Genomic DNA, 44,047 nt, shown 5'->3' on the forward strand with positions numbered 1-44,047 from the left:
CGCCCAGCGCGTCGATCTCCTTGACCAGGTGGCCCTTGCCGATGCCGCCGATGGCCGGGTTGCAGCTCATCGCGCCGACCGTCTCCACGTTGTGAGTCAGCAGCAGGGTGCGCGCGCCGGCGCGCGCGGACGCCAGCGCCGCCTCGGTGCCGGCATGGCCGCCGCCGATCACGATGACGTCGTAGCGGTAGAAGGAATCGCTCATCGGGGAACTCGTCAGCCGGCCGCGAGGACCGGGATGGGCGCGCTCGCAGGTCCGTGAGCGCCGGAAAACGGGAATTTTAGCGGTTGGGTCACAGTTTGAGGATTCGGCACTAAAGTTGGCACGCCATCTGCAGATATCCCTACTGCACCCAACGTGGCATTGCGTCAGGGGCGTACGACTGGAATTGGAACAGGGGCCAGTCACGCGCACGTCGGGGGAGCTGGGGGCCGGTAGTCGGGGGACTGCCGGCCCTTTTTTATGCCCGCGATTCGGGCCCGAAGCCAGCCACCGCAAGGCCCGAACGCGAAAAGCCCCGGCGAACCGGGGCTTTTCGTTTTAGGCGCCGACGCCCGACAGGGCCGGAACAGGGGGGATCCAGATTTCCCTGTCGGACATCGACATAGACGGTGGGGCGACCCCTTCGGGTCATAAAGCGACGCAGCCGGTCACCCCGTACGACGTAGAGTGCGTCTTGTGGCTCCGTGAAATCAAGCGTTTTCTTATGGCTCTAATGTGCGCCGCGTCCCATTGCTGCGACCCAGATTGCCGGGCCGGGGCGCTGCCGGTCGCGGTGCTGCCGCAGGGCGCGGCGCGGCGGCCGGACGTGGCTGCATCGACTGCGGGCGCGGCCCGGCGTTGGCGGCGTCCGGACGCCGCAGCCGGTCCATGTCGCGCCACGGCGCCTTGACCCGGTCGCGGCCGCCGAGGGCCGGCGGCGGCCGGTCCGGTGGACGGCCATTGTCGTCGGGCCGCGGGCGCGGCGGCGGCGGGCGATGGCGCGGCGGGCCGTAATAGTCGCGGTCCCGGTAGTAGTACGGGCCGCCATAGCCGTAGTAGCCATAGCCGTAATAGCCGGACCCGTAGCCATAGGGAACGGCGCCGTAAGGGCCGTAGGGGTAGTAGCCATTGGAGTAGCCGGGCGGATAGCGGTACTCGACCGAGGGCGAGCCGCGGTAGTAGCCGCCCTGGTCGCTGCCGGCGTAGTCGTAGGTGGCGCAGCCGCCCAGCGTGGCCAGCAGTCCAGCGGCCCAGATCAGGCGCATGTTCATGGCGATTCCTCTCCCTGAGGCTGACCGACAGGGTCTGCGTATTGCATTGAATGCCCCCTTAACCCGCTTCGTCGTTGATTGAACGCTTAAGTCGCGCGCAACGGTGGCGTTGCGCCGATGCCGGCGGCGGCGCGCGCCCATGGCGATACGTTAACCTTTCACGCATGGTCTCATCTTCACTGCCCGTTTTCGCCGATGTGACGGCCGCCGCCGCGCGTCTGGCCCCGCATGCCCAGGTGACCCCGGTCCTGCGCTCGCAGGCGCTGGATGCGTTGACCGGCGCGACCCTGTTCTTCAAGGCCGAACACCTGCAGCGCGGCGGCGCGTTCAAGTTCCGCGGCGCCTGCAATGCGGTCTGGGCGCTGGACGAAGCGCAGGCCGCGCGCGGCGTGGTCACCCATTCCTCCGGCAATCACGGCGCAGCGCTGGCGCAGGCCGCGCGCACCCGCGGCATCGGCTGCCACGTGGTCGTGCCGGAGGGCGCGGTGGCGGCCAAGCTGGCCAACATCGCCCGGCATGGCGCCACCCTGTGGCGGTGCGGGGCCAGCATCGCCGCGCGCGAGGCGATGTGCGCCCAGGTGCAGCAGCAGACCGGCGCGACCCTGGTGCATCCCTACGCCGACCCGGCGGTGATCGCCGGCCAGGGCACCGCGGCGCTGGAGCTGCTCGGCGCCAGCGGCCCGCTGGACCTGCTGGTGGTGCCGGTCGGCGGCGGCGGCCTGGCGGCCGGCAGCCGCCTGGCGTTGACGGCGCTGGCACCGCAGGCGCGGCTGCTGCTGGCCGAGCCGGCCGGCGCCGCCGACACCGCGCGTTCGCTGGCGGCCGGCGAACGCCGCCTGGACTTCGTTCCCGACACCCTGTGCGACGGCCTGCGCGGCACCCTGGGCGCGCCCAATTTCGCGCTGCTGCACGGCCAGGCCGAGGCGATCGTGGTCGAAGATGCCGCCACCGTGGCGGCGATGCGGCTGCTGTGGCAGGTGCTCAAGCAGGTGGTGGAGCCGTCCTCGGCGATCGCGCTGGCGGCGGTGCTGGCGCAGCCGGCGCGCTTCGCCGGGCGCCGGGTCGGGGTGATCCTGTCCGGGGGCAACGTCGACCTGGACGCCCTGCCGTGGGGGACGGCGTGACGCCGCGGCGACGCCGCGGCTGGCTGGGCTGGCTCGGCCGGCTGGGCGCGGTACTGGCGCTGTGGCTGCTGGGCGTGGCGATCTACATCGTCTGGGTCGGCGACCGCGACCAGGCGGCCCCGGCCGACGCGATCATCGTGCTCGGCGCGGCCGCCTACGACGCCAAGCCCTCGCCGGTGTTCGAGGAGCGCATCCGCCACGGCCTGGACCTGTACCAGCGCGGCTACGCGCCGACCCTGATCTTCACCGGCGGTTTCGGCGGCAACGGTGCGCGCTTCGCCGAATCGCAGGTGGCGCGCCGCTACGCGCTGCGCCACGACGTGCCGGCCGACGCGATCCTGATCGAGACCGTCTCGCGCACCACCCGCCAGAACCTGATCCAGGCGCGGCAGCTGATGCGCGCCCACGGCCTGCACCGGGCGATCGTCGTGAGCGATCCGCTGCACATGGCGCGCGCGCTGCGCCTGTGCCGGGAGCTGCAGATCGACGCGCTGGCGTCCTCGACCCCGAGCACCCGCTTCCGCAGCTTCCAGACCCGCTGGCGCTTCCTGCTGCAGGAGGTCTACTTCTTCCATCGCGACCTGGTGGCGCCGGGCGCCTGAGCACGCCCGGCCGCCGTATCATGGGCCTTCCGCATGACAGGAGGTGGTGGCGATGAAGATCGACGGGACCCGTGAACAAGACCGCGCCATCGAACTGGTGCTGTCCTACTACGATGCGTTCAACCGCGGCGACTGGGCGGCCATGCTCGACAAGCTCAGCGACGACGTGGCGCACGACCTCAACCAGGGCGCGCGCGAGATCGGCAAGGACACCTTCGCCGCCTTCCTGCAGCGGATGAACGCCAGCTACCGCGAACAGCTGCGCGACATCGTGGTGCTGGGCGGGCAGGACGGCCGCCGCGCCGCCGCCGAATACGTGGTGCACGGCGAATACCACCATACCGACGAAGGCCTGCCGCCGGCGCGCGGGCAGACCTACGTGCTGCCCGGCGGCGCGTTCTTCGACATCCGCGACGGCAAGATCGCCCGGGTCAGCAACTACTACAACCTGCAGGACTGGATCGCCCAGGTGTCGGCCTGAGCGGTGGCGGCGCGCGAGGGTGGAGCGCGCGCCGCCGGACCTGCGGGCGGGTTCGCCGTCGCATACGCGCTTCTCATCCAGCACAACGCCACATGCGCGAGTCCCTTGCAGGAGCGACTCCCGTGTGGGAGCGACTTCAGTCGCGACGAACGAAGCGGGGAGCCTCGCCGCGACTGGACCGCGTCGGGACTGAAGTCCCTCCCACAGTGCACCCAGCCGCCCTGGCGCGTTCGTCGGGCACGCACTGCGGTGCTGGCGCGACCGAGCTGTAGTGGCGCGGTTCAATCCAGCGCTGCCTGGCGCAGAAGTGTAGGAGCGGCTTCAGCCGCGACGGGCCTTCCCGGTAAAGCCCGTCGCGGCTGAAGCCGCTCCTACAGTGGCACATCGCACAGACCGGTTCCGGGCTCTTGCGAGTTCCGAGTTCCCGGTCCCGAGTCCCGGAAGTGCGTAGCCTCAATCCCCCCGGCGGCGGATCGGGATCGCCGACACCGGCACGGCGGCGATCTCGCTGCCGCCTTCGCGGATCGGCGCGCCCGGCGGCGGCGCCCAGGCGTGGGCATAGATCACTTCCCAACTGCTCGGCAGCTTGCCGTCGGCGTTGCGCAGCGGCTCATAGGCGGCGCTGGCCGCGGCGAAGCGGCCACGGCCGGTCAGCGTGTGGCGGCGCGCGCTCAGGGCGTTGGTGGCGCCGATCGCGCGCAGCTCGCGCATCAGCGCGGGCAGGTCTGGGTAGGTGAGGGTGAACAGGTCGCGGTCCAGCACCGGGTCGCGGAAGCCGGACAGCATCAGCGCATCGCCGAACTGCGCGATCGGCGCGAAGCGGCTGACGTGCGGCGCTTCGCGGTCGGCCTGGGCGAACGCCTCGCGCAGTTCGATCAGCGTGTCCGGCCCGAAGCTGGAGCACAGCAGCAGGCCGCCGGGCTTGAGCACGCGGCGGAAGCCGGCGAACACCGCTGGCAGGTCTTCGACCCATTGCAGGCACAGGTTGCTGAAGATCACGTCGACGCTGTGCTCGGCCAGCGGCAGCGCGCGCGCGTCGGCGCAGACCCGGCCGAACGGCTTCCACCAGCCGGCCTGGCGCTTGGCCTGCTGCAGCATCGGCAGCGCCTGGTCGAGCGCGATCACCTGCGCGCGCGGCCAGCGCTTCTTCATCGTCGCCGCGGCGTGCGCCGGCCCGCTGCCCACGTCCAGCACCACCTGCGGCACGCGGTCGCCGAGGTAGTCCAGCGATTCGAGCAGGCGCTTCTCCACCTCGTGCTGCAGGGCGGCGGCGGCATCGTAGCTGGCCGCAGCGCGCGAAAACGCGCGGCGGATGTGGTGGGCGTCGAACGAAGAGGAATCCATCGGCGCATTATCGCCGGCCGCGGCACATGGCGGCCAGCTGCCGCGCATTGCGCCGATGCGCCACGCTTGCACGGGCACTGGATCAGTTCACGCTGGCCCCAGGCAGAGCAGGGTGCCGTGGTCTGGCGGCACCGCGGCCAGGAACGCACCGGGTCACGCATAAAAAAATGGCGTCATGAACGTTCCAGCGAGCTGGGATCGCGCCGGGCATTCCAAGCCGGCCCGTGGCGATTGCCGCAGCAGGTCCACGCCCGACCCGGCCAGCGCGTGCAACGCCCACGCATTCTCCAATCCCGAATCCCCATCTCCCGATCCTTCGGAATGTCCCCGGACAAGCCCCGCCATCAACAGGTTCCGCCCGCCGAGCAGCAGGACCACGCAAGCCTGGCCCGCCAGTACATGCAGTCGCCAACGCATCCCCAATCCCGAATCCCAAATCCCGGCCCCTCAGAACGTGCCCGGATACGCCCCGCCATCGAGCAACAGGTTCTGCCCGCTGATATAGCCGGCCTGCGCACTGCACAGGAACGCGCAGGCCGCGCCGAATTCGTCGGCGGTGCCGAAGCGCCCGGCCGGGATCTGCTGGCGTTTCTGCGCGGCCAGCGTGTCCACGTCGGTGCCGCTGCGCTGCGCGGCATGGGCGAAGTTGCCGCGCAGCCGGTCGGTGTCGAACTGGCCGGGCAGCAGGTTGTTGATGGTGACGTTGTGCGCGACCGTGCGCCGCGCCAGCCCGGCGACGAAGCCGGTCAGCCCGGCGCGCGCGCCGTTGGACAGGCCCAGGGTATCGATCGGCGCCTTCACCGCCGCCGAGGTGATGTTGACGATGCGGCCGAAGCCGCGCGCCTGCATCGCATCGACAGTGGCGCGGATCAGCGCGATCGGCGCCAGCATGTTGGCGTCCAGCGCGCGCAGCCAGTCGGCGCGTTCCCAGTCGCGGAAATCGCCCGGCGGCGGGCCGCCGGCGTTGTTGATCAGGATGTCGACCTGCGGGCACGCGGCCAGCGCGGCGGCGCGGCCGTCTTCGCTGGCGATGTCCGCGGCCACCGCGATCACCTCGCCGGCGCCGGGCAGCGCGCGCAGGCCGGCGGCCGCCGCGTCCAGCGCGTCCTGGCCGCGCGCCACGATGACCACGTTGACGCCTTCGCCGGCCAGCGCCCGCGCGCACCCCAGGCCCAGGCCCTTGCTCGCGGCGCAGACCAGCGCCCATTTGCCGGCGATGCCCAGATCCATGCGTTCGCTCCGCTCGTCGAAACCGCGATGATCGTCCATCGCCGTCGCGGCGGCCAGCCAGGCGCCGCCGTGGCGGATCGTTCGCGTTCGTCCTGCAGGGCGAGAACGAGCCGCGAGCGCGATGCTGCGAGGCCGTTTTCCGGACGCCAGGATTCGCACGCAGATGCGGCAATCCGAGGTGACGCCTCCGGTCGGGCAGGCGACCGATCCCCGGGGAGCGGCTCTTGGCGGACTCGGGCAATCAAACGGTGCGGATCATCGCCCGTTGGCTTGCATTGGCCCTGCATGGGGAGGCGACACCGAGGAGCGGTCGCGTGCGTTCATTCCGCACGGCTCTCCGTGATCCGCTGCGCCAGGGCGGCGTAATAGTCGGCAGACGCCCGGTTTCCCTGCTGGCGCAAGCGCGCGGCGGTTTCGAGCGCCGCCGCTCGCGCTTGCGCGAATACGCGGTCGTCCTCGTTCGGCCGCAGTCCGTCGCTGCTCACGACACGCAAGGCCGCGTCGAAGCGAACGGCAACCATCAACCCTCCCGCGTGCAGCATGAGCAGGCCCTCGGCGGGACGGCCCTCCTGCATGCGTCCCGCGAAGAAGGCATAGGGCTCGGCAGTCCCGGCCCTGACGATGCCGAGCCCGTCGGCGGCTCCCTTCCGGCAACCGCCGAGCCATCGGGCGGGGGCCGCGTCCAGGTCCGCGGGCGCCTCGAACCGGCAAGGCTCCGCCGGGGGCGAAGCCATGGCGGGCATGCTGGCGCCTGCTGCGACCAAGAGCCCGAACAGCCTGGTTATCGTGCCGACCCTTAATGCCATCTGCTGCGCTCCTGTTGCTGAAACTCGAGATCGCATTTCTGTCGCGCCAATCGTATCCCGCTAGGGCGGTACCGCGACACCGCTTCGCATTTCGCGCCCGGAATGCCGGTACCAGACCGGCGAACATCTCGCGATAGTTGGCCGGCGCGTGCCGCAGGGCTTCGAGTCCAGTGCGTCAACAGTACGCGGGTCATCGAGATGAGCGATGCGGGTGTCCAGTTTGCCGAGGCCGCCGGATCGTATACGGCGCGACACGCAGCGCACACGCGATGCATGGCGGGCTAGCGGTCAGTCGATCTGCAGGCGCCGCGTCCAGTTGGAGCCATCGAACTCCATGACGTCCTTGGGGCCGATCGACCACATGATGCCGTCGGCCGCACTCAGGTGATAGCAGGTCCGCGGCACGTCGTCGCCGAAATCGACGGGCGTGAGCTTGCCGTCCTCGAGCCGATAGACGAGATGGCTGGAGGAGACGTACAGCTGCCCGCCGAACACTTCCATGCCCCAGAGATCCTCCTTGATGGTGCCATGCTCAATTACTTCCCATCGATCATCGCGCCCCCGCAGCAAGGTGCCGAGCTGGCCGCAGGCATAGGCGAAGCCGTCCGGCGCGCAGCGCACCTTGTGGAGCGCCAGATTGGTCGGGCTGTTCTGTTGGGTGAAGACGGAGCCGTCGTACTTCCAGATCTCGCCTTCCCAGCCGACGGTGTAGATTTCCTGCTCGCTGAACCCGTCGATCGACTCGAAACTGGTGTCGGTGATCGGGGTGTCACCGCCCTGGGCGCTCTGGTCGATGCATCGCCACTGATCTTCGCCATCGCGAACGTAGGCCTGCCGACAAGTGCCAACGGCATAGGCTCGACCTTTGGCGATGCCGCGTATCTCACGAAGAGGGCCGCGCTTTTCCGGATCCATTCCGCAGCTGGCGATAGATGCTTCTTCCCTTATGGAGCCGCCGCCAGTGGCTCGAACCGAGCCATTGGTGCCCAGCGCCAGGTAACGTTCGGCCGGCACATGGCAGACCGTTCCGGAACAGCCAAGCCATGGCACTGCGCCGGCGCCCCAGGCTCCACGATCCAGGCTGAGCAGTATCGAGTCGGTATAGCCTTCGCTGACAGAAAGATCGTTCGTAGCAATCAAATAACCGAGGTCCGAGTAGCGAACGGTGCCAGTGGCAATGCTAAGTCCGCTGAATCGTGGGTCCTGAGGGTCCATGTGGTTGTTCTCCATGTATTGGCGGCCAGATGTCAGCAACATTTTCACACAGCCTGCCGCGCTGACGTGGAGCGCCGTCAGGACGCGGTAGCGCGGGTCGATCGTTTTTCCCAGGAGCGCTGGACAAGGCTTGAGAAGCGCAATGCCCTACGCCAACGCGGCGAAGAACTCGCGCAAGGCATCGGCCACGGCATCGGCATGGCCGAGGAACGGTGCGTGGCCGCCGCCGGCGATGCGCAGCGTTTGCGCATGCGGCGCCAGCGCCGCGGCGGCGTCCATGCCGGCCGGCGCGACCAGCCGGTCGCGTTCGCCGCTGATCCACAGGCTGGGCACGCGCAGGCCCGGCAGCGCGCGGCGCAGGTCGGTGCGTTCGAGCAGCGTCAGCCCGTCCTGCAGTGCCTGCGCATCGGGTTCGCCGCGCGCGGCGAGCGTCTCGCGCAGGGTGCGCAGTTCGGCGCGCGCATGCGCCGAGCCCAGCGTGTCCAGCGCCAGGAAGCGGTCCAGCGTGCCGCGGTAGTCTTGCGCCAGGTCGCGGCCGAACTGCGCGAACACCTGCGGTTCCACCGCGTGCGGCCAGTCGCTGCCGCGCACGAAACGTGGCGTCGCCGCGAGCATCGCCAGGCCGCGCACCTGCGGCTGGGTGGCCGCGGCATGCAGCGCGAACAGCCCGCCCAGCGACCAACCCAGCCATGCCGCCGGCGGCGTCGCCGCGGCGATCGCGCTGACCACGTGCGGCAGCGCCAGCGGGGTGTCGTCGCCGCGGCTGTGGCCGTGCCCGGGCAGGTCCACCAGATGCAGGCGGAACTGCGCCGACAGGCGCTCGACCAGCGGCGCGAAGATGCCGCCATGCAGCGCCCAGCCGTGGATCAGGACCAGATCGGGGCCTTGCCCCAGCGTCTCGATATGCATCGTCGATCGTGTGCCGAATGAGAGAAGAGAATCGCGCGCTGCCGCGGTCAGCGTGCCGCGCGCAGCGCCAGCAGCCGTGGCAGCAGCAACCGCCATTGTTCCCGCGGATACGCGCGGGTGCGCCAGGCCGGCCAGCGCTGCATGCCCTCGCGCCGCTGGATCGCGGTGCTCAGCCAGTCGCCGTCGAAGCCCTGCCAGACGCCGGCTACGCTCAACAGGTTCGGCGCCAGGCGCGGATGCACGTCGCGCAACAGCATCCGTTGCAGCGTGTCCGGCGCATAGGGCGATGCGGCAAGCACGGCGGCGATGTGCGCGTGCCGCGCGGCGACAGCGTCGTCCAGGTACAGCTCCGACAGCGCGTCCCACACCTTGCGGCGCGCCGCAAGGTCGCCATCGTTCACGGCAGGCCGCTCACGCCGGCAGGCCGACCGGGTGCGCGGCCAGGCGGTCGCGCGCCAGCGCCAGCGCATCCAGCAGCGCCTGCACCTGCGCCGGGGTGTGCAGCGCCGACAGCGTCACCCGCAGCCGCGACTTGCCTTCGGGCACGGTCGGTGGGCGGATCGCCGAGACCAGGAAGCCGGCCTGCTCCAGCGCCGCCGACAGCGCCAGCGCGCTGGCCTCGTCGCCGCACAGCAGCGGCTGGATCGGCGTGTCCGAGGCCATCAGTTCCAGGCCGTGGCGGCGCGCGCCGCCGCGGAACGCGGCGATCGTCTCGGCCAGGCGCTCGCGCCGCCATTGGTCGCGGCGCGCGAGTTTCACCGCGGCCAGCGAGGCGGCGGCCTGCGCCGGCGGCAGCGCGGTGGTGTACAGATACGGCCGCGCGGTTTCGGCCAGGTGCCGGACCAGCGCCTCGTCGCCGACCACCAGCGCGCCGTAGCCGCCCAGCGCCTTGCCCAGGGTCACCAGCTGCAGCGGCACGTCGGCCACGCCGAGCCCGGCCTCGGCCACGCAGCCGCGGCCATGCGGGCCGACCACGCCGACGCCGTGCGCGTCGTCCACGTACATCATCGCCTGCTGGGTGCGCGCCACCAGGGTCAGCGAGCGCAGCGGGGCGATGTCGCCGTCCATGCTGAACACGCCGTCGGTGGCCAGCATCGCCGCGCCGTCGGCGGCGTGCTTGAGCTGGCGCATCGCGCCCTCCGCATCCAGGTGCGGATAGCGGCGCAGGCGGCAGCCGGCCAGGCGGGTGGCGTCGAGCAGGCTGGCGTGGTTGAGCCGGTCCTGCACGCACACGTCCTCCTCTTCGCTCAGCAGCGCCTGCTGCACCGCCAGGTTGGCGAGGAAGCCGCTGCCGAACAGCAGCGCGCGCGGATAGCCGAGCCAGTCGGCGACCTCGCGTTCCAGGCTCTCGTGCAGCGCGTGGTGGCCGCAGACCAGGTGCGAGGCGGTGGCGCCGACGCCCTCGCGCGCGGCGGCGTCCTGCAGCGCGGCCAGCACTTCGAACTGCTGCGCCAGGCCCAGGTAGTCGTTGCTGCAGAAGCCGGTCAGCCAGCGGCCGTCGAGTTCCAGGCGCACGCCGTCGCGGCGGCCGACGCTGCGGCGCACGCGGATGCGGCCCTGCGCCTCGCGCAGCTTGCGCAAGGACTGGATGCGGTCGTGCAGGTCGGGACGGGCCATGAGCGGCGGGGCATGGGTCTGGCGGGCTAGCGTAGCGCGTCCCCGGCCGTGCCGGGGACGCAGGCGACGGGCGGCCGGATCGGCGGATGGACGCGCATCGGCGCGGCGCGACGGGTCGACGTCAGGCCAGGATCAGGCCAGATCAGACCAGCGCCGCGGCGATCGCCGGCCGGCCCGGCGCCGGCGCGGTGATGTCGGCATGCACGGTGCCGGGATGGTCGTGCGCGTCGGCGTCCACCTGCACCTGCATCGGCCGCAGCCCCAGCCGCGCGAACAGCGCCTGGTCGCGTTCGGTGTCCGGGTTGCCGGTGGTCAGCAGCTTCTCGCCGTAGAAGATGGAGTTGGCGCCGGCGCAGAAGCACAGCGCCTGCAGCTCGTCGCTCATGCTCTCGCGGCCGGCCGACAGCCGCACCATCGCCTGCGGCATCGCGATGCGCGCCACCGCGATGGTGCGCACGAACTCGAACGGGTCCAGTTCGACCGTGCCGTGCAGCGGCGTGCCGGCGACCTGCACCAGGCGGTTGATCGGCACCGAGTCCGGGTGCACCGGCAGGTTGGCCAGCGCCTGCAGCAGGCCGGCGCGCTGCTCGCGCGATTCGCCCATGCCGACGATGCCGCCGCAGCAGGTCTTCATGCCGGCATCGCGCACGTGCGCCAGCGTGTCCAGGCGATCCTGGTACTGGCGGGTGTGGATGATCGTGTCGTAGAAGTCCGGCGCGGTGTCCAGGTTGTGGTTGTAGTAGTCCAGCCCGGCCGACTTCAGCGCCTGCGCCTGCTTGCCGTCGAGCATGCCCAGGGTGGCGCAGGTCTCCAGGCCCAGCGCCTTCACCTCGCGGATCATCGCCGCGACCTTGGGGATGTCGCGGTCCTTCGGCGAGCGCCATGCCGCGCCCATGCAGAACCGCGACGCGCCGGCGGCCTTGGCCTGGCGCGCCTTGGCCAGCACCGCCTCGGTGCTTATCAGCTTCTGCGCGTCCACGCCGGTGTCGTAGCGCTGCGCCTGCGGGCAGTACGCGCAATCCTCCGGGCAGCCGCCGGTCTTGACCGACAGCAGCGTGGAGACCTGCACCTGCGCCGGATCGAAGTGCTCGCGATGGACCGCGGCGGCGCGGTGCAGCAGCTCCGGGAACGGCAGGTCGAACAGGGCGAGCAGTTCCTGGCGTTGCCAGTCGTGTCGGACGACAGCGGACATGGGAGTTTCCTGACGGTAAGCGGCTGGGAAAGCGGGCAGTCTGGTGAGCATGGATATCGCTGTCAACTTTGTTGGAGCGGATCGGGTTGACGGCTGGTGGCGGCGGTTGCAGCGCTGCGTGCTGCCGGAGCGCTGCCTGGTCTGCGCCGAGCCCGGCGTCGCCGGCCTGGACCTGTGCCCGGCCTGCCGCGACGCGCTGCCATGGAACGCCAGCGCCTGCCAGGCGTGCGCGCTGCCGCTGCCGGCGCTGGACGCGGCCCAGCGCTGCGGCGCCTGCCAACGCCAGCCGCCGCCATTGGCGTTGGTCGCCAGCGCCTGCGTCTATGCCGCGCCGGTCGACGGGCTGCTGCGGCGCTTCAAGTTCCACCAGGACCTGGCCGCCGGGCGCCTGCTGGCGGCCTTGCTGCAGGCGCGCTGCACCGGGTTGCCGCGCCCGCAGGCCCTGCTGCCGGTACCGCTGCATCGCGCGCGGTTGCGCCAGCGCGGCTACGACCAGGCCCTGGAACTGGCACGGCCACTGGCGCGCGCGCTGGGCCTGCCGCTGTGCGACGGCCTGCAGCGCGTGCGCGCCACGGCGCCGCAGTCCGAGCTCGACGCGCGCGCGCGCCGCCGCAACCTGCGCCATGCCTTCGCGGTGCGGGCGCCGCTGCCGGCGCACGTGGCGCTGGTCGACGACGTGATGACCACCGGCGCGACCCTGCATGCCGCGGCTCGGGCGCTGCGCCGCGCGGGCGTGGCGCGGGTCGATGCGTGGGTGGTGGCGCGGGTGCCGTGAGGTGGTGGGCATGGCGGGTGCGGCGATCATCGCTGCGTACGCGCTGCAGGCGCCCTGATGCCGCTTGGGCACGCCGGGCGCGTGAGCCGACAGTGCCTGGCGTTCGAAGCAATGCGTGTCACTGGCGCGCCGGATCGGTGCAGCGGATCACCCAGGTTCGCATGCAGCCGCGCGCGACGGAGGCGTGGCGGGCAAGCAAGCGCGCGCGTGGACAGTGCGCAAACGCATCGTTCTCCTATGATGTTGCCAACGACTTCAGGAGATCGCGATGCGCTGGAAGGCTTTGGGGTTATCGATGGCGTTGTACATGGTCGGCGCGACCGGCTGCGGGCTCAGTAAGGCGCCGGATGCCGCCGACGCGAGCGCGGTGAAGGCGAAGATCGAATGGCGCCTGGCCAGCCACGCGCCAAGCGCAGGCTATGCCGAGGCCGCCTACCAGGGGCGGCCGGTCTATCTGGCGCCGCAGGCGCTGTTGGCGGTCGAGGAGGGCGCGACCGTGTCGCGCGTGGACGGCGACGATGGCCGGCCGGCGCTCGATCTGCGCGTTGCCGGACACGGCGAGCGCCTGACCCGGGCCACGGAGCAGAACATCGGCAAGCCGATCGCGCTGCTGGCCGATGGCCAGGTGCTGACGGTGGCGACGGTCATGGCGCCGCTTTCCGGCGAGAGCCTGCGGATCAGCGGCCTGCAGGACGTGCAGGAACAGCAGCGGGTGTTCGCGCTGTTGACGCATGCATCGACCGCCGCGGCGCCGGCGCAGGCGGGCAAGCGCTAGAGCGGTCCGGCACGGCCGGATGGGAGCACGAGCTGCCGCCGGCGAGCGCCTGGACGTGGCACCGCTGCCATGCATGGTCGCCTGGCAGTCCTGGGTAGTCTTGGACTGCCCTCGCGGTACGGCGCGGCAGGTTGGTGGGCTCGTTGCGTGCGCAGACGTTTGTGCCGGCTTGCGATCCGATGCCGTGGCGGGCGGCTTCGCGATGGCGCTGGCGAGCAAGGCCCACAGCATCTCCGCCTGGATGGCGCCATAGCGCAAGCGTCTTTGGTGTTGTGGGAGGGACTTCAGTGGCGACATGGCCTTGCCGGTGACGCGTGCCACGGCGCAAGCCGCGCCCACCGTATGCGAATGTCGGGATTGAAGCCCCGCGTACAAAAATCGTCAGCCGAACCTGTTGGAGGGCTTCCGCCCCGATGCTTTGCCCGCTGGCGACCGAGTGAACGTGCCGCGGCACCATCGCCGTCAACGGCCGAGCACGCCACTGCCCCGAACGGCGGTGCGATGCAGCGCCGATGCGCCGCGCCTTGCCGCGCAGCTACGGCGCGCGCAGCGCCAGCGCCGCGGCGATGCCGGCGAAGATCGCCAGGCCGACCCAGTTGTTGTGCAGGAAGGCGCGGAAGCAGGGCGCGCGTTCGCGGCTGCGCGCGATGCGGAATTCGTAGGCGACCAGCAGCGCGGCCACGCCCAGGCCGGCCCAGTACCAGATCCCCAGCGCGCCGCGGGTGCCGACGAAGGCCAGCGCGACGAACATCAGCGCGTACAGGACGCCCTGCGCGACCAGGTCCAGGTCGCCGAACAGGATCGCGGTGGACTTGGAGCCGGCGCGCAGGTCGTCCTCGCGGTCGACCATCGCGTACCAGGTGTCGTAGGCGGTGGCCCACAGGATGTTGGCCGCGTACAGCAGCCAGCCCAGCGCCGGCACCTCGCCGCGGATCGCCGCGAACGCCATCGGGATGCCCCAGCCGAAGGCCATGCCGAGATAGACCTGCGGCAGGTAGGTGTAGCGCTTCAGATAGGGATAGGTGGCGGCCAGGAACAGCCCGACCACGCTCAGGCCGATGGTCAGCGCGTTCATCGTCAGCACCAGCGCGAAGGCGGCGAGCATCAGCAGCGCGAACACCGCCAGCGCCTCGCGGCCGCTGACCGCGCCGGTGGCCAGCGGCCGGGTGCGGGTGCGTTCGACCTGCGGGTCCAGCCAGCGGTCGGCGTAGTCGTTGATCACGCAGCCGGCCGAGCGGGTCAGCCACACCCCGGCGGTGAACACGAACAGCGTCCACAGCGGCGGCACCCCGTCGGCGGCCAGCCACAGCGCCCACCAGGTCGGCCACAACAGCAGCAGCGCGCCGATCGGACGGTCGCCGCGCAGCAGTTTCCAGTACTGGCCCAGGCGCGCGCGCGGCGGCAGCGCGGCGGGCATTTCGTAGCGTTCGTAACCCATCGCGCAAGGGTAGCAGCCGGGCCCGGTCGGCGGCAGCACGGCACCGTCCGCGAGCGCTGCGGGCCGGTGCGCGAAGCCCAAGACGGTCCCGCCGTTCAAGCGCGGTGACCTCCTGTGCCTCTGCGCCGAGCGATGGGTCCAGACGCTGGAGCCAGTGACGCGCACCTGGGCGCGTGGCGGTCGAACGCTGACCGCCCTTCAGGAAGCCGGGCAGCCGGTCGGTCGCCGCCAGCGGCAGCCGCATCTGGACGTGCCGCTGCCGGGGCCGGCCACGGCGGCGTGCGATCAGCATGGGGGAAGACGCGGCGCGCGGTTTGCCGTTAGAATGCGCGTCCGTTGCGCCCGTAGCTCAGCCGGATAGAGTAGTGGCTTCCGAAGCCATTGGTCGGGGGTTCGAATCCCTCCGGGCGCACCACCTCATCTTCAGCCTGCATGGTCTCCTCGACAGCGATGCCTTGCCGGTGGCGTACCGCCCAGCGTCGTCGTGACCGGTGGCCCTTGATGCGCGACGCCACTGCCGCCCGGGATGCCGCGCTGGATTTCGTTGCGCTGAACGACCAGCACGCATTGCTCGCCTCCTCGGGCATCCCACGCCATTCCTGCCTGGCCTCCTGGACAGCGGCTCCTGCCGGTGGCGCATACCGCTCTCGGCGCCGCGGCGATCACTGGCCCTTGATGCACGACGCCGCTGCCGCATGGAATGCCGGGCCGGATTCCGCTGGGCTGAAAGGGCAGCGCGCATTGCTTGCCCCTTCGGGCGCACCGCATCACTCGGACTGCATGGCCTCCTGGAGAGCAACGCCTTCCGGTGGCGCACACCGCCCTCGGCGCCTTGGCGATCGGTGCCGGAGGGCCTTGGCGCGCGCTGCCGCTGCCGCCCCAGATGCCGCCCTGGATGCCGCTGCGCCGCATCGCCAGCGCTTGCGACGTGGGCAGGCAGGCCGCCATTGCAGCGGCCACCGCCCTGCCAGCGCCGTCCCATGGGCTTTCGCTGCCCCCGTTTCTGCGTTCGCGGCGGCCCAGTGCAAGGCGGCGCCTTCGTTGCCTTCTTTCCTGTGCCATGCCAGCGTGGCCGCGATGAGCGGCGTGGCGCGAGTCCCGTTCCGGCGTTGCGCCGGAGGCGATCGGTGATCAGTCCGCGCGCCCCGCTCGGCAAGCCCGCGGTGCACAGGCTGGGCGACGACGATGCGCTGGCTTACCTGCGGCTCGGCGACGGCGCGCCGCTGGTGTTGGTGCACGGCGCGCTGTGCGACTACCGCTATTGGGCGCCGCAGCTGCGCGGCCTGTGCGAGCGCTTCGATGTCGCCGCGCTGAGCCTGGGCCAGTACTTCCCGCAGCTGCCGTCGTCGCGGCGGCATCCCTTCGGCTGGCGCTGGCACGCGCGACAGGTGGCCGCGTTCCTCGCCAGCTATGGCCGACCGGTGCATCTGGTCGGGCACTCGCGGGGCGCCGCGGTGGCCTGGCAGGTCGCGCTGCAGCAGCCGGCCGTGGTCGCCAGCCTGAGCCTGTTCGATCCGGGCGGACCGCAGCCGCAGGGCCTGCCCGAGGACGTGGTGGCGATCCGCGCGCGGGCGATCGCCCTGCTGCGCGATGGGCAGGTCGAGGCCGGCCTGGAATGCTTCGTCGATTCGGTCAGCCAGCCCGGCGCCTGGGCGCGCAGCAGCGCCTCGTTCCGGCAGATGGTGCGCGACAACGCGCAGACCCTGGTGCCGCAGATCGGCGACGCGCTGCCGGCCTATACCCAAGCGCAGGCCGCGGCCCTGGCGCTGCCGGTGCTGCTGGTCGCCGGCGAACTGAGTCCGGCGCAGTACCGCGACAACGCCGAAGCATTGGCCGGCTGGTTGCCCGACGCGCGCCATCACCTGCTCGCCGGCGCCTCGCACGGCATGACCTTCACCCATGCGCGGCGCTGCAATGCGTTGCTGGCTGAGTTCGTGGCGTCGGTGTCGATGGGTTGAGACGGCGCATGCCTCCGCCGCTGCAGGACGTCGCGCATCGCGCAGGGATTCCAGAGGGACGCTTGCAGTATTGCCGCGATGGGCGGCCAAACCGGCGCCCATCGCGTGGGTGACGCTGTCGCACATGCGGCGACACGTGCGCCAAGCGAGCCCGGCTGCACTGTAGCCGCGTCCGTTTAGTGGATGTAAGCCGCCGCGCGGATGCTTGCGGTAAGCGCATGCAAGCCGACGGCGGTCGTGCCGGCGCGGTAGCGCGCTATCGCGTCGCGTACCGCGCTTCGTCAGCGCGCGCGAAGGAGCCCGGTTGCGAAGACGCCGCCTCGCCCCGATCCAGTTGCCGATAGCCGATCGCTTCGGTCAGGTGCGCGGTGGCGATCGCGTCGTGGCCGTCCAGATCGGCGATGGTCCGCGCCACGCGCAGGATGCGGTGCAGCGAGCGCGCCGACAGCCGCAGGCGGTCGATGGCGTGTTCCAGCAGCGCTTCGTCGCGCGGGTGCAGGCGGCAGTCGCGCAAGGTGTCGCCATGGCCGAGCTGGCCGTTGGGACGGCCGGCTCGCGCCAACTGGCGTTGCCTTGCCTGCTCCACCCGCGCGCGCACTGCGGCGCTGCTTTCGCCTGGCGGGGCGTCGGCGCGCAGCGCCTGCGGCGGCAGCCGCGGCACGTCCACGTGCAGGTCGATACGGTCCAGCAAGGGGCCGGAGATGCGTGCGCGGTAGCGGCGGATGCTGTCGTCGCTGCAGCGGCAGCGGCCGCTGGCATCGCCGGCCCAGCCGCAGGGGCAGGGGTTCATCGCCGCGACCAGTTGGAAGCGGGCCGGGAACTCGGCGCTGCGCGCGGCGCGCGACACCGTGACCGTGCCCGATTCCAGCGGTTCGCGCAGCACCTCCAGCGCGTGCCGGTTCCACTCGGGCAGTTCGTCCAGGAACAGCACCCCGTGATGCGCCAGCGAGATCTCGCCGGGGCGCGGATGGGTGCCGCCGCCGACCAGCGACACCGCGCTGGCGGTGTGGTGCGGAGCCCGGTACGGGCGCTGCCGCCAGCGCGCCGGGTCCAGGCCGCGGCCGCTGACCGAGGCGATCGCCGCCGCTTCCAGCGCCTCGGCCTCGCTGGCCTCGGGCAGGATCCCGGGCAGGCGCGAGGCCAGCAGGGTCTTGCCGCAGCCCGGGCTGCCGATCAGCAACAGGTGGTGATGGCCGGCGGCGGCGATCTCCAGCGCGCGCCGCGCCTGCGCCTGCCCGCGCACGTCGCTCAGGTCGGGAAACGGCGTGGCCGCGGCCGGCAGGGCTTCGGCGGCCGGCAGGGTCTTGGTGCCGTTCAACAGCGCGCAGACCTCGAGCAGGGTGCGCGCGGTGAAGGCCTGCACGTGCTGCGCCAGGGCGGCCTCGGGACCGTTGCCGGCCGGCACCACCAGCGTGCGCCCGGCCTGCGCGGCGGCCAATGCCGCCGGCAGCACGCCGTCGACCGGGCGCAGTTCGCCGGTCAGGGCCAGCTCGCCGAGGAATTCGTATTGCCCGAGCACCTGCGGGTCGAGTTGCCCGGCTGCGGCAAGAATGCCCAGCGCGATCGGCAGGTCGAAGCGGCCGCCCTCCTTGGGCAGGTCGGCCGGCGCCAGGTTGACGGTGATGCGCCGGGCCGGGAACTCGTACTGCGCGCACAGGATGGCGGCACGCACGCGGTCGCGCGATTCGCGCACCGCCGCCTCGGGCAGGCCGACGATCTGCGTGGCCGGCAGCCCGCCGGACAGATGGACCTCGACCCGGACCGGAGGCGCAAGCACCCCCGCGCGGGCACGGCTGTGCACCAGCGCCAGGCTCATGGCGGCGGGTGGTTCAGGCTTGCTGGGAGGGCGCGTCGCCGCTGCGCGCGGCTTCCAGCGCGGCGACGCTGCGCTCCAGCGCCTCCAGCTTCTCGCGGGTGCGCAGCAGCACCGCGCGCTGCACTTCGAACTCTTCGCGGGTGACCAGGTCGAGCTTGCCCAGCCCGGCCTGCAGCGCGCTCTTGAAGGTGTTCTGCAGCTCGTCGCGGGATTCGCGCAGGCCCGGCGGCACCAGGTCGCTGAGGCGGCGGGCGAGGTCGTCGAGATGGTTGAGGTCGATCATGGCGGTGCTCCGGCAGGGAACGCCAGACTGCGGCACCCGGCGGTTCGGGGCCATCGGTGTCCGGCGCGGCGCGCTGTCGGAAAATTCCGGCGGTGGGGCGCACGGTCATTTGAACCCGGCGGCCGGGCATCGCGCAACCGCGTTATCCTGACGCCATTGTGATTGGAGAAAGCCGCATGAAGATGATCATGGCCGTGATCAAGCCGTTCAAGCTCGACGACGTGCGCGAAGCGCTCGCCGCGCAGGGCGTGGCCGGCATCACCGTCACCGAGGTCAAGGGCTTCGGCCGGCAGAAGGGCCACACCGAGCTGTACCGCGGCGCCGAGTACGTGGTCGATTTCCTGCCCAAGGTGAAGCTGGAAGTGGCGGTCGGCGAGGATCAGGTCGAGCGCGTGCTGGAGGCGATCGTCAAAGCGGCCGGCACCGGCAAGATCGGCGACGGCAAGGTGTTCGTCTACGACCTGGGCACGGTGGTGCGCATCCGCACCGGCGAATTGGATGCGGACGCGCTGTAAGACGCGGAACGCCGGCACGCCGGCACGCCATGCGGCGGCGGCCGCGCTGTTGTCGGCGGCACTGACCTTGGCCGGCTGCGGCGGTGGCGGCGGGCCGCCGGCATCGCCGGTGCAGACGCGAGCCGAGGCGCCGGCGCCGGTGCACGACGCGCTGCAACGGCCGCAGCTGTTCGGCGACGCGTTCGCCGAACTGAAGGCGCGGCCGGAACTGAGGGGGCACGCGCTGAAGGTGTACCAGTACGTGTTCTTCCACGACGACGGCACGGTGATGCTGACGGTGCAGAACCCGCGGCACCCGGGGCAACTGGATCACTACGAATACCGGCCCGCCAGCGGCGATCGGCCGGCGCCGGCCTGGGACGGCCCGCAGCCGTTCGCGCGCGACCGCGACCCGGCGGAACTGGCGCCGCAGCTGATCCGGTTCGACGCCCTGCCGTTGCAGGCCTTGCCGGTCGCGGACAAGGCGCTCGATGCGCAATTGCAACGGCTGCAGACGCTGCATCCGCAACAGCGCGAGAACCTGGCGCTGGCCGACAGCGATCGCGCGATCTATTTCGTGGTCGGCGGCCGCGACGGCGGACAGCGCTGGGAAAGCGCGATCAACCCGCTGTACGCGTGGCCGATGAGCGCATATCGCTTCAGCTTCCGTCCCGACGGCAGTTTCGACGCGGTGGAAGAGACGCCGCCACCGCGCTAGCGCGGCGCATCACGTCCGCAGCGTCGCCGGGCGGCGCTGCGTGAACGGCGCCTCTCGGGTTCCTACGCAGCCCGCCACCGGCGGAAACATCTTCCTTCGGCGCGAACCGTGCCGCGCACCAACTGGGCGGACAGCAGGCCCAGGCCGGCGGCGGGAACGGCGTTACGGTGCGCAGCCTCGGCGCGCGGTCTTGCGGTCCCGGCGCCGGTCGGCGGGAGCGGCAGCGCGCTCCCGCCCGGGCCTCATCCGGCCAGCGCTTCGGCCACGAACGGCGGCAGCACCTGGGTGCCGGTGTGCAGGTGTGCGCTGTAGTAGCGGGTGGCGAACGGCTTGGCCGCCGCGTCGGCCTGGCGGAAATCGAAGCCGCCGGACTTGCGCGCCAGGGTCACGCTCCACCAGCCGGTCGGGTAGCACGGCTGCGGGAACGGCACGGTGTGGAAGCTGGCGAAGCCGGCCTTGCCCATCTCGGTGCGCATTTCCTTGATCAGGTCCAGCAACGCCAGCGGCGATTCGGACTGCTGCACCAGGATGCCGTCGTCCTTCAGCGCCTTGAAGCAGCTGTCGTAGAAGGCCTTGTTGAACAGGCCTTCGGCCGGGCCGACCGGATCGGTGGAATCGACGATGACGATGTCCACGCTGCCGGCCGGGCAGTTGGCCATGTAGGCGATGCCGTCGTCGAACAGCAGTTCGGCGCGCGGATCGGCATTGGACTCGCACAGCTCCGGGAAATACTTCTCGGCCATGCGCGTGACCTGCTCGTCGATGTCGCACTGGGTGGCGCTTTCCACGCCCGGATGCTTGAGCACTTCGCGCAGCGTGCCGCAGTCGCCGCCGCCGATGATCACCACGCGCTTGGGCGCGGCGTGGGTGAACAGCGCCGGGTGGCTGATCATCTCGTGGTAGAAGAAGTTGTCGCGCGTGGTCAGCATCACCGCGCCGTCGATCACCATCAGCTTGCCCCAGTCGGTGGTGTCGTAGATCTCGATCTTCTGGAACGGCGACTGCACCTCGTCCAGCTTGCCGGTGATGCGGTAGCCGATGGCCGAGCCGGTGGGCTGGAAGTGTTCGATGTACCAGTTGTCGTTGGCGCTCATGCGATGTCCTAAGAAAGCGGAAAGAATGCAGCTGTCCTTCTCCACCGGAGAAGGTGGCGCGAAGCGCGGGATGAGGGCAGGGCGCAGCTCCCGCGTGGCCGAACCAAGCGACGCCAGGCCCAACTCTCGCCGGATGCGGGCCGGAGCGCAGCCCCGCGCACCCGATCCCACGACGCGGCGCCCGAACCCCGCCCATCCCGCTTGCGCAGGAGCAGGGCGTCAGGTCGGCGCGGATTGTAACGGAGCGCACGCGTAGCAGGCGTTACAATCCACGCCCTTTTCCCCCGCCGAGCCGCCACGATGAGCGATTGGTCCCTCGACCAAGCCCGCAAGACCTATTCGATCCCGCACTGGGCCGATGGGTATTTCGACGTGGATGCGGCCGGCCGGGTGGTCGTGCGCCCGCAGGGCGCCGACGGCGTGGCGATCGCGCTGCCGGAAGTGGTGGACGCTGCGCGCGCGGCCGGCGCCAAGCTGCCGATGCTGGTGCGCTTCCCGGACATCCTCGGCGAGCGCCTGGGCAAGCTGCAGGCCGCCTTCGCCCAGGCCCAGGCCGACTGGGACTACGCCGGCGGCTACACCGCGGTGTACCCGATCAAGGTCAACCAGCACCGCGGCGTGGCCGGCACCCTGGCCAGCCACCAGGGCGAGGGCTTCGGCCTGGAAGCGGGCAGCAAGCCGGAACTGATGGCGGTGCTGGCGCTGTCGCGGCCGGGCGGGCTGATCGTCTGCAACGGCTACAAGGACCGCGAGTACATCCGCCTGGCGCTGATCGGGCGCAAGCTGGGGCTGCAGACCTTCATCGTCATCGAGAAACCGTCCGAGCTGGGCTTGGTGATCGAGGAAGCCAAGGCGCTGGGGGTCAGGCCCGGCCTGGGCGTGCGCATGCGCCTGGCCTCGCTGGGCGCGGGCAAGTGGCAGAACAGCGGCGGCGACAAGGCCAAGTTCGGGCTGTCGCCGCGGCAGGTGCTGGACCTGTGGAAGACGCTGCGCGACACCGAGTACGCCGAGTCGCTGAACCTGCTGCACTTCCACATGGGCTCGCAGATCTCCAACGTGCGCGACATCGCCAACGGCATGCGCGAGGCCACGCGCTATTTCGTCGAGCTGTCCAAGCTGGGCGCGAAGATCAGCCACGTCGACGTCGGCGGCGGCCTGGGCATCGACTACGAGGGCACCCGCTCGCGCAGCTACTGCTCGATCAACTACGGCCTGCATTCCTACGCCAGCAACATCGTGCAGCCGCTGGCCGAGGCCTGCGAGCAGTACGGCCTGGCGCCGCCGCGCATCGTCACCGAGTGCGGCCGCGCGATGACCGCGCACCATGCGGTGCTGATCGCCAACGTCTCGGAAGTGGAGCAGGCGCCGGAAGGGCGCGTGCCCGACGCGCACGCCGACGAGCCGGCGGCGATCCGCCACCTGCGCGAGATCCACGACGAACTGGACGTGCGCCCGGCGGTGGAGCTGTTCCAGGAAGCGCAGCATTTCCATGCCGAAGGCCTGTCCAGCTACGCGCTGGGCCAGATCGACCTGCCGCAGCGCGCGCGCATCGACGACCTGTTCTACGCGATCGCCCACGCCGTGCGGCAGCGCCTGAGCAGCGAGGAGAAGAGCCACCGCCCGGTGCTGGACGAGCTCAACGAGCGGCTGGTGGACAAGTACTTCGTCAACTTCAGCGTGTTCGAATCGATCCCCGACGTGTGGGCGATCGACCAGGTGTTCCCGATCGTGCCGATCGAGCGCCTGAACGAGGCGCCGGCGCGGCGCGGCGTGATCTGCGACATGACCTGCGATTCGGACGGCATGGTCAAGACCTACGTCGAGAACGAGAGCCTGGACAGCTCGCTGCCGCTGCACGAACTGCGCGCCGGCGAGAGCTACCGGATTGGCTTCTTCCTGGTCGGCGCCTACCAGGAGATCCTCGGCGACATCCACAACCTGTTCGGCGACACCGACGCGATCGAGGTCAGCGCCGACGGCGACGGCTACCGCATCGCCCAGCAGCGCCGCGGCGACACCACCGACGTGATGCTGGACTACGTCGGCTACCGCCTGGACGACCTGCGCGCCAGCTATGCCGAGCGCGTGGCCGCCGCGCAGCTGCCGGCCGACCAGGCGCAGGCCTTGTCGGCGGCGCTGGAAGCGGGACTGACCGGCTACACCTATCTGTCGGACGAGCCGCTGGGCTGAGCGGCGATGTGCGTTCCCTCGCCGCTGGGCGAGGCGAGCGCCGATGTGGCGAGGTGCCGCGCCGCGTGGTCCGCATGCATGCGTGAACGCAGCGGAACGACCAAGTCAGCCGCGCGCGTGGCGCTTCGGGCCTTCTCATCGCGGCGCGCCCATCCTCGCCATCTCGTGACTGCGAGCCGCAGCTGCAGCCCGCCAGGCCGTTGCCATGATCCCGACCGATGCCGGCCGACGACGCGTCGCCGCCGATGGACGGGCATCGGCACCCGCCCGTAAGCTGGGCGCCCTTCCACCACCCCGCGGCGCGATGCGCTACCCCGGCCTGGACCTGTTGCGCGCGCTGGCCATCGCCTGGGTGATGCTGTTCCACTCGTTCGTGGTCGGCGGACTGGGGCCGGACTGGGCCTGGCTGTCGCGCTATGGCTGGATGGGTGTGGACCTGTTCTTCGTGCTCAGCGGCTTCCTGATCGGCGGCCAGGTGCTGGCACCGCTGGCCCGCGGCGAACCGCTGCGCTATGGCGACTTCTACCTGCGCCGCGCGTTCCGCATCCTGCCGGCCTTTGCCGTGGTGCTGGCGCTGTACCTGGCCTGGCCCGGCTTCCGCGAAGCGCCGGGCATCGCGCCGTGGTGGATGTTCGCCAGCTTCACCTTGAACCTGGGCATCGACTACGCCAGCCAGCAGGCGTTCTCGCATGCCTGGTCGCTGTGCGTGGAGGAGCATTTCTACCTGGTGTTCCCGCTGCTGGCGGCGCTGTCGATGCGGCGGCCGTCGGCGCCGCGTTTCATGGCGCTGTGCGTCGCCGTGGTGCTGGCCGGCATCGCGCTGCGCACGGCGACCTGGCTGCACGACAGCGCGCTGGACGGCGTCGGCGGCGGGCTGCAGCGCAACTGGTTCATCGAAGACATCTACTACCCGACCTGGAACCGGCTCGACGGGTTGCTGGCGGGGGTGGCGCTGGCCGTGCTCAAGGTGTTCCGGCCGCAGCGCTGGCAGTGGCTGCAGCGCCACGCGAACGCGCTGGCGCTGGCCGGGCTGGCGGTGTGCGCGCTGGCGCTGTGGCTGTTCCGTGAACGCACCGGCCTGCCCGGCAACGCGATCGGCTGGCCGTTGCTGTCGCTGGGACTGGCGTTGCTGGTCTGTGCCGGCGCCTCGCTGCACGGCGTGCTCGGGCGGCGCGCGGTGCCCGGCGCCGCCTGGCTGGCAGCGATCTCCTACAGCCTGTACCTGACCCACAAGGCCGTGTTCCATCTCGCCCAGAGTTGGTTTGGCGCTGCGCTCGACGGGCGCGGGCTGCTCGCGTTCGCAACCTATGCGGGCATGGCGCTGCTGGCCGCCGCGTTGCTGCACTACGCGGTGGAGCGGCCGTTCCTGCGGCTGCGCGAGCGCCTGCGGCGCAAGCCCGTCGGGATGCCGGTGGCCGCCTAGGTCGCAGGTCGGGCGCATCGACCCGGAACCAAGGCGCGGCGCTGCCGGTCCTGCGCCGTATTGCGAGCCGCGCGGCCTTACTCCGGATCGGCGTGGGCCATGCGCGCCTCGTGCAGGCGCTGCTGCAGGATCTCCGCCAGGCGCGCCACCGCCGGCGCCGGCTCTGCGTCGGCGCGGTGCAGGTTCAAGCCCAGCGCCGGCAACGTCGGCAGGCCGCCGGCACCCGGCGGCAGCAGCGCGAGCCGTTCGGGAAGGCCGGCCGGCGTGCGCAGGGTCAGGCCCAGGCCGGCGCGGACCGCGGCCCAGACGCCGCCCAGGCTCGCGCTGGTGAAGGCGATGCGCCACGGGATGCCGGCCCGGTCCAGTGCCGTGGTCGCCGCGGTGCGCAGCAGGCATGGCGCGTCCAGCATCACCAGCGGCAACGGCGCATCGCCGCGCCAGCCGGCCGGATCCGGTGGCGCGGCGTCGGCCGCGGCGATCCAGCGCATCGGCCAGGCCGCCTGGGGCTGGCGATGCGCCGTCGCCGTGCCCGCGTCCCAGACCAGCGCCAGGTCCAGCCGGCCGGTTTCGATCCCGCCCAACAGCTCCCGGTGGCGCGCGATGCGCGCTTCGATGCGCACCTTGGGGTGGGCGCGGGCGAAGCGTCCCAGTACGTCGGGCAGCATGTGCTCGCCGAAATCCTCCTGCAGCCCCAGCCGCACCCAGCCTTGCAGGGCGGGGCCGTGCAGCGCGCCGGCGGCCTCGTCGTTGAGCTCCAGCAGGCGCCGCGCGTAGGCCAGCAACACCTCGCCGGCCTCGGTCAGCGCCAGCCCGCGGCCACTGCGGCGCAGCAGCGCCTGGCCGGCCTGCTCCTCCAGCTTCTTCAGTTGCGCGCTGATCGCGGACGTGGAGCGTCCCTGCCGGTCCGCGGCCTTGGCGAAGCTGCCCAATTCGATGCCGGCGACGAAGCTGCGCAGCGCATCGAGATCGAAGGTGACGCGGCGCATGGGGATAGTCCTGTTTTATCGAACGTTGACTGCTGAATTTCCCGATTTTCAGGATCATCTTCCGTCGCTACGGTGTGCGCAGTCAATCCGACGACGCACGAGGCGCCCATGTCCGACCTACCCACCTCCAACGAGGCCCTGTTCGGCGACGTCGCGCCGAAATTCGCGCAGCTGACCGACGAGGTGTTGTTCGCCGACCTGTGGCAGCGCCCTGCGCTGTCGCCCCGCGAGCGCAGCCTGGTCACCGTGGCGGCGCTGGTCGCGCTGTACCGGCCGCAACAGTTGCCGTTCCACCTGCGCCGCGCGCTGGACAACGGCCTGCGCCGCGACGAACTGGCCGAAGCGATCACCCATCTGGCGTTCTACGCCGGCTGCCCATGCGCCGCCTCGGCGCTGCCGCTGCTGCGCGCGGCGGCCGCCTGATTTCCCGAACCGGAGACATCCCATGCCCTACGCCCGCATCTCGCTGCATCGCGGCGCTACCCCCGACTATCTGCGTGCCCTGTCCGCCGGCGTCTACCAGGCCATGCACGAGGCGTTCGAGGTGCCCGCAGGCGATTGCTTCCAGGTCATCCACCAGCACGATCCGGGAGAACTGGTGTTCGACCGCCACTACCTGGGTGGGCCGCGCTCGGACGCTTTCGTGCTGATCGCCATCACCGCCGGACGCGAACGCAGCGAGGCCTGCAAGCGCGCGTTCTACCGGCGGCTGGTGGAGTTGCTGGCGATCGCGCCGGGCATCGCGCCGGAGGACGTGATGGTGAACATCGTCACCACCGCGGCGCAGGACTGGTCCTTCGGCGGAGGTCGCGCCGGCATCACGGCGGAGGCGGGTACATGATCGCCATGCAGTACAGCATCGCGCTGCCGGCCGATTACGACATGGCCATCATCCAGCGCCGCATCGCCGACAAGGGACCGCTGCTGGACGACCTGCCGGGACTGGTGTTCAAGGCCTACCTCAGCGCCGACCGCCGCGATCGCGCGCTGTCCAGCCACGCCAACCTGTACGCGCCGTTCTACCTGTGGCGCGATGCCGAGGCGATGCGCGACTTCCTCGCTGGCGCCGCTTTCCGTGCGCTGGCCGAGTCCTTCGGACGGCCTGCGGTGCAACTGTGGACGGTGTGCGATGCGAATCTGGCCGCGAACCTGCGCACCGCCCGCTACGCCCGCCGCGAGATCGTCGGGATGCCCGAGGCCATCGCGCTGGAAACGTTGGGCGAGCGCGAGGCCGAGCGGGCGCGGGACGATCTGGCCGCAGGTGCGCTGGCCACGGTGAGCGCCTACGAGCCGCACGGCTGGCATCTGCTGCGCCTGCGGCTCTGGCGCGATCCGCCGCCGCCGTCGCCCGACGACGGCCAGGCCTATGCCGTGGGCCACATGTCCGCGCCGACACATCGCGGTTGAGGACGGCGACGCCCGCTTCGCGGTTTTGCTTTTACCATTCCCGATTCCCCACTCCCCATTCCCGGCCCCCCAATGACCCAAACCGCCCTGATCACCGGCGCCACCTCCGGTTTCGGCGCCGCCGCCGTACGCCGCTTCGTCGCTGCCGGCTGGCGCGTGATCGCCACCGGCCGCCGCGCCGAACGGCTGCAGCCGCTGCTGGCCGAGTTCGGCGCCGAACGCGTGCACGTGGCCGCGTTCGACATCCGCGACGAAGCCGCGCTCGACGCGATGCTGGCCGAGCTGCCCGACGCGTTCCGCGGCATCGACCTGCTGGTCAACAACGCCGGCCTGGCGCAGGGCACCGCGCCGGCGCAGGCGGCGCTGCTGGACGACTGGCGCACGATGATCGACACCAACATCACCGCGCTGGTGACCCTGACCCACCGCCTGCTGCCGACGCTGATCCAGCGCCGCGGCGCGATCATCAACATCAGTTCGGTGGCCGCGCTGTACCCGTACCCGGGCGGCAATGCCTACGGCGGCACCAAGGCCTTCGTCAGCCAGTTCTCGCTGGGTCTGCGCTCGGACCTACACGGCACCGGCGTGCGCGTGACCGCGATCGAGCCGGGCATGGCCGAGACCGAGTTCACCCTGGTCCGCACCCACGGCGACCAGAGCGCGTCGGACAAGCTCTACCAGGGCGCGCAGCCGATGACCGCCGAGGACATCGCCGAGCAGATCTTCTGGGTCGCCACGCTGCCGCCGCACCTGAACGTCAATCGGCTGGAAATCATGCCGGTGACGCAGTCCTTCGCTGGCTTCCAGGTTGCTAGGGGCCGGGATTAGGGATTGGGGATCAGGGATTAGGAAAAAGCGAAAGCGGACGCCGATGCGTTGCGCCCGCTGACAGTCGTCGCAGCCAGGCGGCATCGGCTGCGCTCGCCACCGGCGAGGCAATTCAACGAATGTCGTAAGCCAACCGGCCGCAAGGAATGCGGGAGACGTCGCTTCTCCCCATTCCCCATTCCCGATTCGCCACTCCCAGCCTCACTGCGCCTTGATCGCGATCGCCGGCAGTCCGCTGCCGGTCAGCTTCTGCTTGGCCTCGGCCAGCTCGCTGGCGGTGCCGTACGGGCCCATGCGCACGCGGTAGACAGTCTTGCCGCTGATCTGCGCCGACTCCACGCGCGCCGACAGGCCCAGCATCGCCAGCTTGGCCTTGGTCGATTCGGCGTCGCCGGAGGCGCCGAACGAGCCGGCCTGCAGGATGTAGCGGGTGTTGTCCGGCGCAGCGGCGACGGCGGCCGCTGCAGGTGCAGGTGCCGCGGCGGCCGCGGCCGGCTTGGCCGCCGAGGCCGCCGTGGTGGCCGGCGCGCCGGTTGCTGCGGTTTCCGGCAGCGGGGTCGGATTGGCCAGCGCCGCCGTGCCCGCCGGCGCAGTGGCGGTGGCCGGGGTCGCCGTCGCCGTCGCGGCGGCGGCCGCCTGCGGCGCGCGCGCCTGGCGGTTGGCCTCGGCGCGTGCGCTGGCGGCCAGTTCGGCGTCGGACATCTGCACTTCCTTGCCGGGCAGCAGGGTGTAGAAGTCGTATTGGGTCTGCGCGTCCTTCTTGGCGTCGGGCTTGGTGCTGCCGGCCGCCGTCGCCGCCGGCCTGGGCAGTTCCGGTGCCGCGTCCACGTCGGCGTCGGCCACCGGGGCCGGCTGCGCGTCGGGGTTGGCGCGCGGGCCGCCGACGCGCAGGAAGCCGTCGCCGTCCTTCTTGAACAGGCCCGGCGCCGCCAGGAACACCACTGCCGCGATCGCCACGCCGGCGATCAGCCACACCCATCCGGGCGTGCCGTTGCCGCTGTTGCGTCGCGCCTGCGTCTTACCGCGTCGTGCTGCCATCTACCGCTTCTCCACTCACATTTTTTCCGGGGCGGAAACGCCCAGGAGGTTCAGACCATTGGCCAGGACCTGCTGCGCCGCCACCGCCAGGGTCAACTTGGCGTTGCGCTCGCCGGCATCGTCCACCAGCACCGGGGTGCCGTGGTACCAGGTGTGGAACGCGGTCGCCAGTTCGCGCAGGTATTGCGCGATCAGGTGCGGCTCCAGCACGTGGCCTGCATTCTCCACCACTTCCGGGTAGCGCGAGAGTTCCAGCATCAGTTCCAGCGAGGTCGCATCGTTCAGCCGGTTCAGCTGGCCCAGGCCGTCGGCCTGGTCGTAGTCCAGCTTCTTCTCCTGCGCCTGGCGCAGCAGGCTGCACACCCGGGCGTGGGCGTACTGCACGTAGAACACCGGGTTGTCGTTGCTCTGCTGGCGCGCCAGGTCGATATCGAAGGTCAGCTGCGAATCGGGCTTGCGCGCGATCAGGAACCAGCGCGTGGCGTCGCGGCCGGCTTCCTCGATCAGGTCGCGCAGGGTCAGGTAGCTGCCGGCGCGCTTGGACAGCTTCACTTCCTCGCCGCCGCGCATCACCGTGACCATCTGGTGCAGCACGTATTCGGGCCAGCCCTTGGGAATGCCCAGGTCCATCGCCTGCAGGCCGGCGCGCACCCGCGCCAGCGAGCCGTGGTGGTCGGCGCCCAGTTCGGTGATCGCGCGCACGTAGCCGCGCTGCCACTTGCTCAGGTGATAGGCCACGTCCGGCACGAAGTAGGTGTAGCTGCCGTCGGACTTGCGCATCACGCGGTCCTTGTCGTCGCCGAAATCGGTCGATTTCAGCCACAGCGCACCGCCTTCCTCGTAGGTGTGGCCGGAGGCGACCAGCTTCTGCACCGCCTCCTCGACCTTGCCGTCGCGGTACAGCGAGCTTTCCAGGAAGTAGATGTCGAAATCGACGCCGAACGCGGCCAGGTCGTGGTTCTGCTCGTTGCGCAGGTAGGCCACGGCGAAGCGGCGGATCGCCTCCAGGTCGCCGGGATCCTTGGCGCCGGTGACCAGGTGGCCTTCCAGGTCCACCGAATCGCCGGCCAGGTAGGCATTGGCCACGTCCTGGATGTAGTCGCCGCGGTAGCCTTCTTCCGGCCAGTCGGGGCTGTCGGGGGTCTTGCCCTGCGCGCGCGCCTGCACCGAGCGCGCCAGGTTCTCGATCTGGCCGCCGCCGTCGTTGTAGTAGAACTCGCGCTTGGCGTTCCAGCCGTTGGCCTCGAGCAGCCGCGCCAGGCAGTCGCCGATCGCCGCGGCGCGGCCATGGCCCACGTGCAGCGGGCCGGTCGGGTTGGCCGAGACGTATTCCACGCCTACGGTGCGGCCGTTGCCGACCAGGCTGCGGCCGTAATCGTCGCCCTGCTTGATCACCGCCAGCACTTCGCGCTGGTAGGCGCCGGGGCCGAGGTGGAAGTTGATGAAGCCGGGGCCGGCGATCTCGACCCGGGTCACGTCGTCGCTGGCCGGCAACGCGGCGACCAGCTGCTGCGCCAGCGCGCGCGGGTTGCCGCGCGCGGCCTTGGCCAGCAGCATCGCGGCGTTGGTGGCGAAGTCGCCGTGCTCGCGGGTCTTGGGCCGTTCGACCACGAAGTCCGGCGGCAAGGTGTCGGCCGGCAGGGTGCCATTGGCGCGCAAGGCTTCGATGCCTTGACCGATCAGGGCGCGGAGTTGGGATTTCACGTGATCTCTGCTTGAAGCGCGGAACCGGCGATTTTACCCGACCCGCCGCCTCCCGGTCCGCGCCGGGTTCAGCCCGACCTCAGGCCGTCCGGCGACGGGGCGGGATTCGGAATCGGGCATGGGGGAATCGACAGCGGCGGCGCACCGCTTTCCAGGTGGCGCATCCGATTCAGGTCCAGCCGCGCGCCGCCATCGACACCGGCGTGCCGTCGCCGACGATGAAGTGGTCCAGCAGGCGGATGTCCACCAACCCCAGCGCCTGCTTCAGGCGATGGGTGACGGCGTAGTCGGCGGGCGAGGGCTCGCGGTTCCCGGACGGATGGTTGTGGCCGATGATCACCGCCGCCGCGTTGTGCGTCAGCGCGCGCCGCACCACTTCGCGCGGATGCACCTCGGCGCCGTCCAGGGTGCCGTGGAACAGCTCCTCGAACGCCAGCGAGCGGTGCCGCGTGTCCAGGAACAGCACCGCGAACACCTCGTGCGGCCAGGCCCGCAAGCGCTGCGCGAAGTAGCGGCCGGCCGCGGCCGGATCGGTCAGGGTGGTGCCGCGTTCCAGTTCGGCGGCCAGGTGGCGCTGGCCTAGTTCCAGCGCGGCCGACAGCTGGCAGGCCCGGGCCGGGCCCAGCCCCGGCAGGTTGACCAGGTCGCCGGGCGGACGGTCGAGCAGCGCGCGCAGCGGGCCGTGCCGATGCAGCAGGTCGCGCGAGGTGCGGACCGCATCGCTGCCGGGCAGGCCGGAACCGAGGAAGATCGCCAGCAGTTCGGCGTCGGAGAGGGCCCGGGCGCCGCGTGCCAGCAGCTTTTCCCGGGGGCGTTCGTCGCAGGGCCAGTCGGATATGTGCATATCGCCAGATTGGCGGGCGATATGGCGCAACGGTATCAGGGCCGCAAAGGGCCATCGGGTAAGCTAATCGTTCTTGCATGGGTAGGACATTCCCGACGTGACCGGTACTTTCGAGGGGCCCCTGCAGGGGCGGCGTGTGCTGTTGTGCGTGGGCGGCGGCATCGCCGCCTACAAGGCGCTGGAACTGGTGCGGCGGCTGCGCGAGGCCGGTGCCGAGGTGCAGGTGGCGATGACCGCCGGCGCGCAGCAGTTCGTGACGCCGCTGAGCTTCCAGGCACTGTCCGCGCAACCGACCCGCACCAGCCTGTGGGACAGCGCCGCCGAGCAGGCGATGGGCCACCTGGAACTGGCGCGCTGGGCCGACCACGTGGTGGTGGCGCCGGCCACCGCCGACCTGCTGGCCCGGCTCGCCCACGGCCTGGCCGACGATCTGGTCACCACCCTGTGCCTGGCGAGCAGCGCGCCGCTCACCGTGTGCCCGGCGATGAACCATCGCATGTGGCTGCACCCCGCCACCCAGGCCAATGTCGCCACGCTGCGCCAGCGCGGCGCCGGCGTGGTCGGGCCGAACGACGGCCCGCTGGCCGAGGGCGAGTCCGGTCCCGGGCGCCTGGCCGAGCCGGAGCAGATCGTCGCCGCGCTGGCCGGCGGCCGCGCCGCGGTCGCGCACGCACCCGTTGCCGCCACGGCGCCGGCCGCCTCCGGCGCCGCGGCCGGCGCGCTGCACGGCCTGCGCCTGCTGATCAGCGCCGGCCCGACCTACGAGGACCTGGATCCGGTGCGCTACCTCGGCAACCGCAGCAGCGGCAAGATGGGCTACGCCCTGGCCGCCGCCGCCGCGCGCCAGGGCGCGGCGGTGGTGCTGGTCAGCGGCCCGGTGCACCTGCCCACGCCCGACGGCGTGCAGCGCATCGATGTGCGCTCGGCGGCGCAGATGCGCGAAGCGGTGCTGGGCGCGCTGCCGGCGGACATCTACATCGGTACCGCCGCGGTCGCCGACTACACGCCCAGGCAGGTCGCCGCGCAGAAGATCAAGAAGAGCGGCGAGATGCTGACCCTGGAACTGGTGCGCACGCCGGACATCCTGGCCGAGGTCGCCGCGCAGACCCAGGCGCTGAAGCTGGTGGTCGGCTTCGCCGCCGAGACCCACGACATCGAGCGCTACGCGCGTGGCAAACTCAACGACAAGCACCTGGACCTGATCATCGCCAACCAGGTGGGCGTGGCCGGCAACGGCTTCGAGAGCGACCAGAACGCCGCCACCGCCTACTGGCAGGAGGGCGCACGGAGCTTCCCGGCCGTGTCCAAGGCGCAACTGGCCGAACAACTGCTGGCCCTGATCGCGGAGCGACTGCACGCATGACCACCCCGACGCCGCACCCGCTGCAGGTCAAACTGCTCGACCCGCGCTTCGGCGACAGCTGGCCGTTGCCGGACTACGCCACCGAGGCCAGCGCCGGGCTGGACCTGCGCGCGGCCACCGAGGCGCCGCTGACCCTGGAGCCGGGCGACACCGCGCTGATCCCCAGCGGGCTGTCCATCTACATCGCCGATCCGCAGCTGTGCGCGGTGGTCCTGCCGCGCTCCGGGTTGGGTCATCGCCACGGCATCGTGCTCGGCAACGGCACCGGCCTGATCGACGCCGACTACCAGGGGCCGCTGCTGATCAGCGTCTGGAACCGCGGCCGCGAGCCGTTCACCATCGCCCCCGGCGACCGCATCGCGCAGCTGGTGGTGATGCCGGTCGTGCGCGTGGCCCTGCAGGTGGTGGATACTTTCGCCGACAGCGCCAGGGGAACGGGTGGATTCGGCCATACCGGGGTGCGCTGACGGGGGATCGTCTGCATGAGCGAGGCAACACAACGGCGGCCGGCGCCGGACGGTATGCGCAAGGCGGCACCGCTGCTGGCGCTGCTGCTGGCCATCCTGGCCGCGTGGTTCGGCTGGAGCGGCGCGCAGCAATGGCGCCACGAACACAGCGCGACGGCGCTGGAACAGGCGCGCGATACGGCAGTGGCGCAGACCTCGCAGGCGCTGGCGACGGCCGGCAAGCGCTTCACCACGCAGCTGCAGCAGCCCGCGGTGCAGGCCGCCCTGGCTCGCGGCGACGCGGCAGCGGCCGCGCAGGCGTTGCGCGAAGGCTGGAAGGAGGTGGAAGACGCGCAGGTGCTGCCCGGCGAGCTGAGCGCCGGCTACGCCGACGTGGGCCGTTTCGGCTATGGCCGCCTGGCGCTGCTGGAAAAGGCGCTGCTGACCGATGCCGTCGCCAGCGCGGTGGTACGCGACGGCGGCGGGCCGCGGCTGGGACTGGCGGCGCCGGTGACCCTGGACACCGGCGCCGGCGTCGCCTACCTGCGCCTGCCGCTGCGCGTGCTGACCGCGCCGGTGGCGCAGGCCGCGGTCCCGGCCAGTGGCTACCTGGCGCTGCGCCAGGGCGGCTACGACGTGATCGGCGCCGGCGACACCGGCCTGGCCGACCATGGCGACGCCTTGTCGCGCCCGATCGGCAACAGCGGGCTGCGGGTGGTCGCAGCGCTGCCCGATGCCGAGGCCGGCCCGCTCGGCCTGGATGCGCTGCCGTGCCTGATCGTCGCCGGCCTGCTCGGCTTCCTGACCCTGGCGGTGCTGCTGGCCGCGCGTGGCCGCCTGCCGCAGCCGCGCCGCGCCAAGGCCGCCGCCGCGGTCGCCGAGCAGCAACCCACCCTGCGGCAGAGCCTGCAGCAGCAGGAACCGCCGCCAGCGCCGCCGGCGCCCGAGGGCGAGGCCACGCCGGCGCGGCCGTCCGCGGCGCAGGCGGTGCCGGCCGGCATCTTCCGCGCCTACGACATCCGCGGCGTGGTCGGCCGCGACCTCAGCCCGCAGGTCGCCGCGCTGATCGGCCAGGCGATCGGCGCAGTGATGCAGGAGCAGGGGCTGAACGAGGTGGTGGTCGGTCGCGACGGCCGCCTGTCCGGGCCGGAACTGTCGGCCGCGCTGATCGAAGGCCTGCGCCGCGCCGGCTGCCACGTCACCGACATCGGCCTGGCGCCGACCCCGGTGGTGTACTTCGCCAGCTACCACCTGCGCGCCGGCAGCTGCGTGGCGGTGACCGGCAGCCACAACCCGCCGGACTACAACGGCTTCAAGATCGTGGTCGGCGGCGAGACGCTGTCCGGCGCGGCGATCACCGACCTGTACGCGCGGATCAGCGAAGGCCGCCTGCCGAGCGCGGCCGAGCCGGGCCGGCTGGAGCAGCGCGACGTCGGCGACGACTACATCCAGCGCATCGCCGACGACGTGCAGCTGGACCGCCCGCTCAAGGTGGTCGCCGATGCCGGCAACGGCGTCGGCGGCGAACTGGCGCCGCGGCTGCTGGAGGCGATCGGCGCGCAGGTGATCCCGCTGTACTGCGACGTCGACGGCACCTTCCCCAACCACCATCCCGATCCCAGCGAGCCGCACAACCTCGAGGACCTGATCCAGACGGTGAAGCGCTTCGACGCCGACCTGGGCATCGCCTTCGACGGCGACGCCGACCGGCTCGGCGTGGTCACCAAGGAAGGCACGGTGATCTACGCCGACCGCCTGCTGATGCTGTTCGCCGCCGACGTGCTGCAGCGCAACCCCGGCGCCTTGGTGATCTACGACGTCAAGTGCACCGGCAAGCTGTCGGACTACGTGCTGCGCAACGGCGGCAGCCCGATGGTGTGGAAGACCGGGCATTCGCTGATCAAGGCGAAGATGCGCGAGACCGACGCCGAACTGGCCGGCGAGATGAGCGGGCATTTCTTCTTCAAGGAACGCTGGTACGGCTTCGACGACGGCCTGTACGCGGCGGCGCGGCTGCTGGAGATCCTGGCGCAGCGCGAGGAAAGCCCGTCGGAGGTGCTGGCCGAGCTGCCCGACAGCGTGTCCACGCCGGAGATCAAGCTGCCGCTGGCCGAGGGGCAGGACGCGCACGCGCTGGTCGCGCAGCTGGCCGCTGCCGCGCAACAGGAAGGCTCGCCGTTCGCCGGCGCGCGGCTGCTCACCATCGACGGACTGCGCGCCGATTTCCCCGACGGCTGGGGCCTGGTGCGCGCGTCCAACACCACCCCGGTGCTGGTGCTGCGTTTCGAGGCCGACACCAGCGCCGCGCTGGAACGGATCAAGGACCTGTTCCGCAGCCAGCTCCAGGCGCTGCTGCCGTCGCTGGCGCCGGGGTTCTGAGGCGTTCGCCCGGCGCGCTGGAGCGGGTACCGGGCGGGCAATGCGCAATCCTGGAGGAGGGCCTGGCCTGGAGAAAGGGCCTGGCCCCCGACGCTGTCCGTCGCCTGTGCCGTTCCGGCTTCGCTTGTCGCGGCTGAAGCCGCTCCTACAAGAACTCGCGATCAGCGCCCGAGTGCCCTGTAGGAGGGGCTTCAGCCCCGACCGTCTCCGAAGCCGCCAAGCGTCCAGGCTTCGCTCGTCGCGACTGAAGTCGTTCCCACAAGACGCGCGAGCGCTTGGCTGGGTGCACTGTGGGAGGGGCTTCAGCCCCGACTGTTCCGAAGCCGCCAAGCGTCCAGGCTTCGCTCGTCGCGACTGAAGTCGCTCCCACAAAGGCGCACGAGCACTTGGCTGGATGCACTGTAGGAGGGGCTTCAGCCCCGATTGTTTCCGAAGCCGCCAAGCGTCCCGGCTTCGCTCGTCGCGACTGAAGTCGCTCCCACACGGCGCACGAGTGCTCAGCTGCCGGTTGCGGTCCCGGCGGCGGCCGTGCCCGGCCGCTTCGCCGCGCGGTAGCGTTGCAGGGTGTCGTCGATTTCCTGGTCCAGGCCCAGCCGCTGCTGCTCGAAGTTCTTCTGCATGCGCAGCTGCCACAGCAGCGCGCGATGGCGCTGCTGCACGTCCTCGGCGATCTTGCCGGCCACCGTCTGCCCGGCCAGTTCGCGCGCGCCGGCGCCGGCGAGCAGCCCGACCAGGCCTTCGCGCAGGCTGTTGACGTTGTAGCGCGCGGTGTTGATGTTGTTGTCGACGATGCCGATGCGCTCGGAGAACACCCGGCGCAGTTCCTCCTCGGTCTGGAACGACAGCAGCATCGCCTGGTCGGTGCGCTTGCGCGTCTCCAGCGCCGCCTGGTCGGCGCGCTGCTGCGCGGCATCGGCGGCCGCCGCGGCGCGTTCCTCGGCGCTCAGCGCGCGGCCGACCGCGCCGCTGCGCAGCCCGCTCTTGGCGTTGAATTCGTCGCGCGCCTGGTTCACCGCTTCCGGCGGCAGCGCATCGCTGCACACGCGTTGCCCGCCCTGGTTCCAGCAGTACAGCTTCTTGGACGGCGCCGGCTGCGCCGCGGCCGGCAGCGCGAGCAGCGCGAGCAGGGCCGGCAAGGCGCGGCCCCAGGGTCGTTGGATCGGCATCGTGGCAGCCCCCTGCTGTCAGCCTGTCGGATCGCAGCCGTAGCGTGCCCGGTAGGCCAGCAGCGGTTCGCGGAAGCCGACAAGTTCCGCGTTTCCATCGATGAATGCAAGCAGGTCGCCCAGGTGCGCGACCGACACCACAGGAATGCCGGCCTCGGCCGCCACCGCCTGGGCCGCCGAGCGCCGGTCGTGCTCGCCGGCGATCTCCTGGCGGTCCAGCGCGACCAGGATCCCCGCCGGGATGCCGCCGGCCTCGCGGATGGTGGCCAGCGCCTCGCGGATCGCGGTGCCGGCGGTGATCACGTCGTCCACGATCAGCACCCGGCGCCCGGCCAGCGGGGCGCCGATCAGGCTGCCGCCTTCGCCATGGGCCTTGGCTTCCTTGCGGTTGAACGCCAGCGGCAGGTTGCGGTCGCGTTGCGCGTACTCGCAGGCCAGCGCGGTCGCCAGCGGGATGCCCTTGTAGGCGGGGCCGAACAGCAGGTCGAAGTCGAGCCCGGCCGCATCGGCCGCATCGGCGTAGCACGCCGCCAGGCGCACCATCGCGGTCCCGGCGTCGAAGCGCCCGGCGTTGAAGAAATAAGGGCTGATGCGCCCGGACTTCAGCGTGAACTCGCCGAAGCGCAGCGCCTGCGCGTCCAGCGCCAGTTGCAGGAAGCGTTGCCGGTAATTGGTCATTTGGGGCCGGGATTCGGGATTGGGGATGACGGGATTCGCAAAAGCATAGCCGGTCGCAGCCGTGCAGCGTCGATGCATGGGGTACGCTTTGACGAATCCCCAATCTCTAATCCCCACTCCCGGCTCCCCATCCATGCGCATCATCAGCTTCAACGCCAACGGCCTGCGTTCGGCCGCCACCAAGGGCTTCTTCGAGTGGTTCTCCGGCCAGCACGCCGACGTGCTGTGCGTGCAGGAGACCAAGGCGCAGGAACATCAGTTGGCCGGGCCGGCGTTCCTGCCGGAGGGCTACCGGGCCTGGTTCCGCGATGCCAGCACCAAGAAGGGCTACAGCGGCGTGGCCATCTACAGCAAGCGCGAGCCCGACGAGGTGCGCACCGCGCTGGGCTGGCCCGAGTTCGACGAGGAAGGCCGCTACCTGGAGGCGCGCTTCGGCAACCTGAGCGTGGTCTCGTTCTACATCCCCTCCGGCTCGTCCGGCGAACTGCGCCAGGGCTACAAGTTCCAGGTCATGGACTGGCTGCGGCTGATCCTCGTGGAGTGGCTGAACAGCGGCCGCGACTACGTGCTGTGCGGCGACTGGAACATCGTGCGCTCGGCGCTGGACATCAAGAACTGGAAGTCCAACCAGAAGAATTCCGGCTGCCTGCCGCCCGAGCGCGACTGGCTCAACGGCCTGTGCGCCGACCGCGCCGAGGACGCCGACCCGGCCAGCGGCCGCGGCTGGGTCGACACCTACCGCGCGCTGCATCCCGACGGCCAGGACTACACCTGGTGGAGCAACCGCGGCGCCGCCCGCGCCAACGACGTCGGTTGGCGCATCGACTACCAGTTCGTGACCCCGTCGCTGCGCGCGCGCCTGCAGGGCTGCTCGATCTACACTGCGCAGCGCTTCTCCGACCATGCGCCGTTCGTGGTGGATTACCGCGAATGAGCCAGACCGCGTCCGCGCCGGCCTCCTACAAGGGCTGGGCCGGGATCAAGCGCGCCTTCGCCACGCCGTCGGCGGCGACGATGGCGCTGCTGGGCTTCGGCAGCGGCCTGCCGTTCCTGCTGATCGCCTCGCAGACCCTGTCCACGCGCCTGCGCGACGTCGGCCTGGATCTGGGCAGCATCGGCCTGATCAGCCTGGCCAGCTTCTTCTACCTGCTCAAGTTCCTGTGGGCGCCGCTGCTGGACCGCTACCCGTTCCCGCTGGTCGCCTTCCTCGGCCGGCGCCGGTCGTGGCTGCTGGTGTCGCAGCTGGGGGTCACGGTCGGCCTGGCCGCGCTGGCGCTGATGCGCCCGGAGCTGAGCATCGGCGGCCTGGTGCTGTGGGTGCTGATCGCCTCCTTCGCCGGCGCCACCCAGGATTCGGTGGTCGATGCGTACCGGATCGAGATCGCCCCGGCCTCGGCGCAGGCCGCGCTCGCCGCGACCTACACCTTCGGCTACCGCATCGGCCTGATCCTGTCCGGCGCCGGCGCGCTGTACCTGGCCCAGTTCGGCGACTGGACCCTGGCCTACCTGGTCATGGCCGGGCTGATGCTGCTGCCGATCGCCACCACCCTGCTGTGCCGCGAACCGGAGGTGCCGGCGGCCACGGTGGTGCGCAAGATCGACGTGGTCGGCGCGTTCTGGCAACCGATCTCCAGCTTCTTCGGCAGCAACGGCCTGGCGCTGGGCCTGGGGCTGCTGCTGTTCGTCGGGCTGTTCAAGTTTCCCGACCAGGTGATCGGGGTGATGTCCGGGCCGTTCTACTTGGACTCGGGCTTCAGCAAGGCCGACATCGCCACCGTCTCCAAGCTGTTCGGGGTGTGGATGGGCATCGCCGGCGCCTTCGCCGGCGGCCTGGCGGTGGCGGCGTTCGGCTTCCGGCGCATGCTGTTCGTGGCCGCGCTGGGCGTGGCGCTGTCGAACCTGGCGTTCCTGCTGATGGCCCAGCATCCGGGGCAGATCTGGTCGTTCTACGCCGCGCTCAGCGCCGACAACCTGTTCCAGGGCTTCGCCGGCACCGTGCTGGTCGCGTTCATGTCCTCGCTGACCGACCGCAACTTCACCGCGACCCAGTACGCGCTGCTGGTGTCGCTGGCCAACCTGCCGGGCAAGTTCGTCGGCGGCGCCTCCGGCTACATCGTCCAGGCCACGTCCTACAGCACCTTCTTCGTGCTCAGCGCGTTAACGGTGATCCCGACCCTGCTGCTGCTGGCCTGGCTGTGGCCGCGGATCCGCGAGCAGGCCGCGCCCGCCGCGGCGCCGGCCGATTGAAAGCCCGCGGCGAGTTGCGGATGATGCATGGCGGCGCAGGGGGTGCGCCGCCGTCCGTCCGGGAGTCCGCATGACCGACCTGCTGTTGCGCGACATCGACCCCATCCTGGTCGATCGGATCCGCCGCATTGCCGTGGCCCGCGGCTGGACCCAGCACCAGACCGTGCTCAGCCTGATCGAGCAGGGCCTGTTCGCCAGCGAGCACGAAGTGCGCAGCGGCTTCGAGAATCCGGAAGTGGACGCGTTGTCCGACGCGATCGCCGCATTGCGCGAACTGCCGGCCGGCGCCGGGTTCTGAGCCGCGCGCCGCTTCCCGTGGCCCTGGTGGCAACCGCGCCACCGCCGCGCCGCGCCGCGTTCAGGCCAGGTGGATGGCGCCGAGGATGCGCGGCCCGCGCGCGCCGCTGACCGAGGGCAGGTTGCCGGGCAAGCCGGCCAGGGTCTGCCGCGCCAGCCAGGCGAAACCCATCGCTTCCACGTAGTCCGGATCCAGGCCCAGCGCCTGGGTCGACAGCACCTGCACGCCCGGCAGCCGCGCCTGCAGCCGCGCCAGCAGCAGCGGGTTGTGCACGCCGCCGCCGCAGACCAGCAGCTGCCGGGTCGCCGGCTGCTGCGCCAGCAGCGCATCGGCGACGGTGGCCGCGGTCAGTTCCAGCAGCGTCGCCTGCACCGCCGCGGCCGGATGCGCGGCCGGCTCCAGCTGCGCATCCACCCAGCGCAGGTGGAACTGCTCGCGCCCGGTGCTCTTGGGCGGGGCCAGCGCGAACCACGGATCACCCAGCAGGCGCTGCAACAGGCCCTCGTCGACCTGGCCGCTGGCGGCGAAGGCGCCACCGGCGTCGTAGGGCTGGCCCAGGTGGCGCTGGCACCACGCGTCGAGCAAGGCGTTGGCCGGGCCGGTGTCGAAGCCGCGGACACCGCCGTGCGCCGGCAGCAGGGTCAGGTTGCCGATGCCGCCCAGGTTCAGCACCGCCCGGTCCTCGTGCGCCGCGCCGAGCATCGCCGCGTGGAAGGCCGGCATCAGCGGCGCGCCATGGCCGCCGGCGGCGACGTCGCGGCGGCGGAAATCGCACACCGTGGCGATGCCGGTCAGCTCGGCGATACGGTTGCCGTCGCCCAGCTGCCAGGTGAAGGCGGGATCGGCCAATGGCCGGTGGCGCACGGTCTGCCCGTGCGAGCCGATCGCGCGGACCGCGGCCGGCGCGACCCCGGCCTCCTCGAGCAGGCGCAGCGCGGCCTCGGCGAAGGCGATCGCCACTTCGGCATCGAGCCGGCCGAGCGTGTCCAGCGAATCGATGTCGCCGCCTTCGCCCAGCGCGATCAGCGCCTCGCGCTGGCGCGGCGCCCAGGCATAGGTGCGGCCCAGGCGCAGCTGCGCCTGGCCGTCGGCGCCGAAGCGCACCAGCGCGGCGTCGATGCCGTCGGCGCTGGTCCCGGACATCAGGCCCAGGAACAGCGCGTCGTCGATTGCGGTCGGATCGGGCATTGCGGCACCAGGCGGCGGTCAGCGCCGCAGCGTGGGCGAGGGGCGGCGGCGCGTCAATCCGCGCCGCCGGATCACGCAGCGCGCGCGGCTCAGCCGGCGTCGCTGGACTGCGCCGTCTTGGCCGAGGCGACGGTCTTCTTCTTCTTGCTCGATGGGTCGCTCGTCGCCGGCGCGGCATCGGCGTAGATCAGCTTCTCCACGCGCTGGATGCGCGCCAGCGCCGGCGAGGTCTGCGCGCGGAACGCGGCCAGCTCCGCGCCGGCCAGCGGCGTCGGCGGCGGCATCGTCACCGACGCCGGGTTGCGCTGCACGCCGTCCACGCGGAATTCGTAGTGCAGGTGCGGGCCGGTGGCCATGCCGGTCATGCCGACGAAACCGATCACCGTGCCCTGGTTGATGCGCTGGCCGGCGCGAATGCCGCCGAAGCGCGACATGTGCCCGTACAGCGTGCTGTAGCCCTTGCCGTGGTCCAGGATCACCACGTTGCCGTAGCCGCGCTGGGTGCCGACGAACTGCACCTTCGCGTCGCCGGCGGCCATGATCGGGGTGCCGGACGGCGCCGCGTAGTCGATGCCCTTGTGCATGCGCATGGTGCCCAGCACCGGATGCTTGCGCGCGCCGAAGGTCGAGCTGATGCGGCTGTAGGACACCGGCATGCGGATGAAGCTCTTCTTCAGCGGCCGCCCGGTGACGTCGAAGTACTCGGCCGGCTTGCCGTTCTGCTCGAAGCGGAAGCCGCTGTAGGTCTTGCCGCGGGTGGTGAAGGTCGCCGCGAGGATCTTGCTGGTGTCGATCCGCTCGCCTTCGCGCCAGGTCTCGTCCATCACCACGCTGAAGCGATCGCCCGGCTGCAGGTCCTTGTCGAAGTCGATGTCGTACTTGAAGATCTCGTCGGTCATCGTCGCGATCGCCGACGGCGACAGCCCGGCCTTGCGCGCGGCCACGTACAGCGAACTGGTGATTTCGCCGCTGATGACCGCGGTGCGAGTGCTGGTCTCGCGTTCGGTCACCTTCTCGCGGATGTCGTCGCCGAGCAGCGACAGTTCCACGCGGTGGGTGGCGTCGCGGTCGAAGCGGATGCCGCGCAGGCTGCCGGCCACCGGCAGGTCGAAGCCGATCTCGGCACCGGGGCGCAGCCGGGTCAGCGCTTCGCGGGTGCCCGGGTGGTCCAGCACCTGGTGCATCACCGTGGCCGGGATGTCGAGCTGTTCGAACACCGCGCCCAGGGTCTGCCCGGGCTGGATCCGCACCACCTGCCAGCTGTCGCCGGCCACGCCCTGCTGCTGCGCCAGGGAGATCGGCGGCAACGGCAGTTGCAGCGTCGCATGCGTGGTCTGCAGCGGCACGTCGATGGCATTGGAGAAGCCAGGCACGATCGTGGCCACCAGTGCGCCGATAGTGGCGAACAGGCTGGCGTGGATCCAGTGGCGGCGCGTCCAGCGCCCGGCGGGGAGGTGCTGGGTCAGCTGCCGATGCAGTGCGGTGTCGTGAAGGACATGGAGACGTTGCTGGAAGCGCTGCTTGCGCGCGCGTTCCTGTTCGGTTTCGCTGTTCTGCATCAAGGCTTCCTCGTGAGCCCGAAGCGCGAGCTCAAAACTCGGCTACCATAAACACCGATCAACAGCGCGTCAAACCATTGAGCCGGCTCAAGTTTTCGCCGGCCGCGCGGTTAACTCGCACTTAACGCCATTCATGTTTGTCCAGATGCAACCCGTCGGAGTTCCGTTTTGTCCACGATTGAAGAGTCTCTTGCCCTGATCGGCCGCGGTGCCGACGAAATCCTCAAGCGCGAAGAGCTGGAAGCGCGCCTGCGCAGCGGCCGCCCGCTGCGCGTGAAGGCCGGTTTCGACCCCACCGCGCCGGACCTGCACATCGGCCATACCGTGTTGCTGAACAAGATGCGCCAGTTCCAGCAGCTGGGCCACCAGGTGATCTTCCTGATCGGCGACTTCACCGGGATGATCGGCGACCCCACCGGCAAGAACGTCACCCGCAAGCCGTTGACCCGCGAGGACGTGCTCGCCAATGCGCGCACCTACGAGGAGCAGGTGTTCAAGGTGCTGGACCGCGAGCGCACCGAAGTGCGCTTCAATTCCGAGTGGTTCGGGCAGATGAGCGCCGCTGACATGATCCGTCTGGCCGGCCAACACACGGTGGCGCGCATGCTCGAGCGCGACGATTTCGCCAAGCGCTACGCCGCGCAGCAATCCATCGCCATCCACGAATTCCTGTATCCGCTGGTGCAGGGCTACGACTCGGTGGCGCTGAAGGCCGACGTCGAACTCGGCGGCACCGACCAGAAGTTCAACCTGCTGATGGGCCGCGGCCTGCAGGAGCACTACGGGCAGCCGGCGCAGATCGTGCTGACCATGCCGCTGCTGGAGGGCCTGGACGGGGTCAACAAGATGTCCAAGTCGCTGGGCAACTACATCGGCATCAATGAACCGGCCATCGACATCGTCACCAAGACCATGAAGATCGGTGACGAGCTGATGTGGCGCTGGATCGAGCTGCTGTCCTTCGAGATCGGCCTGAACGAGGCGCAGGCGCTGAAGCAGCAGGTACAGGCCGGCAGCCTGCACCCGCGCGAAGTGAAGCTGCGCCTGGCGCGCGAGCTGACCACGCGCTTCCACGACGCGGCGGCGGCCGAACAGGCCATCGCCGGCTGGCACGCGGTGGTGACCGGGCAGGGCGATACCAGCGCGCTGCCGCTGCAGCACGTGGCGGTGCCGGCGGA

43 protein-coding genes and 1 tRNA gene (2 of these 44 running past the window's edge) are annotated in these 44,047 nt (G+C 71.0%); 22 read left to right on the plus strand and 22 right to left on the minus strand.

Annotated elements, in window-relative coordinates:
* On the minus strand, window positions 1–205 hold the 5' end (the start) of the coding sequence (mnmG, locus tag OCJ37_RS02040) for a tRNA uridine-5-carboxymethylaminomethyl(34) synthesis enzyme MnmG (RefSeq protein ID WP_263112049.1). 1,685 nt of this gene lie to the left of the window's left edge; the window shows 205 of its 1,890 coding nt (coding positions 1–205); the start codon lies at window positions 203–205; the stop codon falls past the left edge of the window.
* Between the two features lie 500 nt (window positions 206–705).
* Complete coding sequence (locus OCJ37_RS02045; protein ID WP_263112051.1) at window positions 706–1,254, minus strand: hypothetical protein; 549 nt, start codon at window positions 1,252–1,254, stop codon at window positions 706–708.
* Between the two features lie 164 nt (window positions 1,255–1,418).
* Between OCJ37_RS02045 and OCJ37_RS02050 the strand changes: the two genes are divergently transcribed.
* From OCJ37_RS02050 to OCJ37_RS02060, 3 genes are read left to right on the plus strand one after another with little or no spacing between them, the layout of a single operon-like run.
* Complete coding sequence (locus tag OCJ37_RS02050) at window positions 1,419–2,378, plus strand: pyridoxal-phosphate dependent enzyme (RefSeq protein WP_263112052.1); 960 nt, start codon at window positions 1,419–1,421, stop codon at window positions 2,376–2,378.
* Entirely contained in the window at window positions 2,363–2,980 is a 618-nt protein-coding gene (locus OCJ37_RS02055; RefSeq protein ID WP_263112053.1) for a YdcF family protein, read from the plus strand. The genes OCJ37_RS02050 and OCJ37_RS02055 overlap by 16 nt, the downstream gene beginning before the upstream one ends.
* Window positions 2,981–3,032: 52 nt before the next feature.
* A complete protein-coding gene (locus OCJ37_RS02060) occupies window positions 3,033–3,461 on the plus strand; it encodes a ketosteroid isomerase-related protein (protein WP_263112054.1) in 429 nt (142 codons plus the stop codon).
* 453 nt (window positions 3,462–3,914) lie between these two features.
* Here the strand turns inward: OCJ37_RS02060 and bioC are convergent, their stop codons facing one another.
* The 8 genes from bioC to bioB all read right to left on the minus strand — a co-directional run bounded on the left by bioC (window position 3,915) and on the right by bioB (window position 11,774).
* Window positions 3,915–4,805, minus strand: coding sequence for a malonyl-ACP O-methyltransferase BioC (bioC, locus tag OCJ37_RS02065; RefSeq protein WP_263112055.1), 891 nt, complete (start codon window positions 4,803–4,805; stop codon window positions 3,915–3,917).
* Between the two features lie 447 nt (window positions 4,806–5,252).
* Window positions 5,253–6,035, minus strand: coding sequence for an SDR family oxidoreductase (locus OCJ37_RS02070; protein ID WP_263112056.1), 783 nt, complete (start codon window positions 6,033–6,035; stop codon window positions 5,253–5,255).
* Window positions 6,036–6,355: 320 nt separating this feature from the next.
* On the minus strand, window positions 6,356–6,769 hold the full coding sequence (locus OCJ37_RS02075) for a hypothetical protein (protein ID WP_263112057.1): 414 nt from the start codon (window positions 6,767–6,769) through the stop codon (window positions 6,356–6,358).
* A 360-nt stretch (window positions 6,770–7,129) separates the two neighbouring features.
* A complete protein-coding gene (locus OCJ37_RS02080) occupies window positions 7,130–8,098 on the minus strand; it encodes a hypothetical protein (protein ID WP_263112059.1) in 969 nt (322 codons plus the stop codon).
* Window positions 8,099–8,203: 105 nt separating this feature from the next.
* Window positions 8,204–8,965 (minus strand): pimeloyl-ACP methyl ester esterase BioH, encoded by a 762-nt coding sequence (bioH, locus tag OCJ37_RS02085; protein ID WP_263112060.1) that lies wholly within the window; start codon window positions 8,963–8,965, stop codon window positions 8,204–8,206.
* A 47-nt stretch (window positions 8,966–9,012) separates the two neighbouring features.
* A complete protein-coding gene (locus OCJ37_RS02090) occupies window positions 9,013–9,366 on the minus strand; it encodes a DUF7079 family protein (protein ID WP_263112061.1) in 354 nt (117 codons plus the stop codon).
* A gap of 10 nt (window positions 9,367–9,376) precedes the next feature.
* Window positions 9,377–10,582 carry an 8-amino-7-oxononanoate synthase gene (bioF, locus tag OCJ37_RS02095; protein WP_263112062.1) on the minus strand — a complete coding sequence of 402 codons (1,206 nt, stop codon included), beginning with the start codon at window positions 10,580–10,582 and terminating at the stop codon, window positions 9,377–9,379.
* Between the two features lie 142 nt (window positions 10,583–10,724).
* Window positions 10,725–11,774: a biotin synthase BioB gene (bioB, locus tag OCJ37_RS02100; protein ID WP_263112063.1), complete on the minus strand. Its 1,050-nt coding sequence runs from the start codon at window positions 11,772–11,774 to the stop codon at window positions 10,725–10,727.
* Between the two features lie 49 nt (window positions 11,775–11,823).
* Between bioB and OCJ37_RS02105 the strand changes: the two genes are divergently transcribed.
* Window positions 11,824–12,549, plus strand: coding sequence for a ComF family protein (locus tag OCJ37_RS02105; RefSeq protein WP_263112065.1), 726 nt, complete (start codon window positions 11,824–11,826; stop codon window positions 12,547–12,549).
* A gap of 268 nt (window positions 12,550–12,817) precedes the next feature.
* Window positions 12,818–13,324, plus strand: coding sequence for a SecDF P1 head subdomain-containing protein (locus OCJ37_RS02110; protein ID WP_263112066.1), 507 nt, complete (start codon window positions 12,818–12,820; stop codon window positions 13,322–13,324).
* 535 nt (window positions 13,325–13,859) lie between these two features.
* Here OCJ37_RS02110 and ubiA read toward each other — a convergent pair.
* Complete coding sequence (gene ubiA, locus OCJ37_RS02115) at window positions 13,860–14,762, minus strand: 4-hydroxybenzoate octaprenyltransferase (RefSeq protein ID WP_263112068.1); 903 nt, start codon at window positions 14,760–14,762, stop codon at window positions 13,860–13,862.
* Window positions 14,763–15,100: 338 nt separating this feature from the next.
* Between ubiA and OCJ37_RS02120 the strand changes: the two genes are divergently transcribed.
* Window positions 15,101–15,177: transfer RNA gene (locus tag OCJ37_RS02120), tRNA-Arg, on the plus strand.
* A gap of 712 nt (window positions 15,178–15,889) precedes the next feature.
* Window positions 15,890–16,720, plus strand: coding sequence for an alpha/beta fold hydrolase (locus OCJ37_RS02125; RefSeq protein ID WP_263112069.1), 831 nt, complete (start codon window positions 15,890–15,892; stop codon window positions 16,718–16,720).
* 256 nt (window positions 16,721–16,976) lie between these two features.
* On the opposite strand, the gene OCJ37_RS02130 is transcribed toward OCJ37_RS02125, so the two are convergent.
* Together OCJ37_RS02130 and OCJ37_RS02135 are read right to left on the minus strand one after the other, a co-directional pair.
* A complete protein-coding gene (locus tag OCJ37_RS02130) occupies window positions 16,977–18,536 on the minus strand; it encodes a YifB family Mg chelatase-like AAA ATPase (protein ID WP_263112071.1) in 1,560 nt (519 codons plus the stop codon).
* A 13-nt stretch (window positions 18,537–18,549) separates the two neighbouring features.
* On the minus strand, window positions 18,550–18,819 hold the full coding sequence (locus tag OCJ37_RS02135) for a ubiquinone biosynthesis accessory factor UbiK (protein ID WP_263112072.1): 270 nt from the start codon (window positions 18,817–18,819) through the stop codon (window positions 18,550–18,552).
* Between the two features lie 176 nt (window positions 18,820–18,995).
* On the opposite strand from OCJ37_RS02135, the gene OCJ37_RS02140 reads away from it, so the two are divergent.
* Both OCJ37_RS02140 and OCJ37_RS02145 read left to right on the plus strand, forming a co-directional pair.
* Complete coding sequence (locus OCJ37_RS02140; protein ID WP_263112073.1) at window positions 18,996–19,334, plus strand: P-II family nitrogen regulator; 339 nt, start codon at window positions 18,996–18,998, stop codon at window positions 19,332–19,334.
* A 109-nt stretch (window positions 19,335–19,443) separates the two neighbouring features.
* Window positions 19,444–20,031, plus strand: a complete 588-nt coding sequence (locus tag OCJ37_RS02145; RefSeq protein ID WP_263112074.1) for a hypothetical protein — start codon at window positions 19,444–19,446, stop codon at window positions 20,029–20,031.
* 242 nt (window positions 20,032–20,273) lie between these two features.
* Here OCJ37_RS02145 and speE read toward each other — a convergent pair whose 3' ends face one another.
* Entirely contained in the window at window positions 20,274–21,125 is an 852-nt protein-coding gene (gene speE / locus OCJ37_RS02150) for a polyamine aminopropyltransferase (RefSeq protein WP_263112075.1), read from the minus strand.
* Between the two features lie 300 nt (window positions 21,126–21,425).
* On the opposite strand from speE, the gene speA reads away from it, so the two are divergent.
* Entirely contained in the window at window positions 21,426–23,315 is a 1,890-nt protein-coding gene (gene speA, locus OCJ37_RS02155; RefSeq protein WP_263112076.1) for an arginine decarboxylase, read from the plus strand.
* Window positions 23,316–23,619: 304 nt separating this feature from the next.
* A complete protein-coding gene (locus tag OCJ37_RS02160; protein WP_263112077.1) occupies window positions 23,620–24,738 on the plus strand; it encodes an acyltransferase family protein in 1,119 nt (372 codons plus the stop codon).
* Between the two features lie 77 nt (window positions 24,739–24,815).
* Here OCJ37_RS02160 and OCJ37_RS02165 read toward each other — a convergent pair whose 3' ends face one another.
* A complete protein-coding gene (locus OCJ37_RS02165) occupies window positions 24,816–25,724 on the minus strand; it encodes a LysR substrate-binding domain-containing protein (protein ID WP_263112078.1) in 909 nt (302 codons plus the stop codon).
* A gap of 108 nt (window positions 25,725–25,832) precedes the next feature.
* Here OCJ37_RS02165 and OCJ37_RS02170 point away from each other — a divergent pair, with 108 nt between their 5' ends.
* The 4 genes from OCJ37_RS02170 to OCJ37_RS02185 all read left to right on the plus strand — a co-directional run bounded on the left by OCJ37_RS02170 (window position 25,833) and on the right by OCJ37_RS02185 (window position 27,959).
* The gene (locus tag OCJ37_RS02170) at window positions 25,833–26,147 is read left to right on the plus strand and encodes a carboxymuconolactone decarboxylase family protein (protein ID WP_263112079.1); all 315 of its coding nucleotides are present in this window, start codon (window positions 25,833–25,835) and stop codon (window positions 26,145–26,147) included.
* 22 nt (window positions 26,148–26,169) lie between these two features.
* The gene (locus OCJ37_RS02175; RefSeq protein ID WP_263112080.1) at window positions 26,170–26,565 is read left to right on the plus strand and encodes a tautomerase family protein; all 396 of its coding nucleotides are present in this window, start codon (window positions 26,170–26,172) and stop codon (window positions 26,563–26,565) included.
* A complete protein-coding gene (locus OCJ37_RS02180; RefSeq protein WP_263112081.1) occupies window positions 26,562–27,131 on the plus strand; it encodes a DUF4865 family protein in 570 nt (189 codons plus the stop codon). The genes OCJ37_RS02175 and OCJ37_RS02180 overlap by 4 nt, the downstream gene beginning before the upstream one ends.
* A 72-nt stretch (window positions 27,132–27,203) precedes the next feature.
* The gene (locus OCJ37_RS02185; RefSeq protein WP_263112082.1) at window positions 27,204–27,959 is read left to right on the plus strand and encodes an SDR family NAD(P)-dependent oxidoreductase; all 756 of its coding nucleotides are present in this window, start codon (window positions 27,204–27,206) and stop codon (window positions 27,957–27,959) included.
* A gap of 201 nt (window positions 27,960–28,160) precedes the next feature.
* Here OCJ37_RS02185 and OCJ37_RS02190 read toward each other — a convergent pair whose 3' ends face one another.
* The 3 genes from OCJ37_RS02190 to radC all read right to left on the minus strand — a co-directional run bounded on the left by OCJ37_RS02190 (window position 28,161) and on the right by radC (window position 31,545).
* A complete protein-coding gene (locus tag OCJ37_RS02190; protein WP_263112083.1) occupies window positions 28,161–28,997 on the minus strand; it encodes an SPOR domain-containing protein in 837 nt (278 codons plus the stop codon).
* A gap of 15 nt (window positions 28,998–29,012) precedes the next feature.
* A complete protein-coding gene (gene argS / locus OCJ37_RS02195) occupies window positions 29,013–30,701 on the minus strand; it encodes an arginine--tRNA ligase (protein ID WP_263112085.1) in 1,689 nt (562 codons plus the stop codon).
* Between the two features lie 169 nt (window positions 30,702–30,870).
* On the minus strand, window positions 30,871–31,545 hold the full coding sequence (gene radC / locus OCJ37_RS02200) for a RadC family protein (RefSeq protein ID WP_263112086.1): 675 nt from the start codon (window positions 31,543–31,545) through the stop codon (window positions 30,871–30,873).
* Window positions 31,546–31,642: 97 nt separating this feature from the next.
* Here radC and coaBC point away from each other — a divergent pair, with 97 nt between their 5' ends.
* The 3 genes from coaBC to OCJ37_RS02215 are packed head-to-tail and all read left to right on the plus strand — an operon-like array spanning window position 31,643 to window position 35,733.
* Window positions 31,643–32,908, plus strand: a complete 1,266-nt coding sequence (coaBC, locus tag OCJ37_RS02205; RefSeq protein ID WP_263112087.1) for a bifunctional phosphopantothenoylcysteine decarboxylase/phosphopantothenate--cysteine ligase CoaBC — start codon at window positions 31,643–31,645, stop codon at window positions 32,906–32,908.
* Window positions 32,905–33,375 (plus strand): dUTP diphosphatase, encoded by a 471-nt coding sequence (gene dut, locus OCJ37_RS02210; protein ID WP_263112089.1) that lies wholly within the window; start codon window positions 32,905–32,907, stop codon window positions 33,373–33,375. The genes coaBC and dut overlap by 4 nt, the downstream gene beginning before the upstream one ends.
* A 15-nt stretch (window positions 33,376–33,390) precedes the next feature.
* The gene (locus OCJ37_RS02215; RefSeq protein WP_263112090.1) at window positions 33,391–35,733 is read left to right on the plus strand and encodes a phosphomannomutase/phosphoglucomutase; all 2,343 of its coding nucleotides are present in this window, start codon (window positions 33,391–33,393) and stop codon (window positions 35,731–35,733) included.
* 497 nt (window positions 35,734–36,230) lie between these two features.
* On the opposite strand, the gene OCJ37_RS02220 is transcribed toward OCJ37_RS02215, so the two are convergent.
* Together OCJ37_RS02220 and pyrE are read right to left on the minus strand one after the other, a co-directional pair.
* Window positions 36,231–36,899 carry a hypothetical protein gene (locus OCJ37_RS02220; protein ID WP_263112091.1) on the minus strand — a complete coding sequence of 223 codons (669 nt, stop codon included), beginning with the start codon at window positions 36,897–36,899 and terminating at the stop codon, window positions 36,231–36,233.
* An 18-nt stretch (window positions 36,900–36,917) separates the two neighbouring features.
* Window positions 36,918–37,577, minus strand: coding sequence for an orotate phosphoribosyltransferase (gene pyrE / locus OCJ37_RS02225; protein WP_263112092.1), 660 nt, complete (start codon window positions 37,575–37,577; stop codon window positions 36,918–36,920).
* 133 nt (window positions 37,578–37,710) lie between these two features.
* Between pyrE and OCJ37_RS02230 the strand changes: the two genes are divergently transcribed.
* From OCJ37_RS02230 to OCJ37_RS02240, 3 genes are all read left to right on the plus strand, one after another.
* Window positions 37,711–38,511: an exodeoxyribonuclease III gene (locus OCJ37_RS02230; RefSeq protein WP_263112094.1), complete on the plus strand. Its 801-nt coding sequence runs from the start codon at window positions 37,711–37,713 to the stop codon at window positions 38,509–38,511.
* Complete coding sequence (locus OCJ37_RS02235) at window positions 38,508–39,824, plus strand: AmpG family muropeptide MFS transporter (RefSeq protein ID WP_263112095.1); 1,317 nt, start codon at window positions 38,508–38,510, stop codon at window positions 39,822–39,824. The genes OCJ37_RS02230 and OCJ37_RS02235 overlap by 4 nt, the downstream gene beginning before the upstream one ends.
* A 70-nt stretch (window positions 39,825–39,894) precedes the next feature.
* Window positions 39,895–40,122, plus strand: a complete 228-nt coding sequence (locus OCJ37_RS02240; RefSeq protein ID WP_263112096.1) for a hypothetical protein — start codon at window positions 39,895–39,897, stop codon at window positions 40,120–40,122.
* Window positions 40,123–40,182: 60 nt separating this feature from the next.
* Here OCJ37_RS02240 and OCJ37_RS02245 read toward each other — a convergent pair whose 3' ends face one another.
* Together OCJ37_RS02245 and OCJ37_RS02250 are read right to left on the minus strand one after the other, a co-directional pair.
* A complete protein-coding gene (locus OCJ37_RS02245; RefSeq protein WP_263112097.1) occupies window positions 40,183–41,310 on the minus strand; it encodes an anhydro-N-acetylmuramic acid kinase in 1,128 nt (375 codons plus the stop codon).
* Window positions 41,311–41,399: 89 nt separating this feature from the next.
* Entirely contained in the window at window positions 41,400–42,869 is a 1,470-nt protein-coding gene (locus OCJ37_RS02250) for a M23 family metallopeptidase (protein ID WP_263112098.1), read from the minus strand.
* A gap of 168 nt (window positions 42,870–43,037) precedes the next feature.
* Between OCJ37_RS02250 and tyrS the strand changes: the two genes are divergently transcribed.
* Window positions 43,038–44,047 carry the 5' portion of a tyrosine--tRNA ligase gene (gene tyrS / locus OCJ37_RS02255; RefSeq protein ID WP_263112099.1) on the plus strand. Its footprint extends 202 nt past the window's final position, so the window shows 1,010 of its 1,212 coding nt (coding positions 1–1,010); it begins with the start codon at window positions 43,038–43,040; the stop codon falls past the right edge of the window.

It is taken from the genome of Xanthomonas sp. AM6 (genome assembly GCF_025665335.1).
Lineage (GTDB): Bacteria > Pseudomonadota > Gammaproteobacteria > Xanthomonadales > Xanthomonadaceae > Xanthomonas_A.

Coding starts and splice junctions, on each gene's coding strand:
- OCJ37_RS02045 (WP_263112051.1), bottom strand. CDS start 1,254: ATGAACATGCGCCTGATCTGGGCCGCTGGACTGCTGGCCACGCTGGGC.
- OCJ37_RS02050 (WP_263112052.1), top strand. CDS start 1,419: ATGGTCTCATCTTCACTGCCCGTTTTCGCCGATGTGACGGCCGCCGCC.
- OCJ37_RS02060 (WP_263112054.1), top strand. CDS start 3,033: ATGAAGATCGACGGGACCCGTGAACAAGACCGCGCCATCGAACTGGTG.
- bioC (WP_263112055.1), bottom strand. CDS start 4,805: ATGGATTCCTCTTCGTTCGACGCCCACCACATCCGCCGCGCGTTTTCG.
- OCJ37_RS02070 (WP_263112056.1), bottom strand. CDS start 6,035: ATGGATCTGGGCATCGCCGGCAAATGGGCGCTGGTCTGCGCCGCGAGC.
- OCJ37_RS02075 (WP_263112057.1), bottom strand. CDS start 6,769: ATGGCTTCGCCCCCGGCGGAGCCTTGCCGGTTCGAGGCGCCCGCGGAC.
- OCJ37_RS02080 (WP_263112059.1), bottom strand. CDS start 8,098: ATGTTGCTGACATCTGGCCGCCAATACATGGAGAACAACCACATGGAC.
- bioH (WP_263112060.1), bottom strand. CDS start 8,965: ATGCATATCGAGACGCTGGGGCAAGGCCCCGATCTGGTCCTGATCCAC.
- bioF (WP_263112062.1), bottom strand. CDS start 10,582: ATGGCCCGTCCCGACCTGCACGACCGCATCCAGTCCTTGCGCAAGCTG.
- bioB (WP_263112063.1), bottom strand. CDS start 11,774: ATGTCCGCTGTCGTCCGACACGACTGGCAACGCCAGGAACTGCTCGCC.
- OCJ37_RS02105 (WP_263112065.1), top strand. CDS start 11,824: ATGGATATCGCTGTCAACTTTGTTGGAGCGGATCGGGTTGACGGCTGG.
- OCJ37_RS02110 (WP_263112066.1), top strand. CDS start 12,818: ATGCGCTGGAAGGCTTTGGGGTTATCGATGGCGTTGTACATGGTCGGC.
- ubiA (WP_263112068.1), bottom strand. CDS start 14,762: ATGGGTTACGAACGCTACGAAATGCCCGCCGCGCTGCCGCCGCGCGCG.
- OCJ37_RS02130 (WP_263112071.1), bottom strand. CDS start 18,536: ATGAGCCTGGCGCTGGTGCACAGCCGTGCCCGCGCGGGGGTGCTTGCG.
- OCJ37_RS02135 (WP_263112072.1), bottom strand. CDS start 18,819: ATGATCGACCTCAACCATCTCGACGACCTCGCCCGCCGCCTCAGCGAC.
- OCJ37_RS02140 (WP_263112073.1), top strand. CDS start 18,996: ATGAAGATGATCATGGCCGTGATCAAGCCGTTCAAGCTCGACGACGTG.
- speE (WP_263112075.1), bottom strand. CDS start 21,125: ATGAGCGCCAACGACAACTGGTACATCGAACACTTCCAGCCCACCGGC.
- speA (WP_263112076.1), top strand. CDS start 21,426: ATGAGCGATTGGTCCCTCGACCAAGCCCGCAAGACCTATTCGATCCCG.
- OCJ37_RS02160 (WP_263112077.1), top strand. CDS start 23,620: ATGCGCTACCCCGGCCTGGACCTGTTGCGCGCGCTGGCCATCGCCTGG.
- OCJ37_RS02165 (WP_263112078.1), bottom strand. CDS start 25,724: ATGCGCCGCGTCACCTTCGATCTCGATGCGCTGCGCAGCTTCGTCGCC.
- OCJ37_RS02170 (WP_263112079.1), top strand. CDS start 25,833: ATGTCCGACCTACCCACCTCCAACGAGGCCCTGTTCGGCGACGTCGCG.
- OCJ37_RS02175 (WP_263112080.1), top strand. CDS start 26,170: ATGCCCTACGCCCGCATCTCGCTGCATCGCGGCGCTACCCCCGACTAT.
- OCJ37_RS02180 (WP_263112081.1), top strand. CDS start 26,562: ATGATCGCCATGCAGTACAGCATCGCGCTGCCGGCCGATTACGACATG.
- OCJ37_RS02185 (WP_263112082.1), top strand. CDS start 27,204: ATGACCCAAACCGCCCTGATCACCGGCGCCACCTCCGGTTTCGGCGCC.
- OCJ37_RS02190 (WP_263112083.1), bottom strand. CDS start 28,997: ATGGCAGCACGACGCGGTAAGACGCAGGCGCGACGCAACAGCGGCAAC.
- radC (WP_263112086.1), bottom strand. CDS start 31,545: ATGCACATATCCGACTGGCCCTGCGACGAACGCCCCCGGGAAAAGCTG.
- dut (WP_263112089.1), top strand. CDS start 32,905: ATGACCACCCCGACGCCGCACCCGCTGCAGGTCAAACTGCTCGACCCG.
- OCJ37_RS02215 (WP_263112090.1), top strand. CDS start 33,391: ATGAGCGAGGCAACACAACGGCGGCCGGCGCCGGACGGTATGCGCAAG.
- OCJ37_RS02220 (WP_263112091.1), bottom strand. CDS start 36,899: ATGCCGATCCAACGACCCTGGGGCCGCGCCTTGCCGGCCCTGCTCGCG.
- pyrE (WP_263112092.1), bottom strand. CDS start 37,577: ATGACCAATTACCGGCAACGCTTCCTGCAACTGGCGCTGGACGCGCAG.
- OCJ37_RS02230 (WP_263112094.1), top strand. CDS start 37,711: ATGCGCATCATCAGCTTCAACGCCAACGGCCTGCGTTCGGCCGCCACC.
- OCJ37_RS02235 (WP_263112095.1), top strand. CDS start 38,508: ATGAGCCAGACCGCGTCCGCGCCGGCCTCCTACAAGGGCTGGGCCGGG.
- OCJ37_RS02240 (WP_263112096.1), top strand. CDS start 39,895: ATGACCGACCTGCTGTTGCGCGACATCGACCCCATCCTGGTCGATCGG.
- OCJ37_RS02245 (WP_263112097.1), bottom strand. CDS start 41,310: ATGCCCGATCCGACCGCAATCGACGACGCGCTGTTCCTGGGCCTGATG.
- OCJ37_RS02250 (WP_263112098.1), bottom strand. CDS start 42,869: ATGCAGAACAGCGAAACCGAACAGGAACGCGCGCGCAAGCAGCGCTTC.